Origin of the sequence: Parabacteroides sp. MSK.9.14 (assembly GCF_019041495.1) — a bacterium.
Classification (GTDB): domain Bacteria; phylum Bacteroidota; class Bacteroidia; order Bacteroidales; family Tannerellaceae; genus Parabacteroides; species Parabacteroides merdae.
The window spans coordinates 1-57,671 of the sequence record NZ_JAHPXO010000030.1 but is presented as its reverse complement, the minus strand read 5'-3'; the positions used below and the strand labels follow the sequence as shown (position 1 = coordinate 57,671).

The following is a 57,671-nucleotide window of genomic DNA, read 5'->3' as shown; positions in this document are numbered from 1 at the left end:
AAGTAAAAGAGGCGGCTATTGATGCCATTAAGAAATATGGTACAGGTTGTGCCGGTTCGCGTTTCCTGAACGGGACGTTGGATTTGCACATTCAGTTGGAAAAACGTCTGGCCGAATTTGTCGGAAAAGAAGATGCCATTGTTTATTCTACGGGATTTCAGGTAAACTTGGGTGTTGTATCCTGCCTGACAGGACGTGAAGACTATATCATTTGGGACGAGCTAGACCATGCATCCATCATCGAAGGACACCGTCTTTCCTTCTCTACCAAACTGAAATATAAGCATAATGATATGGAGTCCTTAGAAAAGCAACTCCAGAAATGCGAACCCGACAAGGTAAAGCTGATCGTTATCGACGGTGTATTCAGTATGGAAGGTGACATTGCCAAATTACCGGAAATCGTTGCGTTAGCCAAAAAGTATAACGCAAGCATAATGGTAGACGAAGCCCACGGTTTGGGTGTTCTGGGCGATCACGGTCGTGGAACCTGTAATCATTTCGGAGTAACAGACGATGTAGACCTGATTATGGGTACATTCAGTAAGTCGCTTGCTTCCATCGGCGGTTTCATCGCTTCGGACAAAGAGACGATCAACTATCTCCGCCATAACTCCCGCTCTTATATATTCAGTGCAAGTAATACTCCAGCAGCTACAGCTGCGGCCGGCGCAGCACTCGATATTATGCTGAGCGAACCGGAACGCATCGAACACCTGTGGAAACTTACCCACTATGCCTTGGATGGATTTCGTAATATGGGGTGCGAAATCGGCCATACCTCAACACCGATCATTCCATTGTTTATCCGTAACAACGACCTGACATTCCTGATCGTAAAGGAATTGTTCGAAGCCGGTATTTTCGTAAATCCAGTCGTATCTCCGGCTGTTGCGCCTGAAGATACGCTGATCCGCTTCTCACTGATGGCGACTCACACAATTGAACAGCTCGACTACGCATTAGAAGCAATTCACAAAGTATTTAAAAGTCACGGTCTGGTCAAATAAATCAGCATGGACAAATTAATACCAAAAAGGGCAAAACGGAACATTCTGTTTTGCCCTTTCTCTTTATAATTCATTCTTCATTTGCTACGAACCAAATATTTTGACTATTTTTGCGTAATTGTACGCACTATAAATACACTATATATACCAGACAAATGGATTTTAAATTAAATACAGGAAGTTGCTGCATGGGTAAAAAAGGATGCAGCAAGATACAAAATAATAAACTGAACACCTACGACTGGCTTTGCGACGTGCCCGATGCGGCAAACGCTACCGATTACGTGGAAGTGCAGTTTAAAAATACCCGCAAAGGGTATTACCTCAACAGTTCCAAGATACCTCTGGAAAAAGGAGATTTAGTCGCAGTGGAAGCCAGCCCAGGGCATGACATCGGGACTGTGACACTGACCGGCAAGCTCGTCCTTCTCCAGATGAAAAAGAACAATGTCCGCACTGGCGAAGGCAATGAACCTAAAAAGGTGTATCGTAAAGCCAAACCGACCGATATCGAGAAATACGAAGAGGCGAAGGCCAAGGAACACGCCACAATGATCCGTTCGCGCCAGATCGCTGCCGATTTGGGACTGAATATGAAGATCGGGGATGTGGAATACCAGGGTGACGGCAATAAGGCGATCTTTTATTACATTGCCGACGAGCGTGTCGACTTCCGCCAGTTGATCAAAGTACTCGCCGAAGCATTCCGTGTCCGCATCGAAATGAAACAGATTGGTGCCCGCCAGGAAGCCGGACGCATCGGAGGTATCGGCCCCTGTGGGCGCGAGTTGTGCTGTTCAAGCTGGATGACGAGTTTCGTATCTGTAGCCACCGGAGCCGCCCGCTATCAGGATATATCCATGAATCCCCAGAAATTGGCCGGCCAATGCGCCAAGCTGAAATGCTGCATCAACTATGAAGTGGACGCCTATGTGGAAGCGCAAAAACGCTTACCGTCCCGTGAAGTGGTGCTGGAAACAAAGGACAATACCTATTATCACTTTAAAACGGATATCTTCAAACGGGAAATCACCTACTCTACCGATAAATCGTTCGCGGCCAACCTGATTACAATCCCAGCCAACCGCGCCTTCGATGTGATCAACATGAACAAGAAAGGCATGAAGCCTGTCACGCTCGAAGCCGATACCAAGCCGCAACCGCCCAAACGCGATGCGCAGGATATCCTGGGGCAAGACAGTGTTACCCGTTTCGATGCTTCCCTGAAAAAGAAGAAAAAGAAACGCAACGGAAACGGCAACAAGGAAAACCTGCCGAAAGAAGCCGCTGCCAACACCGGCAACGAAGGGAACAGCAAACCTTTCAACGGAGAAAAAGCGAACGGCAACACCGGCAACGAAAATAAAAACGGCAAAGGAAACGGGAACAGAAACGGAAACCGCAACCGTAACAGCGGAAACCGGGAGAACAACCGCGAACGGGAGAACCGCGAAAACAACCGTAACAGACCGCGTCCGAACCGAGTAAATAACGATAAGCAACCGAATAATGACAAACCTCAGCAACAAGCTAAGCCTGCTGCCAAACCGGAAAGCAAGCCGGACACAAAGCCGGAAGCTTAAAGGAGTCATTGCCGCACTGACTTGTTCTCTGTTCTTTTCCTGCGAAAACCCAGCCTTGTACGACCAATACCAGGCGATCAACAATATCACGTGGGAAAAGGACAAGGAATACTATTTCACCTTCGAGGTGAAAGATATATCTGTTCCTTACGACCTGACACTGGAAGTAAGGAACAATAACTTGTACCCCTATCAGAACTTATGGCTTTTCTGCAGTGAAGAGCAGCCGATCGGCCCGCTCCGCCGGGACACCATCGAATGCATGCTTGCCGACGAATTCGGCAAATGGCACGGACATGGCATTTCCTTATACCAAAGCAGTTTTCCCATTCATTCGCAATATAAGTTTCCGCATGCCGGACAATATACGTTCAGTTTCCGCCAAGGGATGCGCGACGATGCTTTGAAAGGAATACAAGAAATCGGTTTCTCGGTTCGCCCGACCAAGTGAGCAGCCCTTAGCCCTACCGTTCCCTCCTGGATGCATCCAAGCGAAGGAAGATAAAAAGCAGGATCGTGAATCCCCAAAGGGAAGAACCGCCGTAGCTAAAAAAAGGCAACGGAATGCCGATCACAGGTGTAAGCCCCGTCACCATCCCTATATTAATGGCCAAATGGAAGAAAAAGATAGAAGCGACACTATAGCCGTACACCCGGTTGAAAGTGGAACTTTGCCGCTCCGCCAACACAATCAGGCGCAGGATCAGAAATCCGAACAACAATAAGACCGCAGAAGCCCCGATGAACCCTTGTTCTTCACCTACCGTACAAAAGATAAAGTCGGTATCCTGCTCTGGAACATACTTCAGTTTGGTCTGCGTACCGTTCAGAAAGCCTTTTCCGGTAAGTCCACCAGAACCGATCGCGATCTTCGACTGATTCACATTATAGCCGGCACCGCTCGGATCATCTTCCAATCCCAATGAAACCTTGATACGTATCTGTTGATGCGGTTCCAGGATATCGGTAAACACATAATCCACCGAATACATAAAAGCCAATGATCCCAATGCAAAAACTGCGATCAACACATAATGCCACGCCCAGTTGCGGATAGAAAGAAAAACCAGATAACAGGCAACCAGCAAGATCACCCCGATCGATATCAGGGAATAATCGACCGGCATAAAGAAAGAAGCGGCATACCCTCCTAAACAAGCAACACCCGCAGTCCCCAATATCACCTGTATTGCACGGGTATCTTTCCTTTCTATCTGTATCAGGATAACCGTGATCAACAGGATCAGAAAAGAGACAAGCAACTCTCCCACCGCCGTATCTCCCACCGTCACATCCGAAAACTTCATGCTGGTGACAAAAAAGACAACCGCGCAGACTCCCGACAAAAGAATATATCCCGACATCCCCTCCCGATATAACATCAAGAAGAAAGCCAAGTAGACCAGTGCCGAACCTGTCTCTTGCTGCAGCAGGATGCAAATCATCGGCAGAAATATTAGCGACAAGACGGCTATAAAGTTTTTAGGAACAGTCAGCTTGAAACCATAGGTATTCATCAGCTTCGCGACAGCAAGTGCCGTCGCAAACTTGGCAAACTCAGCCGGCTGCAACCTGACAGGTCCCAAAACAAGCCACGAATGGGAACCTTTTATGTTCGGAGCCAGAAAAATCGTAGCAATCAGCAACACGATGAAACCGGCATATATCAGATAGGCAAAAACATCAAAAAACTCACTCTCAAGCATCAAGAGCACAAAGATCAACCCTACCGACAATCCCATCCACATCAACTGCGAACCGGGACGGCCCGACGGGTCAAATAACCCCACGTTATCGAATTCATAACTAGCACCACAGATGCTGAACCAGCCGGCAACGACCAACACCACATAAAGGATAATCGTCAACCAGTCAACCGTCTTCCATATTTCCGTCTTCCTATAACTCACGATTCGGTAAAGATAAAACGTTTGGCGATACAACCGCATTCGACATCGTCTCTTCCAGCAACTTGTTCTCCTCCGAGATTTCGCCTTTCAGATACTTCTCCATCATCAATTTGCCGATCGGCACGCCGTAGGTCGCACCGAAACCACCATTCTCCACATACACGCAGATGGCCACCTTCGGATTCCGATAAGGAGCAAAACCGATAAAAGCTGAGTGATCTTTCCCATGCGGATTTTCGGCCGTACCAGTCTTGCCGCAGACTTCGATATCCGTTATAGCCGCTCCCCGACAAGTTCCGCCTATAACGGCATTCCTCATACCTTCGGCTACGATTTCATAATTTTTGCGTTCCACCATCGTGTACCGTTTATCCGTATAAAGGGAATCCAGCGGGGTGTCCTGTACCTCCTTCACGACATGCGGAGTAATAAAATATCCCCGGTTAGCGATGGTTGCCGCCAAATTACAAATCTGCAATGGCGTAGCCAACACTTCACCCTGCCCGATCGCAATAGAAATGACGGTACTGGAACTCCAACGTTTACCGTGATATTTATTATAATACTCGCTATTCGGCAAAAAGCCTCTATTTTCCCCAGGCAGGTCAATGCCCAACTTATAACCGTATCCCATAGATACCAAGTAATTCTTCCAAACTTCAAACGCCTCTCCCACACTCGAATAACGCCGACGGCTATCGATCATATCACGCAACCCCCAACAAAAAAAGGAGTTGCAGGAAGTAGCCAGCGCATAAGTCACATTCAGAGGAGAAGCATGGCCGTGGCAGGCCGGTTTGCCGTTCCGAGCCCCTGTATATCCATGTGCACAAGTATACAAGGTTTCTGTCGTAATCACTTCCTCCTGAAGGAAAGTCAACGCCTGTGTCGGCTTGAATGTCGATCCCGGCGGATAACGCCCCATGATGGCACGATCCAGCAAAGGCTTGTCCGAATTTTTCGACAGCATGATATGGTTCTTTCCCCGCTGGCGACCGACCAACAAGTTTGGATCATAAGAAGGCGAAGAAACCAGACACAGAACCTCCCCGGTTTCCGGCTCGATCATGACAATGCTACCCCTCTTGTTCTGCATCAGCTTCTCACCCAAAGCCTGCAAATCCATATCGATCGAAAGCGTCAGGTTCTTACCAGACACGGGAGCCACATCGTGGCGGCCTTCTTCATACCGCCCTTTTATACGTCCATGCGCATCACGCAACAGAATCTCCACACCCTTAACGCCGCGCAAAGCCTCTTCGTAAGACAATTCCACACCTGAACGTCCGGCATTATCTCCCTGCACATAATAAGGATCTTTCTCGATATCCCCCTGGTTCACCTCCCCAATATTACCCAACAGATGGGCTCCATAAGGATATTCATATTCCCGGATTGTACGGTTCTGAATATAAAAACCCGGAAATTTATACAGTTTTTCCTGCAAAACACCGCATTCCTGTGCGGAGAGGTGATTCATGAACACCTGCGGGACATAGGAAGAATAGCCGGGATTCAACCGCCTGTTCTTAATTTCAGCTATACGTTTTACAAACAGCTCTTTTGTAATACCGAGGATATTGCAGAAATCAAGCGTATCGAACGGTTGAATCTCACGCATAACCAACATGACTTCATAAGAAGGCTGGTTATAAACCAGCAGCTTCCCGTTGCGATCATAAATGATACCCCTGGAAGGGATCAGTGTCTTTTTCAGAAACGCATTGCTGTCTGCCCACGCTTTATAGTCGCTGTCCACTACTTGCAGAAAGAACAAACGAATGATAAAGATGAGAACCAACAGAACAACGGCGCCACCAATCACGAAACGCCTGTTCTCAAGAGTATACTTCGTATTAATCTCCACTTTTCTGGGACCCTATATTGAATGCTTCTATTGTACAAATTAACAAGGTTGTCGTCACCACACTCGCCGCGATGCGGATCGCCAGGAACAGCGGATCGAATAATGTCAACGACTCAATCAAAAACAACGCCACATGATGAATCACGACAAAAAGCAGCGTATAGCGGAAAAAACCGCCATATCCGAACGTTTTGTAAGAGGGATTAATCCCTTCCGGCAGGTCTTTTCCCATCAATAACTGAATTAACGAGTGACGGATAAAACCGGCCAGCGTACAAGCAAACGCATGCATTCCCGGCGTATTTGAAAAAACATCAATCGTCAACCCGATCAGAAAAGAGAAAAACACCACATTCGTCCGTGAGCTCCCCACTGGCATTTTCAGTATGAAATAAAGATACAAGAACGGCGTTGCCACACGCAGGAAATGGATATTGTTCAGGATCAAAACCTGAACCAACACCAGCACCACAAAATAAATGAAGCCCCGCAGTATATTGTTAATCATTCTTTTTCGCCTCCCGTTCTGTATTTTTTTGCTCTGCCTGACGATAGTTCTTTATGATACGCACATTATTCAAGGCCTGGAAATCAGTAGCCAATTCCACTTCAAGCGAATAAAAGTTATCATCATGCTGTTTCTCGAAATTCACGACTTTACCCACAATAATCCCAGACGGGAAAATGGCGGAATAACCGCTCGTCACGATCGTATCTCCTTTCTCAAACTCCACGTGGCGCGGCAACTCGTCCAGATTGGCAAAACGCGCATTACGCCCGTTCCAGCTCAACGTTCCGAAATAACTACTCCCCAACACCTTGCAGCTCAGTTTGAACTTCGGATTCAACAGAGGGATTACAACGGAAAAATGGTCGGAAACCGTCGACACAATTCCCACGACACCCCGTTCAGACACAACTCCCATGTCCGGCTCCACTCCATCCTTACGGCCTTTGTTCACCGTAATATAATTGGATAAATACGTAACACTGTTGTTCACGACATCCGCCATCACAAAACTATACGGAAACTGTCCGGTCGAGTCAGGTGCAAAACCGACAAACAGAGCAGTGTCGGCCCGCATCATCTCCAACTGGTCCTGCAACTCTAGCAACTCCATTTCAAGTTGTCCGTTACGCTCCAGAAGCTCCCGATTTATATCACGCAGGTTCAGGTAGGAAGTAACAAAGCCGGAAACAGAAGTAATATGTCCGGTTATCACATTTGCCGAACTGAACATAATGTTCCGTTGATATGCATTATTGCGATAAACCAACGTCAACGATATGATCTCTAGCAAAATGAATAGGAACCAATGCCTCTTTCTGACTAAAAAATCCAGGAGTTTACGCATAATCAGTTGAAAATTGAAAGTTGAAAGTTGAAAGTTGAATATTCAGCAAGTACACCACTTGTTTACTTTCAACTTTCAACTCTCAACTTTCAACTTATATTTACCGGATAAGGAAATTAAACTTGTCGATATTCTTCAACGCAATCCCCGTACCTCTTGCTACTGCATGCAAAGGATCGTCTGCCACGTGAAATTCGATCCCCATCTTGTCGCGCAAACGTTTGTCGATACCACGCAGCAAAGCGCCGCCACCGGCCAGATAGATGCCGTTTTTTACGATATCGGCATACAATTCAGGAGGCGTCTGTTCCAACGCGCTCAGAACGGCGGCTTCAATCTTTGAAATCGACTTGTCCAAACAATGTGCGATTTCCTGGTAGGAAACAGGCACTTTCATCGGCAGAGCCGTCATCTGGTTCGGACCGCAGACTTCAAAATCTTCAGGAGCGTCCTCGAGGATACTTAAAGCGGAGCCGACATTGATCTTGATACGCTCCGCCATACGTTCGCTGACGCGTATATTATGCTGGCGGCGCATATATTCCACAATATCGTTCGTCAAGTCGTCGCCTGCCATCTTGATAGACTTGTTGGAAACGATCCCCCCCAACGAAATCACCGCGATCTCGGTCGTACCGCCACCTATGTCTACAATCATGTTTCCTTCCGGAGCAAGCACATCCATGCCGACCCCGATAGCGGCTGCCATCGGTTCGAAAACCATATATACCTCACGGCCACCGGCATGTTCGGCAGAGTCGCGGACGGCACGGATTTCCACTTCCGTACTACCCGACGGGATACCGATCACCATACGGAGCGAAGGAGCGAACCAGCGTTTGCGTCCGCTGGCCATTTTGATCAATCCACGCATCATCTGCTCGGCAGCGTAGAAGTCGGCAATGACACCTTCGCGGAGCGGACGGATCGTACGAATATTCGGATTGGTCTTTTCGTACATCTCACGTGCCTGGCGCCCTACCGCCAGCACCTTTTCCGAACGAGCATCCAGAGCGATTACGGAAGGCTCATCCACTACCATCTTATCGTTGCAGGTTATAATGGTATTGGCAGTCCCCAAGTCCATTGCCAATTCTTGTGTGAAAGAAAATAATCCCATTTTTTGATTTCTGATTTATCATTTATGATTTATAACCTATAAACTTATGACTCACAAACAGACTGAAAACCCAATCAACTATAAATCATAAATCATAAATATTCCAATTAGTGTTTAAAATGACGAATACCCGTCTTGACCATAGCCAAACCATGTTCGTTGCAATAATCAACGGACAGCTTGTCGTTAATAGAACCTCCCGGCTGGATAACGGCGGTGATACCGGCTTTGTCGGCAATTTCCACACAGTCGGCAAACGGGAAAAACGCATCCGAAGCCATAACAGCGCCATTCAGGTCGAAATTGAATGAAACGGCCTTCTCAATAGCTTGCTTCAGAGAGTCCACACGTGAAGTTTGTCCGATACCGCTTGCACAAAGCTGTTTGTTCTTCACCAGTGTGATCGCGTTAGACTTGCTGTTCTTCACGATCTTGTTGGCGAACAACAAGTCTTCCACTTCTGGAGCCGTCGGTTTCTTTTCCGTCATCGGTTCCAGATCGGCTTCTCCTTGAATGCTAAGGTCTTTTTCCTGCATCAACACGCCGTTCAACAATGAACGGAACTGCATCGGACAAGTCTTGCATTCCTTACGGACCAATATGATACGATTTTTCTTTTGTTTCAAGACTTCAAGGGCATCGGCATCATAAGCCGGAGCGATGATCACCTCGAAGAAAATCTTATTGATTTCTTCCGCCACTTCCTTGTTTACAGTCGTGTTCGTAATCAAGATTCCGCCGAAGGCAGACACCGGGTCACCAGCCAAAGCATCTTTCCAGGCATCCACCACGTTACCGCGAGATGCGATACCACAGGCATTGTTATGTTTTAGGATGGCGAACGTCAGTTCGTCGAATTCGTCAATCAGGTTTACAGCAGAGTCAATGTCGAGCAGGTTGTTGTAAGAGATTTCCTTACCATGCAACTGGTCAAACATATTATCGAATTTGCCATAGAACTTGGCAGCCTGGTGCGGGTTTTCACCGTAGCGCAAGTGCATCGGATCATCCACGGCAGCACGGAAATGCGAGCCTTGGCGGTCGTCGAAATAATTGAAGATTGCAGAATCATAGCCTGAAGAAACGGCAAACGCTTCTTTGGCAAACCATTTGCGGTCTTCGATAGAAGTTTCAGCCCCTTTTTCGTTCAGCAATTGCATCAACGGCTGATACTGGGCTTTAGATGCTACAATCACTACATCTTTAAAGTTCTTTGCAGCGGCACGGATAAGAGAAATACCGCCTATATCTATCTTTTCGATAATTGCCTGTTCTTCCGCACCGGAAGCAACTGTTTCCTCGAACGGATACAGGTCGACAATCACCAAGTCTATTTCAGGAATTTCATATTGGGCAATCTGGGCCTGGTCACCTTCATTATCACGACGGTTCAAAATACCACCGAACACTTTCGGGTGAAGCGTCTTCACACGTCCGCCCAGGATAGAAGGATAGCCGGTCAGGTCCTCTACTGCATCACACGGGAGTCCCAGCTCTTCTATAAACTTCTGAGTACCACCCGTCGACACAAAACTCACACCTTCGCGGTGGAGCTTCTTCAAAATTTCATCTAATCCATCTTTATGGTATACCGATACCAATGCACGTTTAATACGTTTTGTTGCAGCCATCTTTGTTGGGTTTATTTTAATGTTTTAGAGCACAAAAATAGGGATTTATTTTCAATATGTATATAAGGTATGATAATAATTTCCTATCACCAACTATTAAAGAGTGCTACATAAAGCGAAAAAACCGGCTGTCCGCAAACTTACGAAACAGCCGGGAACAAATTACTTATCCTGAGACGTTTTCAACGATTCTTCAATAATCTTCTCGTTTTCTTCCGCCTTTTCAATCGTTTCGTCCAATTTTGTCATGTCATGAGCCGTGTAATCATCGGACAAGATCGGATGCGGCGTCAGCATTTCATCCTCCAGTTCGGAACTTTCGTCCCACAAAGTGTTCATTATTCCAGCCATAATCATCTGTGTTTTATTTGTTAATAACGGAGATAGAACAAGCTGGAAGGCCAAATTGTTGAATCCCGAACACCCAAGTCTTTCTTTTCATACTATATATCAGAAACGCGGTTCTATAATCCACATTCAATATTGGCAATACTATGAGCCGTAAATGAATTTTATATGGAAAAATGCAAAAGATACCGACACCTTACCGACACTATCTGAAACCGAACCTCTGACAACTGGTAAATTAAGCCGTTTCATGCCATCAACTAAGTCAAAACACCCCAAGAACTAACTAATTACATATAGCAAAGTATCTGTTGGTAGTCACTATCTATTGTCTATACGTAGTACTACCTATAGACGATATGTAGTACTACGTATTCGTGATAGGTAGTACTACATATGAATAATATGATGTATGTCTTGGATTAGTTTACTATGACTTTCGAAATAGTTTATGCCATGTTACGGTTCAAACCATCCAATATGATTAATCCTTACCCTAAAGAATGATGCCCAACAAGATTAAATATGCAACTGCAATCCCAAAGAAACTGGATGCACCTTCGGGCCTTTGTCCTTCTCAAACAGGCCGAAAGGAGAATATTTGGCATAGAAACCGATGCAACCGACACCTGCCTGAAAAAGAAAATCCATTGTTACAGGACGAAGGTTCATGCCACGGTCCATCTTTTTCTTACGTTTTTCGCCATCCGCATCATGATAGACGATTTTGGAAGAAGAAATAGTTTTGACCACACCTACCACCCCACCTGAGATAAAGAAACGCGGAGCCTTGCGACGATGTTTAGGCGACTGCCATTCAAGCAGGACCGGAATCGTCAAGCTGGTGATATTCAACTTGCTGGCATTATAAACGATGCCTTCGGGAGCAGGAACCAACTGCGTCACACCGTCCACTTCCTGAAAATGAGCATTCATATCCAGCCGATAACGGCTCCAGCGCATACCGGCCCCGGTCACGACCGCCCATCTATAACGGGAGAAGGGGAAACTGAACTCCATAAAATTCAAATTATATTCCAACGAATTACCGCTACGAAGCGAAACACCGTCTACGTCGTTGATCCCGTCACTACCGGAGAAGTTGGCGAAGCCCATGCCGAAGCCTGCCCAGTGCGGATCAAAATCTTTGTCCCAAGAAGGGATCGGGATATTGATCGACTTGATATGTTTGCGCCGTTCGTAACTCTGTCCGTCCCGGTAATGCCCCTCGAAGATCATTTCACGGTCTATCGAATCGCCTTCTTCGGTCAGTTCATACACTTTCACTTTCATCCGTTCGCCGTTGTCCTTCACTACGATACGTTTGTTTTCCAACCGGATGACCGTATCGGCCGGCATCGGTTCAACATCTGCAGCCAGCAATCCGATGGCAGGAAAGCATGCGGCTATGATCAGTAAAAATCTTTTCATATCTTTTCTTGTTTATCTGTTTATAAATCTTTTTTGGTAAATAAAAGGGTGATCAGGTCGTCGCTGTCCAATTCTCCTTCGATATAGACCAATGTGATCGTCCCTTTGGAGTTGACTTTGAACAGGACAAAACGATTCACGTCCGGGTCTTTGCCCGGAAGCTGGTAATAAGCGGAGACCACTCCCCCGTCGTCGGTCACCTCCTTGATCTTGCGTGCTCCCCGCTGATCGGCTTCCAGACATTGGCGGGTAAAGCGAAGAGCTTCCGGATCGTCCTTGATCGTGATGCTCTTATAACGCGTCATACCGTATGTTTCCAGCATTTCATTGGAAAGCTCCACCATCGTGACATTCCTCTTTTTACCGTAACGGGTAAAGACATCCTGTATCTTCAGGTCTTTCTGCGCTTCGGCAGCTCCCACACCGGTCGGCAACAGCATCAAAGCAGCCAACATTATTAATAGCCTATACCTCAACTGTTTCATCTTGATATTCTTTTATTCGTCTTCACTAAAAAGACTACCTAATTCTTTTAACTGGTTATCTATTATTCGGCGGTCTGCCTCATCCTTATCCATCTCCGGGAAGTAATCATCGGCAGGAGTGGCCACTTCCTGCAACGCTTCGATCGCCAATGAACGAACTTTATGGATATCGGTATAGCAACGGCCGTTTATCACGACATAGCTGTCGGAACAGAAACAGGGATCAGCGGGATACAGCAGGCGGGTAACTCCCAACAGAGCCAGTACACAAGCTGCCACGCCGGAAAAGAGGTAAAGGGCTGCACGCTTCCGGTTCGCAGAGCGGAACGGAACGGATACCGGTTCGGGTCCCAAATCCGGTTCGCCAACTTGCGCTTCCGCATCACGTTCTATTTCTTCGTCGAAATAAGCGAACAGAGGAGCATAGACAGCCAGATGCTCCGGCACCTCTCCCGAAGCGAAAAAGGCACGGATCTGCTTTTCTTCCGCGGCAGAAGTCTCACCTTCGAAATACCGTTCCAGCAACTCCTCTATCATATGTAGATTCCTCTTTCCCATAAATCACAAATTATAAATCATAACTCCTTCATTAACTGTTCCCGTATCTTTTTCCGGGCTCTCGAAAGATTCACCCGAACCGCTTCGACCTGAGTGCCTGTGATCTCCGCTATCTCCGCCAATTCATATCCTTCGACATCTTTCATCCGGATAATGGTTTGCTGTAGCGAAGGCAGCTTACTTATCAGCCAACGGATACGGGCAACCGTATCGTGCTGCTCCAATTCTTCCGCCGGGTTCCTTGTTCCCGAATCAAGAGAAAGCAAGGCTATATCCGTCCCTTCCGGCCGATGCTGTTTCAGTTTGTCCAGCGCCAGGTTCTTGACCACTTGTACAGCCAGCGCCTCGACACTGTTATAACCATCCAGCTTCTCGCGAATCTGCCACAATTTCAGAAAAGTCTCCTGCACGATGTCTTCTGCATCCGACCTGTCCTCCATCATCCGCCAGGAAATATTGATCAACTTCTCCCGAAGCGGCAGCACGGTTATTTTAAACGTTTCGAGTTCCATTTCTACTATTATGACGACAAAGAAACGAAAACATAACATGAGAAAAACGAAAAAAATAAAAAAGGCATATTATTATCGTGGCGGACAACCATGAAGACAAAAGAATTGTTTCTTTCGAGACAGAGTTCGATCGGGAACTCGCCACGAATAGTAACAATAAAAAACAACAAGTCATGAAAACTAAATTATCCGTCTTGCTATTGTACTTATGCAGCCTCACACTGTTCGCCGCATGCAGCAACAACCGGCAAAAACAAAAAACACCTGCCGAAAACGTCGCAACTCCTATCCGGAACTTCTTGAAACAGAAGTATCCGGCCGCAACGATCCTGAAATCCGAAAAAGAGACTAACGGGACGGAAGTGGATATACAAGAAAAGAGTCTGCACAAAGAAGTATGGTTCGACACGAAGGAGCAATGGGTCTCCACACATTGGGAAATCAGCGCCCGCGACGTTCCTGCCGCCATTATGGATGCGTTGCAAAACTCCGCCTACAACCAATATAAAATAGAAGACATCACGGCAATCGAACGGCCGGACGGCCTGTTCTACGATTTTGAACTGAAACAAGACAACAATGAGATACATATCATACTCGACTCCGAAGCGAAGATCGTAATCAAAAGTTCGACCATTGCTCCGGGATACGACTGGTAGATTTATATCCACCCCTTTTATTTAAAGTGGAACTTTTCCCAGGTATAAACCTTTGGAGTGTTCTTCAGGAAAGGTTCCACCTGCTTGCGTTCGGTTTTCGTCAAATATTGGGGGGTCGTGTATTCGACCGTCAACGTCTGGTCGTCGGGGCTAAGCGAATATTTCCGTAAGTCCACGTCCAGACGAGCAGTTGCTTCGATAAAGGCGGTGCGGTTCTTGTCGGCATCGTCTTTAATAAACCATTCTACCGGAACCGGAGTATACAAATCAGCAGAGTCCAACGGCTTCCAGTCTGTCGTGAAAAACTCGACCTGGCTGTCGGGAACAGGACCGTATACGGTCGTGATCATACAAACGACATAGGTATCATTGACCAGAGGCAAGAGCTTCATCTCTACCGTGCTGCGCTCCGTCACCTGCAACAACAGGTAATCGTCCGTCAGCTTCTTCAAGGTGGAAAAGCCGTTCATGGTGTTTTTCAGCTTCGCTTCCTTTCCTGAATTATACAAATCTATCAAATCCTTACGCCAGGCATTTTCCAGCTGGGGTACATATTGGTCAGGCATGGCGACAAAGACCGCATCCATCTCCTGCGCCTTCATCCCCCACACAAATACACAAAGCAGTATAGAAAGAAATAATCGTTTCATATCTTAATCTACAATTTTCATCTACAAAAGTAATAGAATATGCCTTAGCGCGTACCGAGATACAGGAATATCATTCCTAATAATACTAAAAACAGGTCGATTGCCTTGCTTTTCAAGTTCTTTTCATGGAAGAACAAAGCACCGGCAAGGAAGGTAACCAGGACATTACTACGGCGGACCATCGAGACGATAGAGATCATCGAACCGGGAAAAGTCAAGGCATAAAAGTAAATCCAGTCCGCCACGCAGAGGAAGACGGATATAAAGATAATGTTCCAGTGCCAGACAAAAGGTGTCGTGCTTTTCCGGCGCGGATACCAAAGAAACAGGAGGATCGGCAACATCATAAGGCACTGGTAGACATTGAACCAGACCTGCACCGTCATCACATCCAGACTTCCCATCAGGTGTTTGTCATACAAGCCGCTCGCCGCTCCGGTAAGGATAGACAAGACGGTAAAGAAGATCCATTTATTATGCGTAAAACGGATTCCCTCTTTTTTCCCGGATGAGGAAAGGAGGTAGAAAGAGGCAATGGAAAGAATCACCCCGATCCATTGGTACAGGTTCAGTCGTTCACCAAAGACAAGCATGGCTCCCACCAGCGTCACGACTGGCTGCGTCGCTTTGATAGGCCCGGTAATGGTCAGCGGTAAATGCTTCAAGGCAAAATAGCCGAATATCCACGATGACAAGACGATCACGGCCTTTATAAACACTGCCACATGTGTCTCTAAGGAGACACGCGGCACATACAACATCGTCCCGTCGAGCACATCCGTAAAAAACGAAAGAAAAATGAAAGGGACAAAGATAAGACTGCTTATCAATGTATTGAAAAACAAAACCGGAATAACGGCATTACCATCTAGCGAAATTTTTTTGTTTACTTCATAACAACCTAAAAGGAAGGCGGAGATGAAGGCTAATCCGAGCCACATAACAGTTGAAAGTTGAAAGTTTCTGAATAATATTTTTTAGACCGGAAAAACACAACAGTCAACAGCCGACTGCCAACTGAAAAAGTTCTTCGGGATAAGTAACGTCGACCAGATAGAGAGCGTATCCGGGAGCGGAAGTCCCGGCACGTCCACGGTCTTTGGCTTCGATCACCTGGCGGAAACCGTCGACCGTCAGTTTTCCTCTGCCCACTTCGAGTAAAGTACCGACAATGGCACGCACCATATTGCGCAGGAAACGGTCCGCCTGTATGGTAAAAACCCATACATCGCCTTCCCTCTCCCAACCAGCCTTATAGATGCGACAGTTGTTCGTCTTCACGTCCGTATGCAGCTTGCTGAAACTGGTGAAATCTATGTAGTCAAACAGAACTGGGCAAGCCTTATTCATCGCTTCGAAATCGAGTTTTCCCGGAATCTTATAGACCAACTCGTAATTGAACGGATCTTTCCGCGTCGTGACATAATATTTATAGGTACGCGAAATAGCATCAAACCGGGCATGCGCATCGGGACGTACAGGTACAATACGGTAGACCGCGATATCTTTGGGAAGCAAACGGTTCAGCTTCTCCGCTAAGAAAGCGAGGTCAGCAATCGGTTCCTGCCAGTCGAAATGAGCCACCATCAGGCGGGCATGCACACCAGCATCCGTCCGCCCCGCTCCCACGATCGGAACCGGTTGGCGCAACAACGTAGCCAAAGCTTCCTCGATAGATTGCTGCACAGTGATTCCATTCGGCTGTATCTGCCAGCCACAAAACTTTTTACCGTTATAACCTAAATATATAAAGTATCTGTTCACGTCCGGATATCCTTGCTTATGTTTGATTTCGGCTGCAAAGGTAACAGAAATCTCGCCAAGGGATTGTCTATACAGGCAGAAAAGTGTAATTTTGCAAACATAAATCTTCACAACAAAACTATTTGACATGCTTGAAACATTGCTTCAATCGTCTTATTTTGCCTTGTTCCTGATTATCGCCTTAGGATTCATATTGGGCAGAATACAGATCAAAGGCCTCTCTCTCGACGTATCAGCCGTTATCTTTATCGCTCTCCTATTCGGGCACTTCGGAGTAATCATTCCTAAGGAACTGGGAAATTTCGGTTTGGTATTGTTCATTTTCACCATCGGCATACAAGCGGGTCCGGGATTCTTCGACTCCTTCCGTTCGAAAGGGAAAACATTGATCATACTAACGATTCTGATTGTCGGATCTGCCAGCCTTACCGGTTTGATACTTAAATATGTGGTCGGAATCGATACGCCGAGCCTCGTCGGACTGATCGCTGGGGCGCTGACCAGTACGCCAGGTCTTGCCGTCGCGATCGACAGCACGCACTCCTCCTCCGCTTCCATCGCCTATGGCATCGCCTATCCGTTCGGAGTGATCGGTGTGATACTTTTTATAAAATTATTGCCGAAATTGTTGCGCAAAGACCTTATCGCCGAAGCCAAGGCACTCGAAGTACAGCGAAAAGGGAAATATCCCCCGTTGCATACGGCGACTTTCCGTATCACCCACGCCAATATATTCGGAAAAACACTGGCCCAGTTACAACTTCGTTCCATGACGGGAGCCGTCATTTCCCGTATAAAACATAAAGACCGGACAAGCATACCGGTAGCGCAAACCATCTTGCATGAAGGAGATATGATCAAGGCTGTCGGTAACGACAAGTCTTTGGAACAACTAGCACTTCTTGTCGGTGAACGTGTAGAGAACGACCTTCCTTTTGGCAGCACTCAGGAATTGCAATCTCTATTGGTGACGAACAAGAACGTCATTAATAAAAGTTTAGGATACCTGAATCTGCAACGCACGTTCAATTGTACCGTTACTCGTGTACGCCGAAGCGGTATCGACCTCTCACCCGAACCGGAATTAATGTTGAAATTCGGCGACAAGTTAATGGTTGCTGGAGAAAAAGAAGACATAAAGGAATTGGGACAGGTGTTCGGTAATGACGAGAAAAAACTTTCCGACACGGACTTTTTCCCGATTGCAGCCGGTATTGTCCTCGGAGTATTGTTCGGAAAACTGAACATTTCGTTTTCGGACTCCTTCTCTTTCTCACCCGGACTGACAGGTGGCATCCTGATTGTCGCACTTATCCTGAGTGCAATTGGCAAAACGGGACCGATCATCTGGTCCATGTCAGGTTCCGCCAACCAGTTACTCCGTCAGATCGGCCTACTTCTGTTCCTCGCCGAGGTCGGAACATCCGCCGGTGTCAACCTGGTATCGACATTCCAAGAAAGCGGCTGGACATTATTCGGAATCGGTATGGCAATCACAATAGTACCGATGATCGTGGCTGTCTTGTTCGGCTATTTCGTATTCAAAATCCACATCTTAGACTTGATCGGGACGATCGCAGGAGGAATGACCAGTACGCCAGGACTTGCCGCCGCCGATTCGATGAGCGACAGTTCTGCTCCCAGCATCGCCTATGCGACGGTCTATCCAATTGCGATGGTGTTCCTGATTCTTTTTATCCAGTTCATCGCCGCATTGATTGTATAAGGATTATGAGGGTCGCAACCTCATAATCCGTATCAAAAACATTGCCAATTATAATATTTTCTATATATTTGTGACTATTAACAATATCACAAATCGCCATGCAAACAAACCAACAGTTTGACCTCGCCTTCAACTTGCTGCAGAACACCGGAACCAACCTCTTTCTGACAGGAAAAGCCGGAACGGGCAAAACTACCTTTTTAAAAAGGCTTAAAGAGGTTTCACCTAAACGAATGATCGTTGTTGCACCGACAGGAGTAGCTGCTATCAATGCTGGAGGCGTCACTATCCACTCCTTTTTCCAATTGCCGTTCGGGCCTTACATTCCGTCTTCACCGGAATACCGGGGAGGCAAAACAGATTTCAAGAACCAATTCCGCAAGGACAAAATCAATATTATTCGCAGTATGGACTTGCTGGTGATCGATGAGGTCAGCATGGTGCGCGCAGACTTGCTGGACGCTATCAGCGACGTCCTGCGTCGTTATAAAGATCACAGTAAACCTTTCGGAGGTGTCCAGTTATTGCTCATAGGAGACTTACAACAATTAGCTCCTGTCGCCAAAGATGATGAATGGAATCTGCTGAAAGAGCACTATCCGTCCACCTTCTTTTTCGACAGCAAGGCACTGTTGGAAAGCAATTATTTCTGTATTGAGCTGACACATGTCTACCGCCAAAGCGACACAAATTTCATCAACCTGTTGAATAATATCCGTGAGAACCGCTTCGACGACAAGACCTTGCAACGTCTGAACCAGCGGTACATCCCCAACTTCAGACCGGACGAACAATCGGGTTATATCACACTCACGACACATAACTACCAGGCACAGCAGATCAACAACCGAAAACTGGCGGAACTTCCCGGACAGCCTTACACTTTTTCAGCTGAGATCAATAACGACTTTCCCGAATATTCTTATCCGACCGACGACAAGTTAATCTTGAAATGCGGCGCGCAAGTCATGTTCGTCAAAAACGATTCGTCTTCCGAAAAACGATATTATAACGGGAAGATCGGAAAGATCGTATTTATCAACCCCAACAAGATAACCGTAGTCGACCGAGAAGGAAACGAGATCGTCGTCGAAAAGGAAATCTGGAACAATGTGAAATACACGATTGATCCCGAAACAAAGGAAATCACCGAAACCATTACCGGCACCTTCAGTCAATATCCGTTAAAAACAGCTTGGGCGATCACCATACACAAGAGCCAGGGATTGACTTTCGAGCATGCCATCATTGATGCTTCTGCCGCTTTTTCGCACGGACAGGTATATGTCGCACTCAGCCGTTGCAAAACGTTGGAAGGTCTTGTGTTGAGCAGTCAGATCACCCGCAACGCCATGATCAATGATTACCGGATACAGGAATTCACTTCATCGGTCGACAGTCGCCAGCCGCGTGAAGAGCAAATGCAGGCCGCACAGCAACTTTATTTCACGGAACTGATATGTGAACTGTTTGACTTCAACAATCTTCAGCAGCGCATACAATATGCCGCCTTTGTCGTGTACGGGAATCTGCAAAAATTATATCCGGAACTGAGCGTGCAGTATTCCAACACACGCGACGCATTCCGTTCCACGGTCACAGATGTCGGAGAACGATTCATCCAGCAATTGAAACGGCTGATAACAGGCAATACCGATTATCTGAAAGACGAAACGATCCAAGAGCGTGTCCGGAAAGGCGTGGCTTACTTTCTGGAGCAAATAGATCGCCTTTGCACCCCATTGCAGGAAGCATCGAATGTGGAAATAGACAATAAAGAAACACGCAAAACAATCAAGAATGCGTTAGACAAGTGGAACGAAGACCTTCGTATCAAACTGTCAACCTTGCAAGGTTGTCAAGATGGATTCACAATTTCCGGCTATCTGTCGGCTAAGGCCAAAGCAAGCATCGAACAACCGTCTGTTCCGATCACACGCAAACGTTCCGAAAAATCATCAGAGCCGGCTAAACTGGAAATATCGACAGACATCAAACATCCAGAACTATATGCCAACCTGAAACGCTGGCGCTATGAGGTAGCAACCGAAAAAGGACTTCCAACTTATACCATCCTGCAACAAAAGGCCCTGATCGGGGTAGCCAACACCTTACCCGCCAGCGGACGTGATCTCCTCAAAATCCCCGGTATCGGGAAAAAGATCGTCGAAAACTATGGCGCAAAGCTACTGGAAATCGTAGACGACTACAGGCAAGGGCTATAACGTGCCAATGCACCAATATACTAATGATATGAGCATTTTCCCATTGGCATATTGGCACATTATTTATTTTTTCAACTCGAACCCCATCATCATCCCATCATACTGGCTCGCCAACTTATTGAGTGCTTGTAAGGTCGTATTTTTAGAGACAGCAGACAGTTTTGTCAGGAAATCCAGTAATTTATCGGCATTGAAGAGCAAAGAAAGTTGGTCATTGGTGACAACGACATAAGCCGTCATCGTCGTCAACTTCGATTTCCCGATCTTGCCATAGTGCAGTTCCATCGTCTTATCGTCCGCATTAAAAGAATAAGTACCCTTCAAAGTACAGCCTTTCAGGACACTGGTGAATGTGCTGTCGGTATTAAACGTATAATTGAATGCCCCTTCGATGATTCCGATTTTCGCACAATAATCCTTCAGCTTCTTTTCCATCTCCGAAGAGGCCACACTTGCCGCCACATTCTTCAAAGCATTATCGCCTTCCAACTGGATGGCAGGATTCACATACGTCCACGTACCGGCTAATTTTTCCACTGTCAGCTTTTTTCCTCCGGTCACAGTAGTCACGGCGTCTTTTACGGCAGCAGAATTCAAAATGTCTTTAATTGATTGTCCATACGCCGAATCCGATACAGACAATATACCACAAACGGCCATCCCCAAAATCCAATTTTTTTTCATTTTTATCTATTCTTACTCATGTTTATACGTTACAAAAACACAAATAAAAAGGGGTACCGACAAGCACCCCTTCATATATCGTTCTGTAAAAAAAGATTAGAGTTTATCGTTAGAACCGAGTACGTTGATAATTTTGTGCTTATATAGCTTTTCCATATTATCACGAGCCGGGCCCAGATATTTACGTGGGTCGAATTCGGCCGGTTTTTCTGCGAATACCTTACGTACGGCAGCAGTCATAGCCAGACGAGAATCCGAATCGATGTTGATCTTGCAAACAGCCGACTTGGCTGCTTTACGCAATTCTTCTTCCGGAATACCAATAGCAGCTTTCAATGCACCACCGTATTTGTTGATAGTTTCAACTTCTTCTTCAGGAACAGATGAAGATCCGTGAAGAACGATAGGGAATCCTGGGAGTTTTTCCATTACAGCATCCAATACATTGAAAGCCAATGGAGGAGGCACCATCTTGCCAGTCTTAGGATCAATATGGCACTGTTCCGGAGTAAACTTGTATGCACCATGAGAAGTACCGATAGAGATAGCCAAAGAATCACAACCTGTACGGTGAGCGAAATCGATAACTTCTTCAGGATCGGTATAAGTGTGGTGGTCAGAAGAAACTTCATCTTCAACACCTGCCAATACCCCTAATTCACCTTCTACAGTTACATCGAACTGATGAGCATAATCAACAACTTTCTTAGTCAGGGCAACGTTTTCTTCATAAGGAAGATGAGAACCATCGATCATAACAGAAGAGAATCCTGAATCGATACAGCTTTTGCAAGTTTCGAACGTATCACCGTGATCCAAGTGCAGAACGATCTGAGGATTCGGACAGCCTAATTCCTTAGCATATTCAACAGCTCCCTGAGCCATGTAGCGCAACAGAGTTGCATTTGCATATTGGCGAGCACCCTTAGAAACCTGCAGGATTACCGGAGACTTTGTTTCAACAGCAGCCTTGATAATGGCCTGCATCTGTTCCATGTTGTTAAAGTTGAAAGCCGGAATTGCGTATCCGCCTTTGATGGCTTTTGCGAACATTTCTCTTGTGTTCACCAAACCTAAATCTTTGTAATTTACCATTGTTGTATATGTTATTACGTTAATGATTAAAAATCTTCCACAAAGATAATAACTATCCGAGAACATTATGCTTTTAAGCATATAAAATAACACAAAAGTAGGTCTGATTGAAAAAATAATCCAAAATTCTTTGTTTGTTCAACTCTAATCCATACCTTTGCAACCCAAAATACCGGTTACCAAACTCAAGTATAAGAGAATATAAATTAAAAAAATAAGATAACAAAGCAATGAAAAAAGGAATTCATCCTGACAACTATCGTCCTGTAGTATTCAAGGACATGTCAAACGAGGACGTATTTATCACTCGTTCAACTATCAATGCAAAAGAAACAATTGAGATTGACGGTGTTACTTATCCGTTGGTAAAGATCGAAATCTCAAGCTCTTCTCACCCGTTCTATACAGGTAAGGCCAAATTGGTCGATACTGCCGGACGTGTTGATAAGTTCATGAGCCGCTATGGTAACCGTAACAAGAAATAAAACCAATTGATAATTGGTTTAGATAACAAATAGAGAAAGGCTGTTCTGATAAGGACGGTCTTTCTTTTTTATCAGGAGACTCCCATTAAAGAAAGCAACTTCCTTTTTTATTTACAAAAGATATTCTTATTTTTGTGCGTAACTGATAATTGGAGTGAATCTATACCCTTATTTCATTGTCAATTGTCAATTATCAATTATATCAATTAAATAATGCCATGGCAAAAACGAAAGAACAATTACTAAACATCCTGGATCAGTTCCAGCTCACAGAAAAGGTAGTTTCCGCCGAACCATTCGGAAACGGACACATTAACGATACGCTGAAAGTAACAAACGAAAAAGGCGAAATCAAATACGTGCTGCAACGCATCAACCACCTGATCTTCACAAATGTGGATATGTTGCAGAACAATATCCAGATTGTTACTTCGCATATCCGTAAGAAACTGGAAGAAAAAGGTGAAAATGATATTGACCGCAAAGTCTTGACTTTCCTTCCGACAAAAGATAACAAACTGTATTATTTCGACGGAGACAACTATTGGCGTGTTTGCCTGTTCATCCCAAACAGCAAAAGCTACGAAGAGGTCACCCCGGAACTGTCTTACGAAGCAGGCAAGGCTTTCGGCGACTTCCAATCCATGCTGGCCGACATTCCGGAAGGCACACTGGGTGAAACCATCCCGAACTTCCATAATATGGAATTTCGTCTGGAGCAGTTCCACGATGCAGTAAAGAATAATGCAGCCGGCCGTCTGGACGAAGTGAAAGACTTGATCGAGGAAATTGAAAAACGCGCCGAAGCTATGTGTATCCAAGAACGTCTTTATCGCGAAGGCAAACTAAAAAAACGCACGAACCATTGCGACACAAAGGTCAACAATATGATGTTCGATACCGAAACCGACAAGGTCTTGTGCGTGATCGACCTCGACACGGTCATGCCGGGCTTCGTCCTTTCTGATATCGGCGACTTCATTCGCACAGGAGCCAATACTGGTGCCGAAGATGACGCAAACCTGGACAATGTCAATGTCAACATAGATATCTTTAAAGCTTACACACGCGGCTATATGGAGAAAGCCAAATCATTCCTGACTCCGATGGAAATCAAACTGCTCCCGTACGGCGGCCGCTTACTGACTTACATGCAGACAGTCCGTTTCCTAACCGATTACATCAACGGTGACACATACTACAAGATACACAGTCCGAAGCACAACCTGATCCGCACGAAGGCTCAGTTCAAATTGCTCCAAAGCCTCGAAGCACATGCAGACGAGATGGATGCATTCATGAGCGAATGGCTGTAAGAACAGTGTAATAACTCTATTGGCGGTTGGCAACCAGGTAGTAAAATAATTACTGCGCGGTTGCCAACTGTCTTTTACCAGTTTTGCGTATCTTTGTGATTGACAGACAATGCCAAAGTAACATCATGACAAATATATTAAATAAAATAAACTCTTTGTTTCCTATCTCCGACGATACCGTTCAAGTATTGAAAGAGAACGTAACTTGCTGCCGCTTCCCTAAAAAGTATCAGCTGATAAAAGCAGACACATATTGCAAATCCGCCTTTTTCATCGAGAAGGGAATAACACGTTCCTTCTGGCTAGTAGACGGAGAGGAGGTTACGACATCGTTTGCCGGAGAAGGAAGCATTGTGTTCAGTATGGATGAACTGTATTACGGAAAGATAAGTGAAGAATACGTTGAAACGCTGGAAGAGGTGGAAGCCTACCGGATATCGCGGGCTACTCTGACACATCTTTTTGAAACTAACATCGAACTGTGCAACTGGGGAAGAATCATTCATCAAAACGAATACAGGCGTTTGCATCGCAGCCACAAAGACCATTTGACCTTGTCGGCAAGGGAACGATACGAAGCGTTCAAGGAACAATTTCCGGACGCATATCGGCGAGTGAACTTAGGATATATAGCTTCCTACCTGGGTATCAGACTTTCTACACTCAGCAGGCTCCGGGCAAACGGATAATCGAATTTGACATAGGACAAATTTTTTATCCCCAAAAACGAATACTTTTGCCACATATTACAAATATCTAATTCAATATCAATGTCAGATACAACAATCTCTTCAGCCGCATTTGCGGATACCAAACCCCATTACGAACTTCTTGACGGACTGCGAGGGGTAGCAGCCTTACTAGTTGTCTTTTATCACATTTTCGAAGGTCTTTCGTTTGCTGCCGGAGGAACACCTATCACAACGATCAATCACGGCTACCTGGCCGTCGATTTTTTCTTCATCCTTTCAGGTTTTGTGATCGGTTACGCCTATGACGACCGTTTGGGAAAGACCATGACTACCGGTAACTTTTTCAAACGTCGCCTAATCCGTCTCCATCCGATGATTATCATGGGAGTGATATTGGGAGCGATCGCTTTCCTCATACAAGGCAGTGTCCAATGGGACGGTAAACATGTGGCAATCTCAGCAGTGATGCTATCCACGCTCTGTGCGATGTTTTTCATTCCCGCCCTACCCGGTGCGAGATATGAAGTACGCGGCAATGGCGAAATGTTCCCGCTCAACGGTCCAAGCTGGTCGCTCTTTTTCGAATATATCGGCAACATCCTTTACGCGGTTTTCATTCACCGCCTTTCCACTAAAGCCTTGACCGTACTCGTCGTTCTTTTGGGGACAGGGCTTGCCGGATTCACTCTATTCGATGTTTCGGGATATGACATGATCGGTGTAGGCTGGACGCTTGACGGCGTGAATTTCCTCGGAGGTTCTCTACGTATGCTCTTTCCTTTCTCGTTAGGAATGTTATTATCCCGCAAGTTTAAACCGTTCCAAATGAAAGGTGCTTTCTGGATTTGCTCGATCGTTCTACTGATCCTCTTCTGTGTGCCTTACATAAAAGTAGACACTGCTCCTATCAGCCTCAACGGACTATTCGAGGCAGCTTGTATCATCCTCATTTTCCCCATCCTTGTCTGGCTTGGAGCTTCCGGCAAAACTACGGACAAACGTTCGACGCAAATATGTAAATTCTTAGGTGATATATCCTATCCACTCTACGCCGTCCACTACCCGATCATGTACCTATTCTATGCTTGGCTAATCGACAACGAACTCTATACCTTCGCAGAAATCTGGCCTATGGCAATAATGGTCTACGCCGGCAGTATCGCCTTGGCTTACCTCTGCCTAAAACTTTACGACGAACCGGTAAGAAAGTGGTTAGGCAAAAAGTTCTTGAGAAAAAAATAAATTCCCTGAGGGTGTCAAATATCGGTATTCTGCGTCATCCGCGTCCGGTAATGTCAATTTGACACATCTTCCAAAACGTCAAACCGATGTCTCCGGTTATAATTACAGGACAAATGCAAGCCGATAAACTCCATCCATTAAGTAACATGCATGGAGTTTTATATGCACTGGCATGCATTTGCGAATAGACTGGCATGAAATTAAAAATGGATTGGCATGAAAAAGAAGTCGGATAACTGCCAGACAGATGGTTCATGCGAAAGAATGCTTCATTGAATACCGACACCTTCACACACTGAGGCGATAGAAGGCCATATAATGTTCTTTCACCACTGCCGAAAACAGCATTTTAGCACTCGCTAAATATTCTTTTCCTTATTAACATATATAATGCATTCTGCTTAGGAAATGACTTGCGGGCATAGGTTGAATCATAACCCATACCTCTTGTTCTTTTCCGTATTATACAAATCCCATCCCTCCGTATTTTCTCCATTATTTTTAGGAAACGGTTTCTAAAATACCACAATTACAATCAAAAGACAAAACGTTTTATTCCTGCCTCTTGTTACTTCTCAAACTATAAGAATAGTGGACAATCGCCAGAACATATCTAATGTGACTGACGAACTTTGTCACATATAAACCGAAATTTGTTATATGATATACCTATTGATTCTATTGGCCTTCACGATCTCTGCCCTGATGTCGATGATCATTATTCCGAGGATTTTGGTCGTCGCGCTGAAAAAGCGGCTTTTCGACATTCCGGACAGTCGGAAGGTACATAAAGAAGCTATCCCAAGGCTGGGAGGATTGTCTTTCGCCCCATCAATCCTGTTCTCCCTCTCATTTGTTTCCGCACTCTATTGCGCGGAATACATGCACGGACAGCAAATACCGCTATGGTTACTCACACATACTCTTTCAGAATTCTACCTGTTGGTCTGCGGGGTAATCTTGCTCTACCTCGCCGGGCTGAAAGACGATCTAGTGGGAATGCGTTATACAAAGAAGTTCATGGTACAGCTTGTGGCAGCCTTGCTCCTGCCATTGTCGGGACTATGGATCAACAATCTCTACGGGTTATTCGGAATACACGAACTGGCATCATGGATCGGTATTCCGCTTACTATCCTCGTAATTGTATTTATCACCAATGCCATCAACCTGATCGACGGAATCGACGGATTGGCTTCAGGGCTGACTGGCTCGGCATTACTCGTGCTTGGCAGTCTATTCTTGATTAACGGAATGTGGATATACGCCCTGCTGTCGTTCGCGACTCTTGGAGTGCTGGTGCCTTTCTTCTATTACAACGTCTTCGGACAAGCTGATCACGGGAGGAAAATATTCATGGGTGACACGGGGAGCTTGACATTGGGCTATATTCTGGTATTCCTCGCCATCCGCTATGCATCTTACAATCCGGATGTTGCACACTATTCCGCCGGTGCCATCGTGATCGCCTTCTCGACACTGATCGTACCGATGTTCGATGTTGTGCGCGTAATGATCGTACGGGCACGCAGCCATCGGTCACTATTCAAACCGGACCGTAATCACATCCACCATAAGTTCCTCGATATGGGGATGAGCGCACACAAGGCGATGATCAGTATCGTCGTAATCGCCAGTCTATTCAGTAGCCTCAATATCTTACTCGTGTCGTTCGTGAATATCAATATCGTATTTGCCGGCGACATCGTGATCTGGGTGATATTAAGCATTTGGTTTGAAAAGGCCGGAAACAAAAAAGAATTTTTAAACGGAAAAGAGTGGGTTAAACGAATTTAGAAAAAATACAAATAATGAAAGCATGTTTTATGGGATTGGGCTATATCGGCCTGCCTACAGCTATTATCGCAGCCGGAAGCGGCATTCAAGTTATCGGGGTCGACGTAAATCCGAAAGTAGTGGAAATGACAAACCGAGGTATTATCCATATTGTGGAACCTGGATTACAGGAGTTGTGTTCGAAAGTCATGGAATTCGGTAAGCTGAAAGCATCGGATGTTCCGGAAGAAAGCGATGTATACCTGATCGTCGTACCAACTCCGTTCAAAGGAAATCATGAACCGGACATTTCATATGTCGAAGCCGCTACACGTATGGTCGCACCTTTTCTTAAGAAAGGGGACCTTTTCGTCATTGAATCGACTTCACCTGTCGGGACCACCGAAAAGATGGCAAATCTGCTCTACGCTTTGCGTCCGGAACTGGAAGGAAAAATATATATCGCTTATTGTCCGGAGCGCGTTTTACCAGGCAATGTCATCTACGAACTGATGCAGAACGACCGGGTCATCGGAGGAATCAACTCCGAATCAACTGAAAAGGCGATACAATTCTATCGCCACTTCGTCAGAGGGACACTCCACCGGACAAACGCTCGGACAGCGGAGATGTGCAAACTGACGGAAAATTCGTCACGTGACGTCCAAATAGCTTTTGCCAACGAACTGTCGCTGATCTGCGACAAGGCAGGTATCAACGTTTGGGAACTGATCGAACTCGCCAACAAACATCCGCGTGTCAACATTCTGCAACCAGGTTCGGGCGTGGGAGGACATTGCATCGCCGTAGATCCTTATTTCCTGACATCCGAATTTCCCTACGAGTCGCAACTTATCTCGAAAGCACGCGAAATCAATAATTACAAAGCATTCTGGTGCGCCGAAAAAATCGAAAACGCCATCCTCCGCTTCTTCCTTGAGCATCATCGTAAACCAGTAGTAGCTCTGATGGGCCTTTCTTTTAAGCCTGATATCGACGACTTGCGCGAATCACCAGCCAAATACATCACCTCGAAAGTTCTCCAACGTTCAGCCGATACCGACATCCTAATCGTCGAACCCAACGTTCACGAACATCCAGTCTTCAAACTGACCGACTACAAATCCGCCTACACCCGCGCCGACATCGTCGCCTTCCTCGTCTCCCACAAAGAATTCAAAACATTACCTCACAACGAAGAAAAAGTGATATTGGATTTTTGCGGGGTGTTTAAGAAATTATAGAATAAAAAGTATGTCTCACAATACGAACAAACGGATAGCTCAAAATACATTATTCTTATATTTCAGGACACTAGTCATCCTATTAGCATCACTTTACACATCCAGAGTCGTTTTAAATGTTTTGGGAATTGATGATTATGGCATATACAACGTAGTAGGTGGCATTGTATTAATGTTCCAGTTTCTAAATGTGGGAATGATTGATGTTTCTCAACGGTTTCTCACCTACGAATTAGGGAAAAATGATGGACAACAACTGCAAAAAGTTTTTTCCACATCTCTTATCATTCACCTGATTATTATTTTTTTCCTACTTATATTAGCAGAAACAGTAGGTCTATGGTTTCTCAATCATAAAATGAATATACCAACTTCAAGAATAATTGCTGCAAATTGGGTGTTCCAATTCTCAATCCTGACATTCATTATTAAAATATTCAGCGTTCCCTATAATGCCAGTATAGTAGCCCATGAACATATGAAAGTATATGCCTATGTAAGTATACTTGAAGTTATATTACAATTAGCGATTGTTTTTTTGTTGAAGGGCTCAGCGTCAGATAAACTAATTTTATATGCAATCTTAATGTCTTTCGTCACTTTATTGATAAGCATCATGTATACTTTATATTGCAAAAAGTATTTTAAAGAATGTAAGTTTCGAAATGACATAGATAAACAATTACTACATAAAATGTTAAGCTTTGCCGGATGGAGCTTTTTAGGTAACATCGGATATTCACTCAAAATGCAAGGAATAAATATACTAATCAATCTATTTTTCGGACCTGCAGTAAACGCAGCACGTGGTGTAGCCTATCAAGTAAATGCCGGAATTTATAATTTTGTATCAAACTTCCAAATTGCAATGAAACCGCAAATAACTAAACGATATGCAATGGGAGATACAAATTCAATGATGGTATTAGTACATAATAGTTCCCGTTATTCATTTTTCCTCTTACTGTATTTAACATTACCTGTACTTATCAAAACTCCTTATATATTAAATCTTTGGCTAGGTATTGTACCAGAATATACTGTCATGTTTTTACGATTGGTATTGATTGTAACTTTAATAAACAGTATAACTGGACCTGTAGCCACTGCTATACAAGCAAAAGGAAAAATAAAACTATTTCAAACCATAATTTTAGTGATTACATTGCTGGATATACCAATATCCTATATTGTATTAAAATCCGGATATCCACCTTATACAGTCATGTATATATCTATCCTGACAGAACTCATTGCTTTAATAGCACGAATATGGATACTTAATGCATTAATACCTATGCATATTTCCAACTTCATCATAGAAGTGATTGGTCGAAGTCTCTTAGTCTTCATACTTGCAGCTATTATTCCGACAGGGCTGTCCCAATATATTCCTGACACATTCACCGGATTTATACTTATATGTATTATTACTGTAAGTTCAACCACCATCGTACTATTGACAGTCGGACTAAAGACGGCTGAGCGTTCTCTTATTTACAAAAAAGCAATTCGTACCATTCAAACTACAAAATCATAACAATGTGTTCAAAGGCCTTATTTTTACGTAAAAAGTCGACAGGACTTAACAGTATAGAAGAACTGGCATATTCGCTTGTATCCCGAATATCAGGATTAAAAGTTATTACTTTGCCTGAACACGGAAATACCTGGAAAGGAATCATTCGAAATATTAGGTTCGCTCAAAAACACCAAGGAGATATCAATCACATTTTTTCACCTGAGATAGCTTATATCTCTCTATTTTTAAAAGGTAATGTAATTCTCACTTGGCATGATACAGGAACTCTATTACAATCATCATCTTTCCTAAAGCGATTTATTAGAAAATGGTTCTGGCTCATTCTGCCTAATCATTTTGCCAAACATATCACCTGTATTTCCCAATATACAGCGAATGAAATCAAACAGATAACTCCAAGAGTAAAAAATAAAATCAGCATTGTCTATAATCCCTATAATGAAGTTATTCATTTTCACCCAAAAGAATTCCGAAAAGAAAATCCTCATATCCTCCATATTGGAACAGGCATGCGCAAAAATCTGCTACGCACAATAAAAGCATTACGCAATATACCCTGTACACTAATCATTGTAGGGATTTTAAAACAAGAACATATAGAGCAATTAAAAAAGAATCATATCCAATATAAAAATTATTTGGATATTCCCTTTCAAAATATCATTAGATTATACCAAGAATGTGACATCGTCAGTTTTCCTTCTTTATATGAAGGTTTTGGAATGCCTATAATAGAGGCCAATGCTACTGGAAGAGTTTTACTAACCAGCAAAATAACTTCTATCCCAGAAATAGCAGCAAATACAGCCCACTATATCAATCCTTATGATGTAAGCTCCATTAGAAAAGGATTTCAAAAACTTATCTCAGATGATAAATATAGGGAAAAATTAATTTTACGAGGCATTGCAAATGCCAAGAGGTTTACAATTAAACACATAACGGAAGAATATGAAAACATTTACAATAGCTAAGCCTATCTCCATAAGCATAGACAACTTCTATATACAAGTACTTCCTTTTATATTATTTTTCATTTCTATTTTTTTTGACTCAGCAAATGGATACATCCAGGAATTTAAAGGAGTGCATTTACCAATCGGAATAGCTTTTAGAGGATTCATATTATGCCTAACTATGAAGTTTTTACTAAAAAATTTAAGCACATTATTAACTCTCTTATTTTGGATTATTACAATCCTAATTTCAATGGCATTTGCTATCTGGTCTTTTACAGGAAAATATATAGATGCAGCAATGGACATAGACTATCTATTCAAGTTTATCTACACCTTCTGCATCCTTTTTTATTTTTATTATTACCGTAAAATATTCAGCCTTGAGAAATTAATCAGACTTGTTGTTTATACAACTTCACTTATAGGTGCAATTAATATATTCTCTATGATTACACAGACCGGGATTCTTTCATACAGTGATAAATTTGGATTCGGATACTCTGGATATTACGCAGACGGCAATGCATTGGGAGTATATATGGTTCTAGCTGTATTACTTTGTATTTGGTATTCCTTTTACAAACGGAATGTATTTTATTTTTTACTGACATTTATTGCATCAGTCGGAACAATTCTTATCGGTTCTCGTGTCGGTATTATTGGAATTCTGGCAGATTGGGGACTTTTCTTAGGCTATTTCTTTTTTTTCAAAGACAGCCTTATTCAGCTCCGATGGCAAACCCGGATACTTATAATATTTTGTATGTCAATCGCTATCGTATATTCTGCTATCATAACATATGAAACTATTATTCAATATGATAATTTTACACTTGAACGCTTTTCAGCTAATTCGTTAGTATCATCAAGAGAGCAATTGATCAATACCGGTAAACAAGTTATTTCTGAATTCAACTTAACAGAGGTTCTTTTGGGTAAGGGTATTTCAGGAGGACGATTTGCCGTAGCAAGCATATACGACCCAGAAGAAAAAGTAAAAAATATAGAATCTGATTTTTACGATATCATATTATCCTTCGGATTTGTTCTGGGAGGACTTATCATCCTTGCACAACTTTTTTTAGTATTCCAGTTCATCCGACCTTTTTTTATAAAAAGAAGTCGGAATTCTTTATCATTTATAACAAGTATAGGAAGTATACTATGGTTAGGAATCGCCTATACAGCAGGACATGCTTTTTTTTCAACTCAATTAGCTCCACTGTTAGGAGTTTACTGGGTAATTAGTAATCATCTTTATTTTAATCATGATATCCAATAAAAGTAAAAATATCCTAACTATAGGAACTGACACAAACGGCAAAGGAGGGATTGCAATCCTCATACAATCTTATTCAAAGATGTTCAAGAAATTTAATTTCATTGCTTCACATCAAGAAGGAAATCTGTTTAAGAAAACAGCATTAAGCATATCTGCCTTATTACGATGTTGCTATTATTGTATATTCAAACCAATCCGAATTGTGCATATACATACAGCATCATTTACTGATTTTTATCGTCAATCGATTTATGTATTTTGTGCTAAAGTTTTCAGAAAAAAAGTCATTTTACATATACATGGAGCAAAATTTGAACAATTCTACGAGAATCACCAATCTTTTGTTCGATTTGTCTGCCATAAAGCAGATGTATTGGTGACTGTTTCTAATTATTTTATCGATTATTTAAAAGAACAAAAACTCAATAATAATATTTTTCTCCTTCCCAATGTCACCTATAAGCCCAGTGTTGGTCCCATTAAAAAGAACGACCAAAAGCTCCATCTTCTTTTCATTGGAGCTATAGATAGTAGAAAAGGAATATTTGATGTATTAGAATGTTTTGCGAAAAACAAAGAAATGTTGCAAAACAAAATTATCTACCATATTGGAGGTACAGGAGATACAAAAACTATGAATGAATTCATACAGCAACATCAACTTTCTTCTTTTATCAAATACCATGGATGGGTAGACAATGAAAGAAAAGAAAAATTATTCCGAACTGCTGACATATTTGTCCATCCTTCTATTTTTGAATCATTTGGTATATCCATTCTTGAAGCCATGTCCTACCAACTGCCCATAATTGCAACACCAGTTGGAGGTATTACAGATCTTGTTGAAAACAATGTTAACGGTATTCTTATTGAACCTGGAAATAAGAAACAACTTTACGAAGCAATCCTATTTTTAATCGATCATCCAGAATATCTTTCAGAAATGGGACATCAATCTGGAAAGAAAGCAGAAAAATTCTATCCTCCAGCAATAGAAAAACAATTGGATCATCTATATCAATCATTAGAAAAATAGAACTACATTTTTCTAAATTCAATCTATAATTCAACATATATTAATCAATAAAAATTCATATGAATATTTTTATCAAGTCAGTTCTTATAAAAATTGCAACTCCATTCTCCCCTTTATTAAAGAAATTTCCCAATATAATTTGGAAGATCAGATATTGTAAAGATTATAAAAAGTTCCCCAATCTAAAGAAGCCACAGTCATTTATGGAAAAAATTCTATGGCTATCACTTTATTCTGACACTTCTATGTGGAGTAAATTAGCCGACAAATACAGAGTAAGAGAATATGTGATTGATAGATGCGGAGAACAATATGTAAACAAAATTTATGGTATATACAATTCAGCTATAGAAATCGACTATAGCCTATTGCCTAAATCCTTTGTATTAAAAACGACAAATAGCTGTGCAACAAATATTATAGTAAAGGATAAAAATATCCTAAATATAAAAGAGACAAATCATAAATTAAATAAATGGTTAAAATTTCCATATGGAGAATTAACCGGACAATTGCATTATACACAGATAGAACCTCTTATTATTGCAGAAAAATTTATGGAGCAGACAAAAAAAAGCGAACAATCACTCATCGATTACAAATTTTTTTGCTTTAATGGAGTTCCTAAATATGTCGTTATTTATTCAGACAGGGAAGAAAACACACATAATTATTCGGTTATGGTTTATGACATGGATTGGAATGCCTATCCTGAATTTGTAAATTCTCGCTGTCCGATATCAGATATAATTCCTCGTCCAGGCGCATTAGAAGAAATGATATCAATTGCTTCACGTTTATCTGAACCCTTTCCTTTCGTTAGAGTAGATTTATATCTTATCAACGGATCCCCTATCTTTGGAGAAATGACTTTTACTCCAGACGTCATCAGTAATATTACCCCAGAACTGACAGATCAAATGAGTAAATGGATTGACATCTCCAGCTTAAAACAATAACTATGATAGTAAAAATCAGAGAAATAATCAGAGACTGTATCATCTTCGGGATGCATTTTATTTATACACGAATCTATCAAATGAATATTGATAAAAGCGCAAAACTCTCATTTGGTGCCAAACTCGATAAAAGTAATCCCAAAGGAGTACACATTGGAGAAGAAAGCTTCATTGCATCTGGAGCTGTTATTTTAGCTCATGACTTTTCCAAACCTGCTAAAGCCGACACCTACATTGGTAAACGTTGCTTTATTGGCGTAAATGCGATCATCATGTGTGGAGTAAAAGTTAACGATAACGTAATTGTCGGAAGCGGATCTGTCGTTACAAAAGATATACCTGCCAACTGCATCGTAGCCGGTAATCCTGCCAGAATAATCAAAGAAGGTATTCAGACCAAAAAATTCGGACAATTAATGCAACAATCATGAACGACAACAGAATACAACTAAACGGAATAAAAGTCCACCCCTTTCCCTCAGATTCCAGTTTGCTGGAATATGTGGAGGAACATAAAGGGATATTAGTAGCGATAAATGCGGAGAAGATACTGCATGCGAACGAGCAAATACAAGATATTGTGAACAGGAATATTGGATATTGCGATGGCATAGGAGCAGTTATGGCAGTGCGGCAGCACGGAGCCGTGGATGCCGTCAAGATCGCGGGATGCGAACTGTGGTTGAAGATTATAGCAGCTCTGTATCAAAAAGAAAAAACCTTCTACTTGGTCGGGAGTAAACAGCCCGTAATAGAGAAGACCATCTCCCGATTGAAAGAAGACTTTCCCGGAATACAGATAACGGGGTACCGTAACGGATACATACAAACAGAGACAGAACAGGAAGAACTGATCGAAGACATCAAGACAAAACAGCCGGATGTCATATTCGTTGCAATGGGATCACCCAAACAAGAGTTATTGATGGAAAAAATGTATCAGGCACATCCCGCAATTTACCAAGGGTTAGGAGGAAGTTTCGACGTCTATACAGGGAACGTGAAACGAGCACCCGAATGGTGGATAAAGCACAATCTCGAATTTGCATACCGCCTATTGAAACAACCTTCACGCATCAAACGACAAATACATTTAATTAAATTCTTGATACTGGTCAAGACTGGAAAAATCTAAACAGAAACAACATGAAGAAAATAATGCTCGTCTTCGGAACCCGTCCTGAAGCAATTAAAATGGCACCATTAGTAAAAGCTTTCCAACAGAAAAAAAATAAATTTGAAACCATCGTCTGTGTTACCGGACAACACAGGAAAATGCTGGACCAAGTCCTAAAGCTTTTTAATATCCGACCCGATTACGATCTCAACATAATGAGGCAAGGACAGGACCTATACGATATAACAGCCCGGGTACTGACAGGAATGAGAGGAGTTCTGCAGGAAGCGAAACCAGATATCGTCCTGGTCCATGGAGATACCACAACTTCGACAGCTTCAGCACTCGCGGCCTTCTACCAACAAATACCGGTCGGTCATGTAGAAGCAGGGTTACGCACGCACAACATCTACAGTCCTTGGCCGGAAGAAATGAATACCCTACTTAAGCAACTTGACACCGAACTGATGTCTGCAGGTTATGAAACAACTCCACTTGCCGAACAAAACAGCCGCAAACTGGTTTTAATAACAGGTCATCGCCGGGAAAACTTCGGCGATGGATTTATCCAAATATGCCGGGCAATAAAGACTCTGGCAGAGCAGTATGCGGAGGTAGACTTTGTCTACCCTATGTACTTGAACCCAAATGTAAGGAAGCCCATTCACGAAATATTCGGAAATGCTTATCTCCCTAACCTGTTCTTTATAGAGCCTTTGGAGTATCTTCCTTTCGTCTATCTAATGGAGAAGTCGACACTTGTCCTAACCGATAGCGGAGGCATACAAGAAGAGGCTCCGGGTTTGGGAAAACCGGTGCTTGTCATGCGTGACACAACAGAACGGCCGGAAGCACTTGACGCAGGGACAGTGAAGTTAGTAGGAACAGATTACGCCCGGATTGTAACTGAAGTGTCCCACTTACTGGATGACAATACCTATTATAACCGTATGAGCCAAGCAGTAAACCCCTATGGAGACGGAACTGCAAGCCAACGAATCGTTCAAACAATAGAAAAAGTAATATGAAAAATCTTGACAAAAAACAAGCTGTATTATGCCATCGAAAGCCGTTAGGTCGTCAAAGGACAAGACAACGGTATCTGCCACAATGTATCATTGGATTCCTGCTCCTGCTAATATCAATTGCCATACAGGCACAAATCCCACAGGAATTAATTGATAAAGCCCGTGCTGCCGGGATGACAGAGGAACAAATACAAAGAGAAATAGCCAAACACAGGACAGAACAAACCGGTATCAACCAAATCATTAAGCCTGCTACAGAAAATACCGTATCCGACCGTTCCCATCCTACTCAGCAAGCACTACTCCCACTGACGGAGCAACGCGACGAACATAAACCGAAGCAGCCTTTGGAAAATATTGTTTTTGGGCGTGAGATCTTTTCCGATAAGAATTTGACATTCGAACCGGATCTGAATATGCCGACGCCTAAAAATTATGTTCTATCAGCAGGAGACGAGTTGCTGATCAATGTATGGGGAGATTCGGAACTGAACTTGAAACTCAGTATTTCTCCCGACGGAACGATCTTGATCCCCAATGTCGGTCCCGTATCCCTAAGCGGACTGACTATCGAAGCGGCAGAGAATCGCATCCGGCAGGAATTGGGTAAAATCATGGCAACGCTTGACGGCAGTCAACCTAACACATTCGTTTCTGTCGGACTGGGGCAAATTCGCAGCATTAAAGTCAATATTGTCGGCGAAGCCGTCGCACCCGGGACCTATACACTCTCATCTCTCGCCACGCTTTTCAACGCCCTTTATGCAGCAGGAGGAGTAAACGATATCGGATCACTGAGAAACATAAAAGTATACCGGAACAGCAAAGAGATCGCCAGCCTCGATGTATACGACTATCTGCTGAATGGTAAATATGAAACGAATATACGTCTGGAAGACAACGACATGATCATTATCGGTCCCTACGAACAGCTTGTCACCGCCGGTGGTAAAGTGAAAAGAGACCGTACATACGAACTTCGACGAGGAGAGACACTTGACGACCTGCTCGACATGGCAGGTGGTTTTACAGGGGATGCCTACACTGGCAGTATACGAGTGAAACGCAAAGCCGGCGACCGCTACAAGATTGCCACAGTTAACGAAGAACAATTCCAAACATTTGTGCTGCAAGACGGCGATTCGCTGATGGTGGATTCAGTCATCCCCTACTACGATAACCGAATCATCATTTCCGGTGCAGTCTGGCGTCCTGGCGAATATGAGTTGAGTCCGGACGTACATACTGTCAAACAATTGATAGAACAGGCTTCGGGACTTAAAGGAGACGAATTTGTAGGACGCGCACAGATCACAAGGCTCAACCCAGACTTCACCAGTTCGGTTATCGCCATCAATATTGTAGACATTTTGAACGAGAAGGTTCCTGACATCGAACTACAGAAGGAGGACCAACTATATATCCCTTCCCTGTTTGACCTCCATGAACCTTATACCGTCAAAGTGAGCGGAGCAGTCAACGCTCCCGATACCGTATTGCCCTTCCGCAAGAATCTGACAGTAGAGGATGTTATCGTCTTCGCCGGCGGCCTGCGCGAAGCAGCCTCAATCATCAACGTAGAAGTGGCACGACGGCTCAAAGATCCGTCCGCCACCCGGAGCAGTAACCAGACAGCCGAGACATTTAACTTCACCCTCGACGAAGGACTGGCAGTAACCTCCGGCGATACGCTTTTCACCCTCGAACCATTCGACGAAGTATTCGTCCGTTTCTCACCTGGTTACCAAAAGCAACAAGTAGTGAAAGTCGGAGGCGAGATTACTTTTGCCGGCAACTATACTTTAAAGAAAAAGAATACGCGTTTAAGCGAACTGATTGCACAATCGAGCGGCATCACTCCAGACGCCTATGTGCGGGGAGCCAGTCTAAAACGTAAACTGACGACAGATGAGTTGCGCCAAATCGAAACTCTCTTGCAATTAAGTAACAATAGCAAGCAAAGCCGTGACTCGATCTCTGTTTCGCTTGCCAACCTGAAGGAGTATCCCGTAGGCATCGACCTACAAAAAGCGCTCGCCCATCCGGGAAGTGCCGACGACCTAGTGTTACGCGACGGAGATGTGCTTTACATCCCCCAACAGCAAAGTACGGTGAAGGTGAGCGGTTCCGTTACCTATCCTAACAGTGTGACCTATACAAAAGGAATGGACGTCCGTGACTGTCTCTCACAGGCTGGCGGCTACAACGACATTGCCCGCAAATATCCCATCGTTATCTACATGAACGGAAAAGTGGCGACCACACAACGTAAAATGATTTTCTTCAAACGTTACCCCAAAGTCGAGCCTGGCTGCGAAATCGTAGTCCCCGCCAAGACACAACGCGACCGCCGAGCAAGCCTGGCAGAAATCATGAGTGTCGGCAGTTCCGTCACCTCAATGGCAGCAATGATAACATCAATGATCAATCTTTTAAAGTAAATAAATGGACAAGAACAATCATACCCCATCGTCTCCACAATCGGAGATCGATTTGATCGCCCTCTCCGGCTACCTGTGGAAAAAACGACGTTTCTTCATAAAATGCTGCGGAATTGCAACAGTGGCGGGACTCATCATTGCTTTCAGCATACCCAAAGAATTCACCACAACGGTGAAACTGGCTCCCGAAACCACCGATGCCACAAGCAAGATGAGCAACCTCGGCGGACTGGCAGCCATGGCAGGAATAGACCTCGGTTCAGCCTCCGGCCAGGATGCTTTGTCACCCAACCTCTATCCTGATATTGTGCACAGTACACCTTTTCTGTTGGAGCTCTTTCCCGAAAAGGTAACCGACAAGGAGAAAAAGTACACGACTACTCTATATGATTACATAGCCGGCCATCAGCGCTTCGCTTGGTGGAGCATCCTTATGAAAGCGCCCCTAAAAGGAATAGCAGCCCTCCGTTCGTTCTTCTCCGGTAACGAAGAGAACGATGGAGATCTCAATCCCTTCCAACTCACCCACAAGCAAGAGGATGTACTGAAAAACCTACGCCAGCGCATCACCGTCTATGTCGATAAAAAAACACAAGTCGTTACTCTCGGTGTCAGCATGCAAGACCCGCTGATCTCAGCAGACGTGGCGCACAGTATCGTGATAAAGTTACAGACCTATATCACACATTACCGGACGCAGAAAGCAAAGAAAGATCTGGAATTTACAGAAAAAGTGCTAAAAGAATCCCGCAGTGCCTATTACAAAGCACAGCAGGCTTATGCAGCTTTTGAAGACGGTAACAAGAACATTATCTCCGCCAGTTACCGCACCGAGCAAGAGCGTTTACGCAACGAAATGACTCTTACGTTCAATGTATATAACACGTTAGCGCAAAAGCTCGAACAGGATAAACTCCGAGTACAGGAACAGACACCGGTCTACACCATTATCGAACCGGCAACTGTTCCTCTCAAAGCTTCCTCTCCCAAGAAATTACTGATTTTGGTAGCATTCATCTTCCTCGCTTTCATCGGGGGATGCGGATATCTGATCATCAAGGAATATGCAATCCCTCCGTCGCCGAGATCTGAAACGTAATCCGAAAATCGCAATCCAGAATCCGGATTGCGATTTTCGGATTACGATCTACTCACCTGCAATCCCTTATCCGACAAGCTCATTTCGACAAAACGGGCATTGTCATTCTGCGGATCTGCCGTGAGAAGGCGGCGGATCTGCAAAGAGGCTTCCGGGTCTTTGGCTACGATATAAAGATAGCCACCTCCGCCAGCACCAGGAAGTTTATAGCCTAATGCATAATCCTTGATGCGAGAAATGAGCCGTTCCACAGCAGGCGGATTTGTCCCGGCATCAAGTGCCTTATTTTGTTCCCAACTCTTACCGACCAATCGCCCGTATGAAGCGAAATCACCCCTAAGGATTGCCTCGTACATATCCAATGCATGCACTTTCATTTCAGAAAGCAGACGAAGATGGGAACCACTGTTCAAGAACATTCCACGTACGATTTCAGCAAGGATATCCTTCGCCGTACGGGTAATTCCCGTGTAGTAAAGCAGGTGGCAGACACGATACTCCGGTTCGGTAAAAAGATATTCCGGAAGCCAGCGCACCGACGGATTCTGGTGGAAACCCTCACCCGTCTGCAACAGTTTCAATCCATGTAACACCCCTCCATACTGATCTTGCCAGCCTCCTCCGGTCGTGAGCAACTGCTCAAGGATCAGCGTCCGGTTACCAATCTCGTTCTTATCCCACGCCAAGCCACAAAAATCCGACAATGCACCCAATACCGTAGCCGCAAGAATCGAACTGGTTCCCAGGCCAGAACCGGCAGGAATCGCAGCCAACAACGTCACTTCCAACCCGCATCCGAATGCTTTCAGTTGCTCTTCCAACGAAACATAGCAGCCTGCTGAGAATTCGGGTATAAACCCGGCCAAAGCCAACGCCGCTTTCGGGATGGAGAAAGGAGAGCCGACCTTGTTGAAATCACGCAGTTCGTCCCAAGTCGAAATGCACTCCATCGCCCCGATATCGATGGAACGAAGAATGATACGAGACTCGCGAGCCGGTTTCACATAGACCTGCAAAGGAGGTTGACCGTTCAACTCGATCGCCACATTTACGACATTACCACCGGCATACATGCAGTAGGGAGGTGTATCCGTCCATCCTCCTGCCAAATCGATACGCACGGGACTGCGCCCCCAAACAATCTGATCGCGATAGACATTAAGACGAGGCATCTGTTTCTCATCAGCAATCGTACTGATCCAACCTTCACGCAACAGCGAGAATGCCTGCTGCTGTTCCACCATGCCCCGTTCATCTCCTGAAAGTTGCAGCACACGAGCACGAAACATATGGTCATGCACACGTTTCATCAGCGGAGCATCCGCTGGTAAACCCTTAGGCAACATAATTCCTCCGGCAACAAATTCGGAGGCAGCATCCGCCAGATCCAACTGATAGAAAATACTTTTGTCATGATTGGCAGCAAGCATCGACCAGTTTTTCTTCCTGAACGCTTCGCGCTGGGCAAACAGGCGGCGGAGATTTGCACAATCAGAAAGCCTGTTTGCAGACATCTTTTCAGCTACTTCCCACACCTTGCGTCCTTCATCCAGATAAGGTTCAGATACCATCCAACGTAACACAGCCCCCAACTCGTCCATACTCCGGCAGACAGGGAATAAGGCCGCATTCTGTATGTCGGCACAGGCCGGCAAATTGATACCCCGCTCCGCAGACCATTCCACTATGGAACGCCCCATAAAGAGAGTAGATTCATTCGCCGTATTTCCTTTGAAAGTATCATTGAAACCATACGGGCGTGCCACCCATCCTTCATCACCGACAGGCACGACATCAATGCACACACCGGAAGGAACGTGTAACTCCCAATCGTTCACCGGAACACCCGTAATCACATGCCGATCGGCAAGCGTCCATCGTTTCCCGACAAAACTGTTTTCGACCCACAGTTCTGAATTATCAGAGGTCAGCGAACAAAAAACTTCGGCATTCTGAACAAACATGGCAGGATGTGGTTTCACCTTACGCTGCATGATCGCCCGCTGATCGCGCACAAGATTCTGCACCGACAGCGTCGAGGAAATCAACTCCCGGCTTGTACCATAATGATAAAACTCACCACCCGGCAAAGGTAAGATAGCGACAGTCAACGCATTCAGTTCTTCGTCAGTTATACGTGGATGCCTCCCAAGAGCAAGACCAAACTCAGAATACAGATCATATTCCTTCATCTGTTTTCCATCCGATTCGTAGGAATGCTTCATCAGGAGTTCCACCGCCCGGTCACTGAGCAGCCAGACACCTATATCCATCAGGAAGAGATGCGTCCCCGCCAGCCGTCCCAACTCATCGAGAGTGGGCTTTTGAAGCATGAAATCGAGCTGGTCAGGAGATTTGCGGTCCGACACGAAGACCCCGTGGCGAGTGGCGAGTGCAGGATCCACCCACAAACCATAACAGACAACATCAGCCTCAGGAATCTCTTGCAACGGCTCGCTGTTACGCAGATAAACATCGCCACTGGCAATCAGCGTATGCAGCGAATCCGGCGCCTTGCGCATGATCTCCTCATACAACGGAAGTTGAAGCGAAAGGAGATTCTGAGATAATTTCTGTCCCCTCGCCCACCGGAACACCGGAATCGGTGTCAATATCTTGCCCGAAGGTGCATACCCGGGCAAACGCCGGCTCTGCCCTCCGGCATGCAATAAAATCCGCTTTTCACGCGCCAGCCATTCTCCTGTCGACAACGTTCCAGCAGTATCGTCATCCCGGCGGCAAGCCTCAAGTAACCAAGTTGTTCCTCCACCCGATCCCAGACGGGCACCTATAGGATCGGACGTACAAAACCAGTCTGCCGGATCGGCATTAGCTATCTCGTGAAAACTGCCAACCAAGTTAGGCGGCAGCGACAATAATTTCTTCATATCCTACTATTCTTTCCGGCAAATGTACTCCTTTCCCCTTTCACTGCGTAAAATTTAATTTAATTTTTACTTTCAGAGGCTGTTTCGTTTAAATTATTATATCCACCTTTGTAGAGGGAATGCACTCTTATAATCACACGACAATAAAAAAAGTTGGTAAATACTAATCCCCTCCTTCATTTCTATTTCTGAAGTATCTTTAGTTATTCATTTAATATTCAGATAGTATGATATACGGTTATGTAAGAGTCAGTACGGATAAACAAAGTACTGAAAATCAACGCTTCGAGATTGAAAACTATTCAAAAGCGAAAGGTTTCCGTATCGAACGTTGGGTAGACGAAACAATCAGCGGAACAACAAGTGTATCGGATCGCCAACTTGGCAGATTATTAAAACAAATTCGTAAAGGAGACACGCTTGTAACAACAGAACTATCAAGGCTTGGACGTAATTTGATGCAAGTCATGAGCTTCCTTCACCAATGTATGGAACGGGATATTATCGTCCTTACAGTCAAAGAACGCTATGAATTAGGGAATAATATCAATAGTAAAATTCTGGCCTTCGCTTTTAGCCTAAGTGCAGAAATCGAACGCAATCTGATTTCACAACGTACCCGTGAAGCACTTGCGCGTAAAAAAGCGGAAGGCACGAAACTCGGTCGTCCGAAAGGCAAAAAGACCATGCAGGTCAGGTTGTCCGGAAAAGAAAATGTCATCAAGAAAATGATCAATGAGAAATGCTCGATGAACGAAATCGCCGAAAAATTCGGAGTAAACCGCCAAACTCTGCGTGATTTCCTGCGGAACACATTCCCGGACTGGAGGAAATATAGATATATTAAGTAATCGGACCTTCATGGCCTTAATTGTCTGAATGTTAATCTATGTAACCTTAATAAATTGTTTTTGAGGTAATTTATTATCAGTCAATACGGCATGCCCGACGGGGCAAGATGATCCGCATACTAAATAATCCAATACCTCTGCACGCTGGTGGTACAGCGTGCGGCAGGTTTTGTATGCTTTATTCTTTCCTCCGATAAAGTGAATATTTCCCTTTTCACCCAATTACGAGTTGCACATTTCCTTTCTAGCTCCCTTTATTTCAAAATCTTTATTGAATATTATACTACAAATTAGAGAATAAAAAATAATTGTTTTACCTTTGACAGATACGTCGAATCTTATAAACAAGCAGTAGGGGGAAGACACATGTTGCCTTGAAATTGAAGAAACGATGGGTTTTGAAACGTAAAAGAGCCGGAATGTATGGGGAATTCCTACACTTCCGGCTCTGATATTTTAGAACTTTTGTCCTATTCCTCTCGAACCAGACAAAACAACCTATTACTAATCTAAAAATCTAATACCATGAAAAAACACACTACGCTTATATAACCGGAGCATGTGGCAAAAAGTTCACTACGATCCAATAATTGACAAAGAAATCCGTTCCGGTTGTTTAATTCCCGAATAGCCGTTATATTTGTACCTTGGTTTGAAATAAAAATACAGACATTATAAAACATATAAATATATGCATAACTGGTTTGAATGCAAAGTCTCCTTCGAGAAGATCATGGAGAATGGAGCACAAAAGAAAGTGACGGAACCCTATTTGGTCGACGCCCTGTCGTTCACGGAAGCGGAAGCCCGCATCATCGAAGAAATCCGCCCCTTCGTATCCGGGGAATTTACTGTAACAGACATCAAACGCGCCCGTTTGTCAGAATTGTTCTTCAACGAAAATGGCGACCGTTTCTATAAGATCAAGGTTTACTTCATCACCCTCGATGAAAAAAGCGGAGCCGAAAAGAAAACAGCTGCACAGATGCTGGCACAGGCGTCTAACCTGAAAGATGCCATCGCCGTATTGGAAGACGGAATGAAGGGAACGCTTGCCGACTATACCATCGCCTCCGTTACAGAAACCCAACTGATGGATGTCTTTCCTTTTGACGCCAACAGTGTCCCTGCGGAAAAGAAATCAGAGGAAGAACTGATTGCCGAACAGAAAAAACAGGCGGAAACAAGAGAAGCATGAACATCACTGAAAATATAACAAGACTGAAAGCATCGCTGCCGGCAGATGTCACGTTGGTAGCGGTCTCCAAGTTCCATCCCGTCGAGGCATTGCAGGAAGCCTACAATGCGGGACAACGTGTATTTGGTGAAAGCAGGGCCCAAGAATTGACAGCTAAACAAAAAGTATTGCCCAGTGACATCGAATGGCATTTTATCGGCCCATTGCAAAGCAACAAGGTAAAAGACATTGCCCCGTTCATCCACACGATACACAGTATCGACTCGTTAAAACTTTTGCAGGAAGTCAACAAGCAAGCGGCTAAACATGATCGTATCATCCGTGTCCTGTTGGAGATACATATCGCGCAAGAAGAAGCCAAGCACGGCTTCAGTCCTGACGAATGCCGTGAACTGCTATACAATCTGTTGCCCGAAGCCCTTCCCTACATCCGGATATGCGGACTGATGGGGATGGCGACCAACACCGACGACACATCTCTGATCAAAAATGAGTTTCATAATATCCATGAATTTTTCACTGAACTGAAAAACTCGGTATTCAAGGGTGACGAATATTTTTGCGAATTATCAATGGGAATGAGCCACGACTATCCGATCGCCATCCGCGAAGGTAGTACGATGATACGCATAGGAACCAGCATTTTCGGAGAACGGGAATATTGAGTTTTAACCATTTTAAAGAGCAAGAACAGATAAGGTAGAAAATAATTCTCTATTTTTGTAATCGTTGAACATAATTGAATCTGACATGATTGACATTAAAACACAATATGCGGGACTGACACTCCGTAACCCGCTTATCGTCGGAAGTTCCGGTTTGACAAACAACGCGGAACGAAACAAGGAATTTGAAAAAGCCGGTGCAGGTGCGATCGTACTGAAATCACTCTTCGAAGAGCAGATTGAAATGCAAAGCGATATACTGATGCAGGATTCGGACTATCCCGAAGCAGCCGATTACATACGCGGTTATGTAAAGGCGAATCAGATAAACGATTATCTGGAACTGATCCAGAAGACGAAAGAATTATGCACCATTCCGGTTATCGCAAGTATCAACTGCTATAAATCGGATGCATGGATCGAATTTGCCCGCCAGATCGAATTAGCAGGTGCTGATGCCTTGGAACTAAACGTGTTCTTCTTGGAAACAGACCTCACATACAACAGTGAAAACATGCGTGACTTGTATGTCAGCATTATCCGTAAAGTGAAAGAAACTGTTTCGATCCCTGTCATGATCAAGATGAGCAAAATGGTCGGTAATATTCCAGCTGTAGCCCATACGCTGACAGTTAACGGGGCGGACGGAATCGTCCTCTTCAACCGTTTTTACCAACCGGATATCGACATCAACAATATGCAAATTGTCTCAGGTAACGTTTTCAGTAACCATTCCGACCTGAGTGACACGCTTCGCTGGACAGCAATCGTTTCAGGTAAGATACCCGGAATCAGCATCGCTTCCTCTACCGGAGTGCACGATTGGGAAGATGTCATCAAATGCTTGCTTGCAGGAGCCGACGCCATACAGATGTGTAGCGCCGTCTATACACATGGGGCAGAAATTATCTCACAGGTGCTTACCTGTATTGAAGAATGGATGCACCAAGCGCATTATCAGTCGCTTGACCAGTTCAAAGGCAAACTAAACTATGCCAACATCTCCAATCCTGCGATGTATGAACGCTCGCAGTTCATGAAATATTTCTCCAACAGAGATTAAACAAACAAGACTCTGTCTCATCCGGCAAAAAATTATTTCAAAAGGATGCATGCTTTCAGACAATAGCATGCATCCTTTTATTCCATAAAAATACTCTCTTTTTATCACCAGATAAAATATTTTCTACTAAACATTATTTATATTGAAAATATTATATATCTTTGTCCCCATCAACAACATATAAGAATATGGAATCAATTTGTGCAATAAAAGATATATACAAAGCTTTATACCAGTTCGAGAAAACCTTTGCGGAGGTACACGATATTACGATCAATGAGGCCATGTTACTCTGCTGCCTGAAAGACGGAGAAACGAAATCCGCAGGTATGATCTGCGAATATATAGGTCTGTCCAACTCACGCGTTTCAAAAGTGATCACAGCCGTAGAGAATAAAGGTTATATCCGCCGCAACATCAACAAAAACGACAAACGGCAGATGTGCTTCTCCCTCACTCCTGGCGGAAAAGAAAAAATACAGCAGATGATGAATGCAGAACTGTGTTTTGACGGATTGTTTGAGAAACTGAAAACTTGTATGGAAAAAGGTTGAACCTTTTTTATCCAAATATTTTCTATTAACAAATATATATAATACAAATAATATTTTTACAACATGAACTACCTGATTATAGGAGGAGTAGCCGGAGGAGCTACCGTTGCAGCACGTCTGCGCAGAATGGATGAAAAAGCCAATATCATCTTGTTCGAACGAGGAAAATATGTATCGTATGCAAACTGTGGCCTACCTTATTATATCGGTGACACGATCAACAACCGAGAAAAGCTGTTCGTACAGACAGCAAAAGGTTTCACAGACCGTTTCCGGATTGACATTCGCACGGAACAGGAGGTAACCGCTATCCGTCCGGATAAAAAAGAAGTGGAAATCAAGAACCTATCCACAGGCGAGACATACACCGAAACATACGACAAACTGGTACTTTCACCGGGAGCCGAACCGCTCCGGCCTGGTATTGAAGGGATTGGAAGCAAGAAGATATTCACGCTCCGCAATGTGCCGGACACCGATACGATCAAGAATTATGTCAATACTGAAAACCCGAAACGTGCTATTGTTGTGGGTGGAGGCTTTATCGGACTGGAAATGGCGGAAAATCTGCACGACTTAGGTATACAGGTCGACGTGGTAGAAATGGCCAACCAAGTGATGGCTCCGTTGGACTTCTCGATGGCAGCAATCGTGCACCGGCAACTGACCGATAAGGGAGTCGGACTGCACTTAGAAGATGGTGTCAGCCGCTTTGAAGAAAAAGACGGTGGTGTGACCGTACACCTCCGCAGCGGCAAACAGATCGCTACCGACATGGTTTTGCTGAGCATCGGGGTACGCCCGGAAACCAAACTGGCAAAAGATGCGGGACTCGCCATCGGAGAACGGGGCGGCATCGCCGTAAACGATTATATGCAAACTTCCGATGCCGATATATATGCCCTCGGCGACGCAGTCGAAGTACGCCATCTCGTAACCGGACAGCCGGCCCTTATTCCGCTGGCAGGGCCGGCAAACAAGCAGGGACGCATCGTGGCAGACAATATCGTATTCGGCAACAAAAAGAAATATCCGGGATCAATCGGAACTTCCATTGCGAAAGTATTCGACCTGACAGTTGCCGCAGCCGGTGCGAATGCAAAGTTATTACAACAGAACAATATACCCTATATCTCTTCCTACACACATGGGGCCTCTCATGCCGGATATTATCCGGGAGCCGTTCCCCTGTCCATCAAAATATTGTTCGCTCCGGAAAACGGGAAATTGTTAGGCGCCCAGATTGTCGGCTTCAACGGTGTAGACAAACGTATCGAGATGCTGGCACAAGTGATACAGCGAGGCGGTACAGTCCACGACCTGGCGGAATTGGAACATGCCTATGCACCTCCCTATTCGTCAGCTAAAGATCCCGTGAATATGGCCGGATTCGTTGCAGAAAATATTTTGAATAAAAAGTCCCGGATCATCCAATGGCGCGAGCTCGCAGAACTTCCGGCCGATACGATTCGAATCGATGTCCGTACACACGACGAATATAAATTAGGCACGATTCCCGGATTTATAAACATACCGGTAGATGAATTGCGAGAACATTTAGACGAACTGCCAAAGGAGAAACCGATCGTCGTAACCTGTGCAGTCGGACTGCGTGGTTACCTGGCCTATCGCATCTTGGTACAAAATGGCTTCAAGCATGTGCGCAACCTATCCGGAGGATACAAAACATGGAGCGTAGCGACCGCACCGATAAAAGAGATCGTTTCCCACAAGCCGGAAATACCGGAAAGCACAAGCTATGGAAACTCCGATTCCCAGATCAATCTGTTGAAAGTAGATGCTTGCGGACTGATGTGTCCCGGACCTGTGATGCAATTGAAAAAGAACTACGAGGCGTTGAAGATCGGCGAACAACTTCAGATAACTGCCACCGACCAGGCTTTCGGCAAGGATGTCACTTCCTGGTGCAAGATGACAGGTGCAGAGCTGGTTGCGTTGGAAAACAAAAACGGGGTGGTCGCCGCCACCATCCGCAAACAGGAGAAAACAGCTTCTTGCGAGATTTCTCGGAACAATGCCGACAACAAGACACTGATCGTCTTCAGCGACGACCTGGACAAGGCGTTAGCGTCCTTTGTCATTGCCAATGGAGCGGCTTCGACCGGCAAGAAAGTAACCATGTTTTTTACTTTTTGGGGACTGAATGTGATCAAGAAACAGCATAAACCAACAGTCACCAAAGATATTTTCGGCAAGATGTTCGGCTGGATGCTTCCGACACACAGTGGCAAACTCAAACTGTCTAAAATGAACATGGGAGGCGCCGGTAGCTGGATGATGCGCCTCATCATGAAGCGAAAGCGAATCGACAGCCTGGAAAGCCTGATCCAACAAGCCATAGACAATGGCGTGGAAATGATTGCCTGCACCATGAGCATGGATGTCATGGGCGTGCAAAAAGAAGAACTGATGGACAATGTTACACTGGGCGGCGTGGCTTCTTATCTCGAACGGGCAGAAGAGGCGAATGTAAATCTGTTCATCTGATTTGGTACAATTCCTTATCTATCAAAACACCGATGTTTTGATTGCAAAGCATATATGTTTTAAAATCGAATCACCGGTGTTTTGAAAATAGATGCTTGTCGCTACCAAAAACGGTCGACATCCGTTGTCAAACAGATACCGACCGTTTTTACCACCCTATAGTTTTTTCTATACTTATTTACTTAATCATATCAAATCCCGTATACGGAACCAACGCCTTCGGAATGCGGATGCCTTCGGGAGTCTGGTTGTTTTCGAGCAAGGCTGCGACGATACGCGGCAAAGCCAATGCGCTGCCATTCAACGTATGGCAGAGCTGTGTCTTTTTATTCTCGTCACGATAACGGCATTTCAGACGGTTTGCCTGGTAATTATCGAAGTTAGAAACCGAACTTACTTCCAACCAGCGCTTTTGGGCTTCTGAATAAACTTCAAAATCAAAACAAAGGGCAGCCGTGAAACTCATATCGCCACCACAAAGACGCAAGATACGATACGGAAGTTCCAATTTCTGGAGCAGGCCTTCTACGTGATCCAACATTTCTTGATGAGACTGTTTGGAGTGTTCCGGTTTGTCAATGCGAACCAATTCCACTTTAGAGAACTCATGCAAACGGTTCAGTCCACGCACATCTTTTCCATAAGAGCCGGCTTCACGACGGAAACATTGCGTATAGGCGCAGTTCTTGATCGGCAACTGCTTTTCATCGAGGATAACATCACGGTAGATATTAGTAACCGGGACTTCGGCTGTCGGGATCAGATAAAGATCATCCACTTCGCAATGATACATCTGCCCTTCCTTGTCAGGCAACTGGCCCGTACCATAACCGGAAGCAGCATTCACAACTGTCGGCGGCATGATTTCCGTATAACCGGATTTACGGGCTTCATCCAGGAAGAAGTTAATCAGCGCACGCTGCAACTGCGCACCTTGTCCCTTGTAAACCGGGAAACCGGCACCTGTGATCTTCACTCCCAAGTCAAAATCGATCAGGTCATATTTCTTTGCCAATTCCCAATGGGGCAGTGCGTCTTTCGGCAGTTCCGTTTCCATACCGCCCATCTTTTCAACCTTATTATCGTCAGCTCCCACACCTTCGGGCACTTCGTCGTAAGGAACATTCGGGATTGTATAGAGCAAGTTCTGCATATCTTCGGCCGCCTGATCCATTTCGGCCTGGATAGCCTTGTTGACTTCCTTGATCTCAGCAACACGTTGCTTAGCAATTTCGGCTTCCTCTTTTTTACCTTCTTTCATCAGCATGCCGATGGTTTTCGAAGTCTGGTTCACCTCTGCCAGATTTTTATCTAATTGATTTTGCGCACCACGTCTTTTATCGTTCAATTCGATCACTTTTGCAATGCTTTCCTGTGCACCTTTAAAGTGTTTCTTTTCCAGACCGCGAATCACCCGATCTGTTTCTTCCGTAATTACTTTAAGCGTCAACATACTTTAATGATGTTTTTTTATTTGAGTTGCAAAGATAATCAAGATTTATGATTTATGATTTATCATCGACGCATAAACAGGGCAACCGCATCAAAATTTTCCAAGATAGTGATTAACATGCAAAGTTTTCTGCAAATCATCTATCACTCTATCACTACAGAGGTTGTATCTGTTGATATTCAATCGTTACAGGTAATGATACAGGACATTTTCCTCTATCACTCTTCTATCACTCCTAAAACATGGTATTTTTATCATATAACTGAAAATCAATCTATTGATATCTTTTTTCCTTCAAAAAGCATATAGAACAATTGAACAAACAAATGTAAAAACAGGTACAATAGATATTAAATTGGCGAAATACGGTTCTTCGTTCCACAAAAGCCCTCTCTTTTTTTGGCAGAAACAAGCACATAATTCCGTAAACACCCCCATGTTGCCATTCTTTACATCCGGGTGTAGGGAGCCGGTACATCCGGGTGTAAAAGGGGGCAACAAGGGGATGTCCGGCAACTAAAGTGCCTTGCCGGACAATAAAAACCACCCGGTTTCATCTATTTTATAGTCGTCTTTACATAAAATAATCGAGTGATTCACAGGAAATCACAAATTCTTCACCCGGCCACCGGTAAGCCATGTCCGGACATAGTAAGGTTCACTCAGGCTACTGACGATCACACCGTTCGATGTACTGGTATGGATAAACTTACCATTTTTCAGATAGATCCCGACATGGTTAGGCACTTTCTTCCTTCCTTTGCCCGTCCGGAAAAAGACCAGATCACCTTCCTTCAGGTTGGCACGGCTGACTTTCTTGCAATTATGCTTCAGCATATCAGCCGAAGAACGTGCCAACTGCTTTCCATAGACTTCACGAAACACAATCGCCACAAAACCGGAGCAATCCACTCCTTTCTTTGTCAATCCACCCATCCGATGAGGGACGCCAAGCCATCTGGCTCCTTCATTGTATAAAAATATATTATCGTTCGGAGTCAGGCGGACACCATAGAGACGGGAAAGCTCCTTCGGTCCCTTGAAATCAGAAGGTAAAACTACACATTGTTTTTTACTGCCACACGATGTTAGAGCCAGAAAAAACAACAGTATTCCGATATAAAGTATGATAAAATTCCTACGAGTCATGATGTTGACAAAGATACAAAAAAAGGATATCCGCCAAGCGAATATCCTTTTTCCTATTTTCTATATAAAACCAATACTTATGCTTCTGCTACCACTTTTTTTACAGAAACGAAAGAACGGTTTTCCTTGCCTCTACGGAAAGTTACCACGCCATCAACCAATGCATACAACGTATGATCTTTACCGATACCTACGTTCTCACCCGGATGATGAACTGTTCCTCTCTGACGAACGATGATGTTACCAGCTTTAGCAACTTCACCACCGAAAAGCTTAACACCTAATCTCTTACTTTGTGATTCACGGCCGTTCTTAGAACTACCCACACCTTTCTTATGTGCCATTTCTTCTTTTCTCCTTTAAACGTTAAGCAACAATTTCTTTTACACTCACTTCAGTGAACTGCTGACGGTGACCGTTCAACTTACGATAACCTTTTCTTCTCTTTTTGTGGAAGATCAGCACTTTATCACCTTTCACCAGCGGAGACAGCACTTCACATACTACCTTTGCGCCTTCTACGGTAGGAACACCTACTTTAACTTCACCATTGTTGTCAACTAACAACACTTTTTCAAATTCCACAACAGCACCGCTTTCAGCGTTCTGAATGTGATGAACGAACAACTTCTTTCCTTCTTCAGCCTTGAACTGCTGTCCGTTAATTTCTACGATTACGTACATCTGTCTTTTTTATATTTAAACAGGTTATGTCCCGGAGGTGGATACACTTCTAAGCATCACTTGTTTACCTCCTGCAGAATTCAGAGTGCAAAATTACGGTTTCTTGATATATCATCCAAATCTTTTCGAAACTATTTTCCAAAATGATAGCTTCCCGAACCGATCTCGACTTCCATATATCCTTCCGTTGCCGAAACTCTGCGCACACCCGGCAAGTTACCGACCGTCACATTGTATTTCTTCGGAATCCGGACGATCGCCGACGTATTGCCCGGCAAAGTGATATCCCAGCTAAAGTCGCCTCCCTTCTTAGTCCATGCGCTCTTGATCTCTCCATAGACCGAACCGTACGAGGCGGAAACTTCGTCAAGGCCATCGGGGAAAACAGGTTCCATCACCAGTTTCTTGAAACCGACTGCATCGGGAGCGCATTTGATGCCGGCCAGGTCTTCGTAGTACCAGATCAGCAGGTCACCAAGCAACATCACATGGTTGGCAGAATTCATGGCCGGATCAGCCGTATCGCCGTTCCAAAGTTCCCAGATGGTTGTCGCACCGTTCTTAATCATATATCCCCAACTCGGATAAGTCTCGTTCGTCAGGATCTTATAGGCCATATCGACCCGCCCGTACTCGGTCAGTCCGCGCATCAGATGCTGGATTCCCAAGACTCCGGTACTTACATGTCCGTTAAAATCCTCCTCTGTCTTTTTCACAATATTACTGAAAACTTTCCCTTCATATCCTTCCGGCACAAGTCCGAGACGCAATGAGAGAATGTTGGCCGTAACCGTATTATTGCCATACTCCGCCGTTTCCTTATTAAAGAATTTGGCATTATAAGCCGCCTTTATTTTAGCGGCCAAGGATTCGTAGCCGGAGATATCGGCATCCTGTCCGCAGATACGGGCGAAACCGATCATCTTGTTCAGCAAATCATAATAGACAGTCGTGCTGAGAATAGCGCCGTCCGTCTTGCGGGCAGGATCCTTGGAATGGATCAGTTCTTGCGATTCGGGAGGCATGCACCAGTCGCCATACTGGTCTTTCGTCATGATATAGTCCTTCATGGTCGCCTCTTCCATATGCGCCATCCAGCGTTTCATGGCCGGATAATGGGCACGGATCGCGCTGTCGTCGCCGAACTGGCGGTACAGCATATCCGCCACATAGAAGAAGGCGGACGGCCAGGTCACATCATCGGCATAGATCGTCCAGTAATTCGGGGAGACATCCGAGATGCTTCCTTCCGGGCTCATGGAGTCCTCGATATCCTGCAACCATTTGTTATACAGCTGGGCATTATTGAAAATAAAGGCTTCGCCGTAAGCGCCCGTCGCACGGTCGCCCAACCAGCCGAGACGTTCGTCACGTTGCGGGCAGTCGGTCGGCATCCCGCGATAATTACTACGGATTCCCCAATAAGAGTTCTTATGGATCTGGTTGACCAGCGGGTTGGATGTTTCAAAACGCCCGGTTGTCGCCATCTCGTCATAAATGACATGTCCGGTAAACGCGGACAGTTCCGGTTTATAATCGAGTCCCGAAACTTCCACAAAACGGAAACCATGATAAACGAAACGGGGTTGCCAACTAAAATCACCGTCTTCAGCCGGAGTATAAATGTCGGTCACCTGCGCAGTACGCAGATTAGCCAGATAGAGCGAGCCGTCTTTCTGCAACAATTCGGCAAACTTCATCGATATGGGTTTGCCCTTCTTTCCTTTCAGGTTAACAGAGAGCCAACCGACCATGTTCTGCCCCATGTCCAGGATATACTTTCCATCGGGACGATCAAAAACGGCTACCGGCTTCAACGTTTCCTGTACGCGGATATTCGGGTTCTGCTGTGCTGTCAGTTTGCCCGCAGGAGCCTCCATCACATCGGGAGTTTTCCATGCGCCGTCGTCGAAACCGTTCGTGTTCCAACCTTCCATCTCGAGGCGGGCATCATATTCTTCGCCATCAAACTCGTTATTTGCGACGATCGGTCCTTTCGAGGTGATTTTCCAAGACGTATCACTGACGACCGTCGCTTGCGACCCGTCTGCATATTCGATCCGAAGTTGCGCAAGCAAACGAGGCAAGCCGAATGTTTTCATTCCCGGATTACGCATAGAGAAGAAACGGCCGTTCCCCAAAATCACTCCCAATGTATTCTTGTCGGAAGCCATCAAAGCTGTCACATCATATACATTATAATATATACGTTTATAATACAGGGACGGCATCGGGGCAAACACGTCCTCGCTGACTTTCTTTCCGTTCAGGTAAGCCTCATACGAGCCAAGGCCGGAAATATACAAGACGGCTCTTTCCACCGCCCTATCCGTCGTAAACTCTTTACGCAGATATCGGGCGGCCAAGCGTGTTTTATTGTTTCCACCGGCCACACCTACCTCCTCACCCGGATTGGAGAGGGAATCTTCGCCGATCCAGGTCGCTTTCCATTCCGAATCATCGAGCAAGGCCATTGACCAGCTACCGGCATCGCTCCAGGGAGTATCCCCCTGGTTGGTCGTCAATTTCACACGCCAATAGTAAGGTTTTCCCGATTCCAGGGCTTTCCCGGCATACGGAACCAGTACCGACTCGTCCGAACGGACCACACCCGAATCCCACAAAAGCCCGTCACCGGATTCCAATTGTTCAGGAGAAGCAGCCACCTGTATCTGATAGGCCGTCTGTTTCAAGTCCGGTTTGCCGGAAGCAATCTGCCAGGAAAAGCGGGGTTGCGTCACATTGATTCCCAATGGATTTTCTTTCATCTCCAACCGGAGGTTCTTCACTTCGACGGTCGAATCGGACGAACATCCCGCCCATCCTAAGACCAAAGCGACCAAAAGCAATAAAGCTGTCTTTTTCATATCGTTGCGATTTAATCTGTTAATAGCATGACTTTGTTTTCAAAGGAAACGATTTCTTCACAGACACCATTTCTAAAAATGATTTTATATCTTATGATTTTGATAAAAACACTACAAGCCACTCCCAACAACATCTAAAGAGAAACTATGATTACATGATGGTTATTTTGCAAAATCTTTATAGAGATGATTTTACACTTGATGGGTTTTCGGTGTGATTTCCCTGTATTGCATCAGTATCTTTCAATACTTTTCCCTAAAACTTCCCTCAGGCTTATATCTACAAGAGTTTCATAAACCTCTAATTTCTTTCTGTCCAAATAAATTTTAGCCAAACAGAAATACCTAATGAGTGAGACCAGATTCTTCTATTCTGAAAAAACTCTTACCATAGTTCTTGGAGAACTGAGTACAATTAGGAGAGGGTAAAAGAGATTATTATATTGTTGGTTCAATAGAAAATCAGAGAGAAAAACTGATCTTGCTAAAATTGCGATCAAATATCACATTTCTTTAATAAGGATTTGGTTCTTCGTCAATTTAGAGGTAACGCCCAACAATCAAAGTTCAATATATGAAGAGGTTTAAATGAATTTTGAAAACAGAAAATGACATGTTTCTTCATGTAGCCGAATAGCAGAATATAAGTAAATTAAGGATTCCTAAATTGATAAAGAACCAAAAACTGTTATATAAATTGCCCGTTGAGGTGGCAAGAACTGATTTTCTGCAAAACCAAAATCTTGATTGTTTATTTACTGTTAAATATATTAATCTTAATAATATTTATTTTTATGTTCATGTTTTTTGTTTAACTTTACAGCCGATATAAGATACTATAACAAGGAAAGATCATCTTGTATTGAAATATTTAGATGTGTTTTTGATAAATATTTATTTATAACCTCAAATCCGCAACTACGCGCCTAATATGATACAGAAGCGAAAAGAATCTGCAT

Annotated in this window: 50 protein-coding genes (1 of these 50 running past the window's edge); 28 read left to right on the top strand and 22 right to left on the bottom strand. The window is 44.3% G+C overall.

All coding sequences use genetic code 11. The features are described from left to right. The 3 genes from KTG12_RS15470 to KTG12_RS15460 form a co-directional block, all read left to right on the top strand. Positions 1 to 1,010, top strand: the 3' portion of a protein-coding gene (locus KTG12_RS15470; RefSeq protein WP_005640975.1) for an aminotransferase class I/II-fold pyridoxal phosphate-dependent enzyme. The gene continues 178 nt to the left of window position 1, outside the view; the window shows 1,010 of its 1,188 coding nt (coding positions 179-1,188); the start codon falls outside the window, past its left edge; the stop codon is at positions 1,008 to 1,010. A gap of 155 nt (positions 1,011 to 1,165) precedes the next feature. Continuing rightward, a complete protein-coding gene (locus KTG12_RS15465; RefSeq protein WP_046451891.1) occupies positions 1,166 to 2,593 on the top strand; it encodes a regulatory iron-sulfur-containing complex subunit RicT in 1,428 nt (475 codons plus the stop codon). After that, positions 2,520 to 3,044 carry a gliding motility lipoprotein GldH gene (locus tag KTG12_RS15460; protein WP_046451890.1) on the top strand — a complete coding sequence of 175 codons (525 nt, stop codon included), beginning with the start codon at positions 2,520 to 2,522 and terminating at the stop codon, positions 3,042 to 3,044. Before KTG12_RS15465 ends, KTG12_RS15460 begins: the two co-directional genes overlap by 74 nt. A gap of 13 nt (positions 3,045 to 3,057) precedes the next feature. On the opposite strand, the gene rodA is transcribed toward KTG12_RS15460, so the two are convergent. The 11 genes from rodA to KTG12_RS15405 all read right to left on the bottom strand — a co-directional run bounded on the left by rodA (position 3,058) and on the right by KTG12_RS15405 (position 13,810). After that, positions 3,058 to 4,503 (bottom strand): rod shape-determining protein RodA, encoded by a 1,446-nt coding sequence (rodA, locus tag KTG12_RS15455; RefSeq protein ID WP_371744995.1) that lies wholly within the window; start codon positions 4,501 to 4,503, stop codon positions 3,058 to 3,060. After that, complete coding sequence (gene mrdA, locus KTG12_RS15450) at positions 4,493 to 6,370, bottom strand: penicillin-binding protein 2 (RefSeq protein ID WP_005640981.1); 1,878 nt, start codon at positions 6,368 to 6,370, stop codon at positions 4,493 to 4,495. The genes rodA and mrdA overlap by 11 nt, the downstream gene beginning before the upstream one ends. Further along, positions 6,360 to 6,878 (bottom strand): rod shape-determining protein MreD, encoded by a 519-nt coding sequence (gene mreD, locus KTG12_RS15445; protein WP_005640984.1) that lies wholly within the window; start codon positions 6,876 to 6,878, stop codon positions 6,360 to 6,362. Before mreD ends, mrdA begins: the two co-directional genes overlap by 11 nt. Beyond that, the gene (mreC, locus tag KTG12_RS15440; protein WP_005640985.1) at positions 6,871 to 7,725 is read right to left on the bottom strand and encodes a rod shape-determining protein MreC; all 855 of its coding nucleotides are present in this window, start codon (positions 7,723 to 7,725) and stop codon (positions 6,871 to 6,873) included. Before mreC ends, mreD begins: the two co-directional genes overlap by 8 nt. A gap of 100 nt (positions 7,726 to 7,825) precedes the next feature. Further along, complete coding sequence (locus KTG12_RS15435) at positions 7,826 to 8,845, bottom strand: rod shape-determining protein (protein WP_005640987.1); 1,020 nt, start codon at positions 8,843 to 8,845, stop codon at positions 7,826 to 7,828. Between the two features lie 107 nt (positions 8,846 to 8,952). Next, entirely contained in the window at positions 8,953 to 10,476 is a 1,524-nt protein-coding gene (purH, locus tag KTG12_RS15430) for a bifunctional phosphoribosylaminoimidazolecarboxamide formyltransferase/IMP cyclohydrolase (RefSeq protein WP_005640988.1), read from the bottom strand. Between the two features lie 162 nt (positions 10,477 to 10,638). Further along, positions 10,639 to 10,827, bottom strand: coding sequence for a hypothetical protein (locus tag KTG12_RS15425; protein ID WP_005651262.1), 189 nt, complete (start codon positions 10,825 to 10,827; stop codon positions 10,639 to 10,641). A 516-nt stretch (positions 10,828 to 11,343) separates the two neighbouring features. Further along, the gene (locus KTG12_RS15420) at positions 11,344 to 12,255 is read right to left on the bottom strand and encodes an outer membrane beta-barrel protein (protein WP_005640992.1); all 912 of its coding nucleotides are present in this window, start codon (positions 12,253 to 12,255) and stop codon (positions 11,344 to 11,346) included. Positions 12,256 to 12,275: 20 nt separating this feature from the next. After that, positions 12,276 to 12,740 (bottom strand): hypothetical protein, encoded by a 465-nt coding sequence (locus KTG12_RS15415; protein ID WP_005640994.1) that lies wholly within the window; start codon positions 12,738 to 12,740, stop codon positions 12,276 to 12,278. Between the two features lie 12 nt (positions 12,741 to 12,752). Next, positions 12,753 to 13,298 carry a hypothetical protein gene (locus tag KTG12_RS15410; RefSeq protein WP_022322279.1) on the bottom strand — a complete coding sequence of 182 codons (546 nt, stop codon included), beginning with the start codon at positions 13,296 to 13,298 and terminating at the stop codon, positions 12,753 to 12,755. 17 nt (positions 13,299 to 13,315) lie between these two features. Beyond that, the gene (locus tag KTG12_RS15405; RefSeq protein ID WP_022322280.1) at positions 13,316 to 13,810 is read right to left on the bottom strand and encodes an RNA polymerase sigma factor; all 495 of its coding nucleotides are present in this window, start codon (positions 13,808 to 13,810) and stop codon (positions 13,316 to 13,318) included. Between the two features lie 173 nt (positions 13,811 to 13,983). On the opposite strand from KTG12_RS15405, the gene KTG12_RS15400 reads away from it, so the two are divergent. Further along, positions 13,984 to 14,469, top strand: a complete 486-nt coding sequence (locus tag KTG12_RS15400; protein WP_138272965.1) for a PepSY-like domain-containing protein — start codon at positions 13,984 to 13,986, stop codon at positions 14,467 to 14,469. 17 nt (positions 14,470 to 14,486) lie between these two features. Here the strand turns inward: KTG12_RS15400 and KTG12_RS15395 are convergent, their stop codons facing one another. From KTG12_RS15395 to truA, 3 genes are read right to left on the bottom strand one after another with little or no spacing between them, the layout of a single operon-like run. Continuing rightward, on the bottom strand, positions 14,487 to 15,119 hold the full coding sequence (locus KTG12_RS15395; RefSeq protein ID WP_022322282.1) for a DUF3256 family protein: 633 nt from the start codon (positions 15,117 to 15,119) through the stop codon (positions 14,487 to 14,489). 44 nt (positions 15,120 to 15,163) lie between these two features. Beyond that, the gene (locus KTG12_RS15390; RefSeq protein WP_005641003.1) at positions 15,164 to 16,060 is read right to left on the bottom strand and encodes a DMT family transporter; all 897 of its coding nucleotides are present in this window, start codon (positions 16,058 to 16,060) and stop codon (positions 15,164 to 15,166) included. 58 nt (positions 16,061 to 16,118) lie between these two features. Continuing rightward, entirely contained in the window at positions 16,119 to 16,883 is a 765-nt protein-coding gene (gene truA, locus KTG12_RS15385; protein ID WP_046451952.1) for a tRNA pseudouridine(38-40) synthase TruA, read from the bottom strand. A 127-nt stretch (positions 16,884 to 17,010) separates the two neighbouring features. Here truA and KTG12_RS15380 point away from each other — a divergent pair, with 127 nt between their 5' ends. Both KTG12_RS15380 and KTG12_RS15375 read left to right on the top strand, forming a co-directional pair. Further along, positions 17,011 to 18,609, top strand: a complete 1,599-nt coding sequence (locus tag KTG12_RS15380) for an aspartate:alanine exchanger family transporter (RefSeq protein ID WP_046451886.1) — start codon at positions 17,011 to 17,013, stop codon at positions 18,607 to 18,609. A 98-nt stretch (positions 18,610 to 18,707) separates the two neighbouring features. Then, positions 18,708 to 20,834, top strand: coding sequence for an HRDC domain-containing protein (locus KTG12_RS15375; protein ID WP_022322285.1), 2,127 nt, complete (start codon positions 18,708 to 18,710; stop codon positions 20,832 to 20,834). A 63-nt stretch (positions 20,835 to 20,897) separates the two neighbouring features. Here the strand turns inward: KTG12_RS15375 and KTG12_RS15370 are convergent, their stop codons facing one another. Both KTG12_RS15370 and KTG12_RS15365 read right to left on the bottom strand, forming a co-directional pair. Next, complete coding sequence (locus tag KTG12_RS15370) at positions 20,898 to 21,518, bottom strand: DUF4923 family protein (RefSeq protein WP_022322286.1); 621 nt, start codon at positions 21,516 to 21,518, stop codon at positions 20,898 to 20,900. Positions 21,519 to 21,614: 96 nt separating this feature from the next. Continuing rightward, on the bottom strand, positions 21,615 to 22,613 hold the full coding sequence (locus KTG12_RS15365; protein ID WP_005641014.1) for a class II fructose-bisphosphate aldolase: 999 nt from the start codon (positions 22,611 to 22,613) through the stop codon (positions 21,615 to 21,617). Positions 22,614 to 22,843: 230 nt separating this feature from the next. Between KTG12_RS15365 and KTG12_RS15360 the strand changes: the two genes are divergently transcribed. The 16 genes from KTG12_RS15360 to KTG12_RS15285 all read left to right on the top strand — a co-directional run bounded on the left by KTG12_RS15360 (position 22,844) and on the right by KTG12_RS15285 (position 40,832). Then, positions 22,844 to 23,098: a type B 50S ribosomal protein L31 gene (locus tag KTG12_RS15360; RefSeq protein ID WP_005641016.1), complete on the top strand. Its 255-nt coding sequence runs from the start codon at positions 22,844 to 22,846 to the stop codon at positions 23,096 to 23,098. Positions 23,099 to 23,316: 218 nt separating this feature from the next. Further along, a complete protein-coding gene (locus KTG12_RS15355; RefSeq protein ID WP_022322287.1) occupies positions 23,317 to 24,414 on the top strand; it encodes a phosphotransferase enzyme family protein in 1,098 nt (365 codons plus the stop codon). Positions 24,415 to 24,539: 125 nt separating this feature from the next. Beyond that, positions 24,540 to 25,103, top strand: a complete 564-nt coding sequence (locus KTG12_RS15350) for a Crp/Fnr family transcriptional regulator (RefSeq protein WP_022322288.1) — start codon at positions 24,540 to 24,542, stop codon at positions 25,101 to 25,103. Positions 25,104 to 25,184: 81 nt separating this feature from the next. Continuing rightward, complete coding sequence (locus KTG12_RS15345) at positions 25,185 to 26,348, top strand: acyltransferase (RefSeq protein ID WP_022322289.1); 1,164 nt, start codon at positions 25,185 to 25,187, stop codon at positions 26,346 to 26,348. A 660-nt stretch (positions 26,349 to 27,008) separates the two neighbouring features. Beyond that, positions 27,009 to 28,145, top strand: a complete 1,137-nt coding sequence (locus KTG12_RS15340; protein ID WP_046451882.1) for an MraY family glycosyltransferase — start codon at positions 27,009 to 27,011, stop codon at positions 28,143 to 28,145. A 14-nt stretch (positions 28,146 to 28,159) separates the two neighbouring features. Beyond that, positions 28,160 to 29,368, top strand: coding sequence for a UDP-N-acetyl-D-mannosamine dehydrogenase (gene wecC, locus KTG12_RS15335; protein WP_022322291.1), 1,209 nt, complete (start codon positions 28,160 to 28,162; stop codon positions 29,366 to 29,368). A 121-nt stretch (positions 29,369 to 29,489) separates the two neighbouring features. Next, positions 29,490 to 30,908, top strand: a complete 1,419-nt coding sequence (locus KTG12_RS15330) for a lipopolysaccharide biosynthesis protein (protein WP_227225841.1) — start codon at positions 29,490 to 29,492, stop codon at positions 30,906 to 30,908. A 2-nt stretch (positions 30,909 to 30,910) separates the two neighbouring features. Next, positions 30,911 to 31,885, top strand: coding sequence for a glycosyltransferase family 1 protein (locus tag KTG12_RS15325; protein WP_022322293.1), 975 nt, complete (start codon positions 30,911 to 30,913; stop codon positions 31,883 to 31,885). Next, complete coding sequence (locus KTG12_RS15320) at positions 31,863 to 33,152, top strand: O-antigen ligase family protein (protein WP_022322294.1); 1,290 nt, start codon at positions 31,863 to 31,865, stop codon at positions 33,150 to 33,152. Before KTG12_RS15325 ends, KTG12_RS15320 begins: the two co-directional genes overlap by 23 nt. Further along, positions 33,139 to 34,188: a glycosyltransferase family 4 protein gene (locus KTG12_RS15315; protein WP_022322295.1), complete on the top strand. Its 1,050-nt coding sequence runs from the start codon at positions 33,139 to 33,141 to the stop codon at positions 34,186 to 34,188. The genes KTG12_RS15320 and KTG12_RS15315 overlap by 14 nt, the downstream gene beginning before the upstream one ends. Before the next feature lie 59 nt (positions 34,189 to 34,247). Then, positions 34,248 to 35,147, top strand: a complete 900-nt coding sequence (locus tag KTG12_RS15310) for an ATP-grasp fold amidoligase family protein (RefSeq protein ID WP_022322296.1) — start codon at positions 34,248 to 34,250, stop codon at positions 35,145 to 35,147. 2 nt (positions 35,148 to 35,149) lie between these two features. Continuing rightward, entirely contained in the window at positions 35,150 to 35,578 is a 429-nt protein-coding gene (locus KTG12_RS15305) for a DapH/DapD/GlmU-related protein (RefSeq protein WP_005647839.1), read from the top strand. Beyond that, a complete protein-coding gene (locus tag KTG12_RS15300) occupies positions 35,575 to 36,282 on the top strand; it encodes a WecB/TagA/CpsF family glycosyltransferase (RefSeq protein WP_149936181.1) in 708 nt (235 codons plus the stop codon). Before KTG12_RS15305 ends, KTG12_RS15300 begins: the two co-directional genes overlap by 4 nt. 11 nt (positions 36,283 to 36,293) lie before the next feature. Next, positions 36,294 to 37,292, top strand: coding sequence for a non-hydrolyzing UDP-N-acetylglucosamine 2-epimerase (gene wecB, locus KTG12_RS15295; protein WP_155143898.1), 999 nt, complete (start codon positions 36,294 to 36,296; stop codon positions 37,290 to 37,292). Continuing rightward, on the top strand, positions 37,289 to 39,733 hold the full coding sequence (locus KTG12_RS15290; protein ID WP_155143896.1) for an SLBB domain-containing protein: 2,445 nt from the start codon (positions 37,289 to 37,291) through the stop codon (positions 39,731 to 39,733). Before wecB ends, KTG12_RS15290 begins: the two co-directional genes overlap by 4 nt. A gap of 4 nt (positions 39,734 to 39,737) precedes the next feature. After that, a complete protein-coding gene (locus KTG12_RS15285; RefSeq protein ID WP_005641042.1) occupies positions 39,738 to 40,832 on the top strand; it encodes a Wzz/FepE/Etk N-terminal domain-containing protein in 1,095 nt (364 codons plus the stop codon). A gap of 41 nt (positions 40,833 to 40,873) precedes the next feature. On the opposite strand, the gene KTG12_RS15280 is transcribed toward KTG12_RS15285, so the two are convergent. Beyond that, positions 40,874 to 43,720 (bottom strand): bifunctional fucokinase/fucose-1-phosphate guanylyltransferase, encoded by a 2,847-nt coding sequence (locus tag KTG12_RS15280; RefSeq protein WP_138272962.1) that lies wholly within the window; start codon positions 43,718 to 43,720, stop codon positions 40,874 to 40,876. A 227-nt stretch (positions 43,721 to 43,947) separates the two neighbouring features. Between KTG12_RS15280 and KTG12_RS15275 the strand changes: the two genes are divergently transcribed. The 6 genes from KTG12_RS15275 (at position 43,948) to KTG12_RS15250 (ending at position 50,559) form a co-directional block, all read left to right on the top strand. Further along, positions 43,948 to 44,571: a master DNA invertase Mpi family serine-type recombinase gene (locus KTG12_RS15275; protein WP_005647849.1), complete on the top strand. Its 624-nt coding sequence runs from the start codon at positions 43,948 to 43,950 to the stop codon at positions 44,569 to 44,571. Positions 44,572 to 45,262: 691 nt separating this feature from the next. After that, positions 45,263 to 45,769 (top strand): DUF4494 domain-containing protein, encoded by a 507-nt coding sequence (locus KTG12_RS15270; RefSeq protein ID WP_005647850.1) that lies wholly within the window; start codon positions 45,263 to 45,265, stop codon positions 45,767 to 45,769. Beyond that, a complete protein-coding gene (locus tag KTG12_RS15265; RefSeq protein WP_155143894.1) occupies positions 45,766 to 46,434 on the top strand; it encodes a YggS family pyridoxal phosphate-dependent enzyme in 669 nt (222 codons plus the stop codon). Before KTG12_RS15270 ends, KTG12_RS15265 begins: the two co-directional genes overlap by 4 nt. 85 nt (positions 46,435 to 46,519) lie before the next feature. After that, positions 46,520 to 47,497 (top strand): dihydroorotate dehydrogenase-like protein, encoded by a 978-nt coding sequence (locus KTG12_RS15260; RefSeq protein ID WP_005641059.1) that lies wholly within the window; start codon positions 46,520 to 46,522, stop codon positions 47,495 to 47,497. 188 nt (positions 47,498 to 47,685) lie between these two features. After that, a complete protein-coding gene (locus KTG12_RS15255; protein ID WP_005641062.1) occupies positions 47,686 to 48,051 on the top strand; it encodes a MarR family winged helix-turn-helix transcriptional regulator in 366 nt (121 codons plus the stop codon). A gap of 63 nt (positions 48,052 to 48,114) precedes the next feature. Next, positions 48,115 to 50,559: an FAD-dependent oxidoreductase gene (locus tag KTG12_RS15250; RefSeq protein WP_005641064.1), complete on the top strand. Its 2,445-nt coding sequence runs from the start codon at positions 48,115 to 48,117 to the stop codon at positions 50,557 to 50,559. Positions 50,560 to 50,737: 178 nt separating this feature from the next. On the opposite strand, the gene serS is transcribed toward KTG12_RS15250, so the two are convergent. The 5 genes from serS to KTG12_RS15225 all read right to left on the bottom strand — a co-directional run bounded on the left by serS (position 50,738) and on the right by KTG12_RS15225 (position 56,712). Continuing rightward, positions 50,738 to 52,012, bottom strand: a complete 1,275-nt coding sequence (gene serS, locus KTG12_RS15245; protein ID WP_005641068.1) for a serine--tRNA ligase — start codon at positions 52,010 to 52,012, stop codon at positions 50,738 to 50,740. 606 nt (positions 52,013 to 52,618) lie between these two features. Beyond that, positions 52,619 to 53,161, bottom strand: a complete 543-nt coding sequence (locus KTG12_RS15240; RefSeq protein WP_005641070.1) for a C40 family peptidase — start codon at positions 53,159 to 53,161, stop codon at positions 52,619 to 52,621. Between the two features lie 77 nt (positions 53,162 to 53,238). Further along, complete coding sequence (gene rpmA / locus KTG12_RS15235; protein ID WP_005641071.1) at positions 53,239 to 53,505, bottom strand: 50S ribosomal protein L27; 267 nt, start codon at positions 53,503 to 53,505, stop codon at positions 53,239 to 53,241. A gap of 22 nt (positions 53,506 to 53,527) precedes the next feature. Next, entirely contained in the window at positions 53,528 to 53,845 is a 318-nt protein-coding gene (gene rplU / locus KTG12_RS15230; protein ID WP_005641072.1) for a 50S ribosomal protein L21, read from the bottom strand. A 131-nt stretch (positions 53,846 to 53,976) separates the two neighbouring features. Next, on the bottom strand, positions 53,977 to 56,712 hold the full coding sequence (locus KTG12_RS15225; RefSeq protein ID WP_055284787.1) for an alpha-L-rhamnosidase: 2,736 nt from the start codon (positions 56,710 to 56,712) through the stop codon (positions 53,977 to 53,979). Positions 56,713 to 57,671: the final 959 nt, after the last annotated feature.

Coding starts and splice junctions, on each gene's coding strand:
- KTG12_RS15465 (WP_046451891.1), top strand. CDS start 1,166: ATGGATTTTAAATTAAATACAGGAAGTTGCTGCATGGGTAAAAAAGGA.
- KTG12_RS15460 (WP_046451890.1), top strand. CDS start 2,520: ATGACAAACCTCAGCAACAAGCTAAGCCTGCTGCCAAACCGGAAAGCA.
- mreD (WP_005640984.1), bottom strand. CDS start 6,878: ATGATTAACAATATACTGCGGGGCTTCATTTATTTTGTGGTGCTGGTG.
- mreC (WP_005640985.1), bottom strand. CDS start 7,725: ATGCGTAAACTCCTGGATTTTTTAGTCAGAAAGAGGCATTGGTTCCTA.
- KTG12_RS15435 (WP_005640987.1), bottom strand. CDS start 8,845: ATGGGATTATTTTCTTTCACACAAGAATTGGCAATGGACTTGGGGACT.
- purH (WP_005640988.1), bottom strand. CDS start 10,476: ATGGCTGCAACAAAACGTATTAAACGTGCATTGGTATCGGTATACCAT.
- KTG12_RS15425 (WP_005651262.1), bottom strand. CDS start 10,827: ATGGCTGGAATAATGAACACTTTGTGGGACGAAAGTTCCGAACTGGAG.
- KTG12_RS15420 (WP_005640992.1), bottom strand. CDS start 12,255: ATGAAAAGATTTTTACTGATCATAGCCGCATGCTTTCCTGCCATCGGA.
- KTG12_RS15415 (WP_005640994.1), bottom strand. CDS start 12,740: ATGAAACAGTTGAGGTATAGGCTATTAATAATGTTGGCTGCTTTGATG.
- KTG12_RS15410 (WP_022322279.1), bottom strand. CDS start 13,298: ATGGGAAAGAGGAATCTACATATGATAGAGGAGTTGCTGGAACGGTAT.
- KTG12_RS15405 (WP_022322280.1), bottom strand. CDS start 13,810: ATGGAACTCGAAACGTTTAAAATAACCGTGCTGCCGCTTCGGGAGAAG.
- KTG12_RS15400 (WP_138272965.1), top strand. CDS start 13,984: ATGAAAACTAAATTATCCGTCTTGCTATTGTACTTATGCAGCCTCACA.
- KTG12_RS15395 (WP_022322282.1), bottom strand. CDS start 15,119: ATGAAACGATTATTTCTTTCTATACTGCTTTGTGTATTTGTGTGGGGG.
- KTG12_RS15390 (WP_005641003.1), bottom strand. CDS start 16,060: ATGTGGCTCGGATTAGCCTTCATCTCCGCCTTCCTTTTAGGTTGTTAT.
- KTG12_RS15380 (WP_046451886.1), top strand. CDS start 17,011: ATGCTTGAAACATTGCTTCAATCGTCTTATTTTGCCTTGTTCCTGATT.
- KTG12_RS15375 (WP_022322285.1), top strand. CDS start 18,708: ATGCAAACAAACCAACAGTTTGACCTCGCCTTCAACTTGCTGCAGAAC.
- KTG12_RS15370 (WP_022322286.1), bottom strand. CDS start 21,518: ATGAAAAAAAATTGGATTTTGGGGATGGCCGTTTGTGGTATATTGTCT.
- KTG12_RS15365 (WP_005641014.1), bottom strand. CDS start 22,613: ATGGTAAATTACAAAGATTTAGGTTTGGTGAACACAAGAGAAATGTTC.
- KTG12_RS15360 (WP_005641016.1), top strand. CDS start 22,844: ATGAAAAAAGGAATTCATCCTGACAACTATCGTCCTGTAGTATTCAAG.
- KTG12_RS15355 (WP_022322287.1), top strand. CDS start 23,317: ATGGCAAAAACGAAAGAACAATTACTAAACATCCTGGATCAGTTCCAG.
- KTG12_RS15350 (WP_022322288.1), top strand. CDS start 24,540: ATGACAAATATATTAAATAAAATAAACTCTTTGTTTCCTATCTCCGAC.
- KTG12_RS15345 (WP_022322289.1), top strand. CDS start 25,185: ATGTCAGATACAACAATCTCTTCAGCCGCATTTGCGGATACCAAACCC.
- KTG12_RS15340 (WP_046451882.1), top strand. CDS start 27,009: ATGATATACCTATTGATTCTATTGGCCTTCACGATCTCTGCCCTGATG.
- wecC (WP_022322291.1), top strand. CDS start 28,160: ATGAAAGCATGTTTTATGGGATTGGGCTATATCGGCCTGCCTACAGCT.
- KTG12_RS15325 (WP_022322293.1), top strand. CDS start 30,911: ATGTGTTCAAAGGCCTTATTTTTACGTAAAAAGTCGACAGGACTTAAC.
- KTG12_RS15320 (WP_022322294.1), top strand. CDS start 31,863: ATGAAAACATTTACAATAGCTAAGCCTATCTCCATAAGCATAGACAAC.
- KTG12_RS15315 (WP_022322295.1), top strand. CDS start 33,139: ATGATATCCAATAAAAGTAAAAATATCCTAACTATAGGAACTGACACA.
- KTG12_RS15310 (WP_022322296.1), top strand. CDS start 34,248: ATGAATATTTTTATCAAGTCAGTTCTTATAAAAATTGCAACTCCATTC.
- KTG12_RS15305 (WP_005647839.1), top strand. CDS start 35,150: ATGATAGTAAAAATCAGAGAAATAATCAGAGACTGTATCATCTTCGGG.
- KTG12_RS15300 (WP_149936181.1), top strand. CDS start 35,575: ATGAACGACAACAGAATACAACTAAACGGAATAAAAGTCCACCCCTTT.
- wecB (WP_155143898.1), top strand. CDS start 36,294: ATGAAGAAAATAATGCTCGTCTTCGGAACCCGTCCTGAAGCAATTAAA.
- KTG12_RS15290 (WP_155143896.1), top strand. CDS start 37,289: ATGAAAAATCTTGACAAAAAACAAGCTGTATTATGCCATCGAAAGCCG.
- KTG12_RS15285 (WP_005641042.1), top strand. CDS start 39,738: ATGGACAAGAACAATCATACCCCATCGTCTCCACAATCGGAGATCGAT.
- KTG12_RS15280 (WP_138272962.1), bottom strand. CDS start 43,720: ATGAAGAAATTATTGTCGCTGCCGCCTAACTTGGTTGGCAGTTTTCAC.
- KTG12_RS15275 (WP_005647849.1), top strand. CDS start 43,948: ATGATATACGGTTATGTAAGAGTCAGTACGGATAAACAAAGTACTGAA.
- KTG12_RS15270 (WP_005647850.1), top strand. CDS start 45,263: ATGCATAACTGGTTTGAATGCAAAGTCTCCTTCGAGAAGATCATGGAG.
- KTG12_RS15265 (WP_155143894.1), top strand. CDS start 45,766: ATGAACATCACTGAAAATATAACAAGACTGAAAGCATCGCTGCCGGCA.
- KTG12_RS15260 (WP_005641059.1), top strand. CDS start 46,520: ATGATTGACATTAAAACACAATATGCGGGACTGACACTCCGTAACCCG.
- KTG12_RS15255 (WP_005641062.1), top strand. CDS start 47,686: ATGGAATCAATTTGTGCAATAAAAGATATATACAAAGCTTTATACCAG.
- KTG12_RS15250 (WP_005641064.1), top strand. CDS start 48,115: ATGAACTACCTGATTATAGGAGGAGTAGCCGGAGGAGCTACCGTTGCA.
- serS (WP_005641068.1), bottom strand. CDS start 52,012: ATGTTGACGCTTAAAGTAATTACGGAAGAAACAGATCGGGTGATTCGC.
- KTG12_RS15240 (WP_005641070.1), bottom strand. CDS start 53,161: ATGACTCGTAGGAATTTTATCATACTTTATATCGGAATACTGTTGTTT.
- rpmA (WP_005641071.1), bottom strand. CDS start 53,505: ATGGCACATAAGAAAGGTGTGGGTAGTTCTAAGAACGGCCGTGAATCA.
- rplU (WP_005641072.1), bottom strand. CDS start 53,845: ATGTACGTAATCGTAGAAATTAACGGACAGCAGTTCAAGGCTGAAGAA.
- KTG12_RS15225 (WP_055284787.1), bottom strand. CDS start 56,712: ATGAAAAAGACAGCTTTATTGCTTTTGGTCGCTTTGGTCTTAGGATGG.